The organism is Shouchella sp. JSM 1781072 (assembly GCF_041949915.1).
Lineage (GTDB): Bacteria > Bacillota > Bacilli > Bacillales > Bacillaceae_D > Shouchella.
Map to the genome: position 1 here is coordinate 1,323,376 of NZ_JBHFQE010000001.1, position 57,671 is coordinate 1,381,046.

Genomic DNA, 57,671 nt, shown 5'->3' on the forward strand with positions numbered 1-57,671 from the left:
ATTCGGTAACTCTGATAAATTCACGTCTGTTAATTCGTCCATTTTTTCGGTAACGAGTAACTCCCCACGTAAATTAAGCAACGTTAATTCTGTGGCAAAACTAAGGTCGACACCTATGACAAACCCACCACGTGCATTAATTTCTAAAAGTGTGGCTTTTCTTCCTACTCCTTCGCCGATTGATCCTGTTTCGATAACTACACCATCGTGTAAACTTTCTTCAATTAAAGAAGAAACAGTCGTTGGGCTCAGGCCTGTTTTTTGAACCAAATCCGTTCTAGATATTGGCGCGTAGTGATTAATAAGATTTAATAGCTTGGATTTATTAAACTGCTTTAACAATTTTTGATTGCCTTGTCTTGCTTGCATCTGGAATCCACTCCAATCCCTACCTGCTTAACTGTATTCGAGCGCAAAAGCCTCCATACTCGATTCACCAGTAGAACAGATAAGTAAAACCGTCTGTTCAGCAGGAATCACATCACAATCATATGGATCACGTAGTACGAGCACGATACAGTCTTTATCATTTAACCGACGTACTAACGCTTGTTGCTCTGTGAACAAATGGGCGTTAATGGTACCGATGATCACAACATCTTTATCGTCGACTTGTTGCCTTAATTCCGTTATTTCTTCTTGCGTTGGTTTTAATGATATCGAAAAGGTGTCTACTTGTAAATTGACAAGTTTAGAGGCGAGCGGAACTTCCTTTCCATCTGTCGAATCTGCTGGTGTTAAAGCTTCAAGCTTCGGCAAAATAAGGGCATACGACTTTGTTTGATCGAGAGGAAGCAATTGTTTGGGGTCACGCTCCACATGCAAACATTGCTTTGCGAGCTGTAAAGCATGTTGTGCCCACTGTCTCTCTGGTATAACCGTAGCATTTGACCGATAAAGGGTCACGGCTTTTTTTAATTGAACCAATCGTTCAATTGATTCGTCAATTCGACTTTCTGAAATTCTTCCAGTTTCAACTGCTGCAACAAGCCCATCAAAAACTTCTTGCTGCAGCTCAGGAGAATGGCAGATTAATAGTTGATCAACGCCAGCCTCTACCGCGAGTACACCGATTTCTTTCGCTGGAAAATGGTCTTTAATGGCACGCATCTCCATATCATCAGTGCAAATCACTCCATTGAAGCCTAATTTTCCACGGAGTATCTCGGTCATCCAGTAATGCGACATTGTAGCTGGTAGTCCGTTAGATTGTGCAACTTGGTCGTAAATGACGTGATTCACCATAATTGCATCAACCCCTTCGCGAATCGCACGCTCGAAGGGAGGAATGAGTTTCTCAAAAATTTCGCTTTCACTTAAACTACATGTGACCGAACCTAAATGTGAGTCTGCTTCTGTTTCTCCATGCCCTGGAAAATGTTTTGCTGTTGCCGCAACTCCAGCATCATGCAATCCTTGTATGTACTTGGCCCCATAATCGCTGACTAGCGTAGGATCCTCACCGTAACTTCTAACGCCGATGACCGAATTTTTCCGATTGGTGTTTACGTCTAATATAGGAGCCCAATCGACCGCTACCCCGTATGTTGCCATCATACTACCGAGCAACTTCCCATTGTCATACGCTAATTGTGGATTATGTTTTAAACCGAGCGCTCGGTTTCCTGGAACGGAAGGGAAAAAGCGATCAAGCGTTGATAGTGTCCCCCCCTCTTCATCTAGCGCCATTAGAAAAGGACTTTCGTAACCTTTCTTTTCGTTAAACTCTTGCACATCTTGAAACAATGAAAGGAGCTGTTCTTTGCTTTCAATATTGTAAGGGTAGATGCTCATTCCGCCAAACGGCAACGCAGCAAAGCGCTGATGAAACTGATGATCTACAACATTGCTAGGTGCCCCCATCGAAAAAAGCATGCCTACTTTTTCATGAATCGTTAGCTGTTTTTCTACTCTCATTCCCATCGATTTATCCCTCTTTTCTTTATCACCTTACGATTTAATTGCGCCTGAAACTAGACCAGATATAATTTGTTTCTGGAAGAAAATAAAGATGATAAACACTGGTAACAACGACACAACAGAAGCCGCCATTAAATGACCCCAGTTCGTATTATTTAAAAAGCTAAACTCCGCCAAGCCTAATGGAATCGTCCTCATTTCAGGTGAAGTGGTTAAAATAAGTGGCGATAAAAAATCGTTCCACGAATTTAAAAATGTCATAATGACAAGAACCGCAACGATTGGTCTAGCTAACGGAAAAATTATTTGCCAGACGATACGAAACTCTGATGCTCCATCAACTTTTGCCGCATAAATTAATTCATCTGGTAAGCCCGAAATATATTGCCTCATTAAGAAAATACCAAATGGCGTAACAAGGGTAGGAACAATAAGCGCTTGATACGTATCGATCCAACCAATGTTTTGCATAAGTTGAAACACGGGTATCATAGTTACTTGGAAAGGAATCATGAAACTCGTCAAGACGAGAATAAAGATCATATTTTTTCCTGGGAACGTCATTTTTGCAAAGGTATAACCGACCATCGTACAGAAAAAAACATTTCCTACTACAATCGATGTTGAAACAAATAAACTGTTTCCTAAATACCGTGCGAAATTCCCGTTTGAAAGGACCGTGACGTAATTATCAAATGATGGATTCCTCGGAATAATGTCTGCTAACGTTCGCAGGACGACCCCGTCGGTTTTGATTGAAATACTCACCATATATAAGAATGGTATGAGCATGACACTTAACGGTATGAGTAAAAGAAAGAATAAACCGATTTCTCGAGGCTTATAATCCAACCATTTTCTTTTCGGCTTCTTATTTGGGCCTAACGGCGTCGCGCTATCGTTCATTAAGAGCGGCGCTTTCGGCTGGTGAGATGGTTGATTCATCAGTCTCCAACCCCCTTATTAATGCCCATAACTTTTAACATCAACAGTGAGATACCCATGATAATCACAAACAGGACATATGCCGTTGCAGATGCAGGACCAAACTGAAATTGTTTAAATGCTTCCTCGTATAAATAGAACACGATGGTTGTAGTCGCATTTAACGGTCCCCCGCTTGTTAGCGTGTATACTTCTGGAAAAACTTGAAACGTATTAATTGTGTTAATGACAATGACAACAATGGCAATTTGGCGAATATGTGGCATTGTTACATGCCAAAATTGTTTAAACCGCGACGCGCCATCGACCGTAGCAGCTTCATATAAATCTTTTGGAATTGATTGCAATCCAGCTAGAAAAATCAGCATATAAAACCCACACGACATCCAAACCGACAGACCCATTAATGAAGCAAGAGCCGTTCTCGTATCCATTAGCCAGTTCATAGTCGGCAAATTAAAGAGGTTTAAGATCATATTTAAAAAACCTGACGGCGAATACATAAAATTAAACATCATTGATACGACAATAATGGACGTTACGGTTGGCAAGAAAAACCCGACTCGAAAGAAATTTTTAAACGGGATTCTTTGGTTAACGGCTAACGCTAAAATTAAAGCAATTGATACCGTGAACGGGATTGTACCAACAACATAAATAAATGTGTTGAGTAGCGCCCGTCCAAATACAGGGTCCTGAAACAAACTTGTATAGTTTTCTAATCCAACAAACTCCATTTCTCCACGTAAAATTTGCACATCATGAAAGCTATAAATAAACGATTGAATTAACGGATATACGCTAAATACGGCAAACAATAAAAACCACGGGAGCAAAAAGATATAAGCCATCTTACTTTGCTTCATTGCTGTCCAAGTTGACACCGTCACACCTCCACATTAAAAAGGATATCCCCCGCTTTCACGAGGGATTTTTACTTGTCGAAAACATTTTAAAGCTTGCAGATTTTCGCTTATTTCTATTCTTATTCTTATTAAAGCTCGTTTTCAATTTTTTCGTGAGCATCATTTAAAGACTCTGTTGGATCGACTCCATTTAACAACGTACGTTCGACCGCTTCAACGACATGGCGACTTATGCTTTGCCACTCAGTAATGGCAGGAGACGATTTAGCACTCTCTAGCTGACCAGCAAAAACAGATAACTGCGGATTTTCATCAAAAAATTCGTGCTCTTCTACTCCAGGAACAGCCGCAAACATCGAACCAACACGCTGCATATGGTCGATCGCTTGTTCTTCAGAAGCAACATGCTCCATTAACATAAAGGCTTCCTCTTTATTTTCTGACCCTTCTGGAATAACTAAAATTTCGCCACCTGCAAAACTCGATGCTGTCGCTTGTGCCCCATCTGGAATTGGTGCAACGTCAAAGTTTAAATCTGGCGCATCACGTGGAATAGAGAAGACACCCCATGCTCCTGAGAAGGACATGCCGATATTTCCTGCACGAAATTCACTATCAATGACTTCACTTTGTGATACAAGGGAGTATTCGCTCATTTCCTTGTAAAATTCAAGCGCTTCAATCATTTCTGGTGAGTTAATGGTACTTGCCGAGTTATCTTCATTTAATACGTCCGCTCCGTTACTCCAAGCTGTCGCCATGAAATAATGCCATGTTGCTTCCGGCTCACCTGCATGGATGCCAAAACCAGACGCATCTGTATTTTCTTCAATTTGTTTTGCGTACTCGAGCATCTCTTCCCAATTTTGCGGTGGACTATTTGGATCAAGCCCTGCTTCTTCAAAAATATCTGTATTAATATACATTGCTCTAGAAGACATCAACCATGGCATGCCGTAAACATCGTCTTCATACGTAACCGTATCCCAATTCACATGATTATCATAAATTGGTTGAACTTGTTCAGAAACATTCGCAAGAACGCCCTCTTCGACAAAGTTGGCAAACCAGGTATCCCCTAATTCAATGACATCAGGAACAGAGTTTCCAGCAAAAGCCGTTGTAATTTGTTCAAGTCCATTATCCCAAGTCAACTGGCGTAAATTCACGTTAATATTCGGGTTTTCTTCAATAAAGGAATCAATAACTGGGTTAATAGTATTTTCAGAATTCGGATCATCTTCACCGGTAAAAAACCAAAAATCAAGTGTTACTTCATCATCTCCTCCAGAAGAACTTCCTTCTTCGCTTCCTCCATTACAAGCTGCAAGCATCATGCTTAATCCGCCAAAAATTGCTGCATACTTAAGATATTTTTTCAAAAGTATGACCCCCTTAATTAATTTTTCCAGTGGACGTATTAATTGTATGTAGGAAGACTAGGTCGTTTGTCCAATAGGAAGATGACGTAATTGTAGATGATCTCTTTTTAATTGTCAATAAAATTTTTATTTTCTAATATCAATCGCTTACATAATGTGTTTTTGTTTTAACTTGTTTGGGAATTTGCTATACTAGTGTTAACCGTTAAGCACTATTCCCTATGTTTATCGGTTTACACTTTGATTTCTTAGCGTTTCGCTAGTCTCACTTACTAAGAAGTTTTTATCAATTACATTTAGGTCTCTCTCCCTATTCTTTATAGTGTTCGCACTTTTACAGACAACAAACTTCTTCACCCCCCGCCAGTGGTCCGACAAAAACTTTCTCATTCTAACAAGATAATCCTTTTCAAGTTGTGCAAAATTTATTATAATGATTACATAATAATTATTATCATCTGAGATTCGATTTCAGGTGATCACAATTATTCTATTAATCTTTTAAAAAGGAGAATGATTATGACTGAAAATAACATCATTTCTGAAGCGAATCATTCAGGAGGAAAATGTCCGTTTTTTCACGGGAGTCCGACGAACACAACCGTTTTCGGAACGCCAGAACGTGAATGGTGGCCTAATCAACTAAACTTATCAATTCTTCGTCAACATGACAAAAAATCAAATCCAATGAATGAAGACTTTGATTATACTGAAGCATTCAAGAACTTAGATTATGAAGGATTGAAAAAAGATTTACATGCGCTTATGACAGACAGCCAAGACTGGTGGCCCGCTGACTTCGGTCATTACGGTCCTATGTTTATTCGTATGGCTTGGCATTCTGCTGGTACATATCGTACTGGTGATGGTCGTGGTGGTGGCGCAGCTGGTGCCCAACGTTTTGCCCCATTAAATAGCTGGGCTGACAATGCAAACATTGATAAAGCTCGACGCTTGCTATGGCCAATTAAACAAAAGTACGGAAATAAAATTTCTTGGGCAGATTTATTCTTGCTAACTGGAAACGTCGCTATTGAATCTATGGGCGGGAAAACATTTGGATTCGGTGGTGGTCGTCCGGACGTGTGGCACCCTGAAGAAGATATTTATTGGGGGAACGAAACAGAAATGCTTGGCGATAACCGTTACTCAGGTGACCGTGAGCTCGAAAACCCTCTTGCTGCTGTGCAAATGGGCTTGATTTACGTAAACCCTGAAGGACCTAACGGAAACCCCGACCCTGTTCAAAGTGGCCGCGACATTCGTGAAACATTTGGACGGATGGGAATGAATGATGAAGAAACTGTTGCACTCGTTGCCGGTGGTCACACATTCGGTAAAGCCCATGGCGCTGGCGAAGCTGACAAGCATGTAGGCGCAGAACCTGAAGCAGCTCCGATTGAAGCACAAGGTCTCGGTTGGTTAAGTACGCATGGTAGCGGAAAAGGCCGCGACACCATTACAAGTGGTATTGAAGGTGCTTGGACACAAAATCCTACTCAATGGGATAACGGCTTCTTTGATCTTCTTTTTGGCTATGAATGGGAATTAACAAAAAGTCCTGCCGGTGCTCACCAGTGGACACCAGTGAATGTCGAAGAAAAAGATTTAGCTCCTGACGCAGAGGACAACTCGATTCGCGTAAAAACGATCATGACAACAGCTGACATGGCACTTCGCATGGACCCGGCTTACGAAAAAATTTCGCGACATTTCCATGAAAATCCTGAAGAATTTGCAGATGCTTTTGCACGTGCTTGGTTTAAATTGTTACACCGTGACATGGGTCCACGTGATCGTTATTTAGGACCAGAAGTTCCAAGTGAGGTATTATTATGGCAAGATCCGATTCCAGCAGGGAATTACGATCTTTCTGAACAAGAAATCGCTACATTAAAAGAGGAGATTCTAAATACAAATCTTCATGTATCGGATCTTGTGACAACAGCGTGGGCTTCTGCAAGCACGTTCCGAGGTTCAGATAACCGCGGCGGAGCAAATGGTGCACGTATTCGTCTTGCCCCGCAAAAAGACTGGGCAATTTTTCAAAATGAGTCGATTACAAACACTCTTGCAACTCTTGAGAAATTACATGAAACAACAGAGATTAACGTGAGTCTTGCCGACTTAATCGTTCTTGGCGGAAATGCAGCTATTGAAAAAGCCGCAAACGATGCAGGCTTTGATGTAACGGTTCCATTTACTCCGGGACGTGGCGATGCAACACAAGACCAAACTGATATTGAGAACTTTGACGTTTTAGAACCGTCATCTGATGGATTCCGTAATTTCCAAAAACAAAAATTTACCGTTTCAGAAGAAGAATTGCTTGTTGATAAAGCACACCTTCTTAACTTAACTGCGCCGGAAATGACGGTTCTTGTTGGAGGTATGCGCGTACTAGGCACAAACCACGATGGTAGCAACCACGGTGTCTTCACGAATCAAGTTGGTACATTAACAAACGATTTCTTCACTAACTTGCTTGACATTGGTATTGAGTGGAAAGCTGTTGATGGCGATGTGTATGAAGGCCGTGATCGTAGTACTGGCGAAGTTGTTCGCTCTGCGACGCGTGTTGATTTAGTTTTCGGTTCTAATTCCATCCTTCGAGCGATTTCAGAAGTATACGCTCAAGACGATAATAAAGGAAAATTTGTCAACGACTTTATCTCAGCATGGACGAAAGTCATGAACAACGATCGTTTTGATGTAAAACGAAAAGAACCGGCATTAACAAAATAAATCCATTCTTCAAGGCAGAAACGGAAAGATATGAATACCATAAAAGACGGTTCATCCTATTTAGGGTGAACCGTCTATTTGCTTTTTATCCGTTAGTCACGTTTCACTTCAAATAAAATCCACGGGGATGGAATTTCAAACGTAACATCCTCTGGCTTTAAACTTTTTTGCGTTTCAGACAAATCAATCCAAAGCTTCCCCTCCGGAAACTTCTCATTAAACAACTGAACTTGGTTTCGTACAACTTCCCACAGCCCTTCTTGTGTCCAAAGATCATCCCATGGATATACCATATGTAAATAATTCGTCCCTTTTTGATCGTATTTAAAAATGACGAATCGATCTTCAGTAGGATGTTGAAACAAACACCAATCATTTACATTCGCTTCTAAAAAGAGAGAAAGTGTTGCTGGAAATGAATAGTAGCATTCATATGGAAACACCCGATGCTCGTCTACAAATTCTTTTATAAGTAAATCTTGTTTTGCTTCAATGTCGACGATCTCTTTCCACGTAATGGCTTCATTGAAGCTAGTATCTGGAGCCGTGACTCTTGTTGCATTAAATAATGTTGTTACTTTCTTCATATGTAATCGTGCTAATATTTTTTGAGCAGGAAGGTTGTCGCGCTCCGTATTTGCGCCAATCCATTCAACATTTGAATCATCTTTCGCTCTTTCGATTACGAAAGCTAGTAAACTTGTTGAATAGCCTTTTCCTTGAAATCGACGATCGCTGCGTAAGCGACCTAACATAGCATAGTAATTAGAGAAGACCGTATAACCAGCCATACTAACCAGTTGATCCTCAACAAACAACCCATACAGCACGTGGTTTCCTTTCGTTAAAGATGGAAAGATTCTTTCGATATAGTCATCGTTAATCCCGGTTTCCATTAAGGTAAAAAATACTTGATCTTCTTCAAACAATTGACGAATCATGATGTCACCCCTTCTATCTACAATGAGCATAGCGTATTTTTTTACGTTCGCCAAATCGAATAAATAAAAAAGCGATGACCCTAGTATTTGAAGGTCAATCGCCGTGAATCCTTTTATTACGAGTGTGCTGCTTTCTTCCCAACGCCAATACCTAAATAGCCAAAAAGAATCGTTAAAATTGGTGATAAAAATAAGAAAAATGCATACGGAATGTAGTCAATAACTGCTACACCTAATGTAGAAGCGAAAAAAGCGCCACTTACTCCCCACGGAATTAGAGGATTAACAAGTGTTCCTGCATCTTCAAGTGTTCTGGAGAGATTTTTTTTCTCTATGTTTAGCCTTTCGTAATGCTTCTCAAATGCTTTACCAGGTAATAAAATAGACAGGTATTGTTCGCCTGTTAGTGCGTTAACGCTGATGGAAGATGCAGCAGTGGCGCCAATGACGTTTCCTCTGCTGTTGAGAAATGAGCGAAAAAACGTTAGTAGTCGATCAATTAAACCTACCCGCTGAATCAAACTTCCGAGCAATAATGCAATGATAACGAGTGAAATGGACCACATCATCGACTGTAGGCCACCAGCATTAACGATTGCGTCAATTGATTCATTTCCGGTTTCTGTTGAAAAACCATTTTGAATAACAGTAAACCATTCGCTAATTGTCCAGCTACCTTGAATCAATCCAGCTGTTAGAAGTCCTGTACCGATTCCAATCGCTAGAGCTGGAATTGTAGGAAAACGCATAAAAGCAAGCACTACGACCACAAGTGGTGATAGCAGGGTCAACATGCTAATGGAGAATGACGCATCTAATGTTGCCAGCATTGCCTGAACCCCTTCCGGCTCGCTTGCCGAATATGTCCGGCCAATAAACAAAAATAAAACCGCCGTAATGAGAAAGCTAGGAATAGTCGTCCACATTAAATGCTTAATATGTGTAAACAAATCCACGCCTATCGCACCAGAAGCGAGATTCGTCGTATCGGATAAAGGCGACATTTTATCGCCAAAGCATGCACCGCAAATGATCGCACCAGCAGCCATAGCCGGATTAACCCCTAAAGCTAACCCAATCCCCATCATTGCTACACCGACAGACCCAATGGTTGTAAAAGAGCTTCCTGTAAAACTAGATACGATCACACAGATAAGCAAGGCACTAATCGCAAACCATTCGGGAGAGATAATCGTTAGACCATAAAACAAAATGGTCGGAACTGTTCCACTCATCATCCATACGGCAATAACAATCCCAACTAATGATAGGATTAAAATGGCTTTTGTACCATCCGTAAGACCTTTTACCATTGCTTTTTCGAGTTCCTGCCATTTGATATTTAAAAAGATCCCGATTATACTAACTAACACAATACAAAATAATAACGGAATATGCGGCTCAGCTTGTAAGAGAGTCATGCTAGTAACGATTAGCGCCATCATAACAATAAGTAAAAGCATCGCCGATCCTAACGATATCTTTTTTTCTTCCATCATCGATTCTTCCCTTCTCTTTCCCCCGAATACTTTATCACTTTCACGCTTTTATGCTTTTGTGCAATAAAGTTATTAAGGCTTAATCGTAACGAACCTCTCCTTATTCGTCAATAAAATTTTTTTATTTATCCATTCTTATTTCACACATTTCCGCAAAAGAACGAAAATCCCTTCTATTTACTTCTAATTTCGTCATTTATAAACCGATTAAAAACAAGGTTCTAAGGGTATCACAGTAGATAGCAAACGTCTGGAGGGACAACTATGGCAAAAAAACCTACTATTGCAATTAGTGGTGCGAGTGGCTATATTGGTAAAAACTTAATGAATCAATTGAAAGACAAAGCTCATATTATCGCATTATCACGTTCCATTGAAAACAAAGTAAATTCTGACAACATAACCTGGCGACAAGCCGATTTATTTTCATTAAGTGATTCAGAAAACGCATTAAAGGATGTGGACTATGCCGTGTACCTCGTCCATTCCATGCTGCCATCTGCAAAATTAACACAAGCGAAATTTGAGGATATGGACTTTATTTTAGCTGATAACTTTGCTCAAGCCGCTCAAAAAAATCAAGTGAAACAAATTATCTATTTAAGTGGGATTCTTCCTGAAAATGAAAAAGAATTATCTCGTCACTTAGAAAGCCGCCGAGAAGTTGAAATGGTGCTAAATTCTTATCATGTACCGGTTACAACCGTTCGTGCGGGGCTCATTGTAGGACCAAGTGGATCTTCCTTCCCGATTGTGAAGAAACTCGTAAAACGATTGCCTATGATGATCTTACCAAAATGGACACGACAAAAAACCCACCCGGTTGCTTTACCTGACGTGCTACATGCTCTTGATGGCTCAATCGGAAATAAAGATGTTACTGATAAATCAATTGATGTTGCGGGTCCTGAAGTGATGACCTATCGTGATATTATGCTTGAAACAGCAGATGTTATGGGAAAAAAGCGAAAAATGATTAATGTGCCATTTATGTCTGTAAAACTATCCCGATTATGGGTTTCGGTTACAACAGGAACCCCTAAAGAAATGGTCTATCCATTAATTGAAAGCTTAATTCACCCAATGGTAGCCGAAGCATCACGGATGCACCCTGACCTCAGCTATGGACAAACAACATTCCGCGAAGCCGCTCAAGCAGCTCTTGAAGAAGAAGCAGAGGAAAGCAACGATCAACCGAAATCACGTCCTGCAAAACCGCAAAAAGTTGCCGATGTTCGCTCCATTCAACGTGTGCCGCTACCGAAAGACCAGAGTGCTGATTGGCTCGGTCGCTATTATTTACAATGGTTAGAGAGCATTGGAAAACCGTTTCTACACGCAAAAGAAAATGACCACCAATCGTCAATTTATCTTTTCAATAAAAAGATGCTAGAGTTTTCTTATGCAAAAGAACGCAGTCATGAACAACGTGCGCTTTATTATATTACAGGTGGTGCATTTGCGAAGGTTAATGCGGAACCAGGAAGAGGCCGAATCGAGTTTAGAAAAATTCCTCATAAAGATGAGTGCATCATTGCCATTCATGAGTATCAACCATCTCTGCCTTGGATTCTTTACACATTTACTCAAGCGAACATGCATATTTGGGTTATGTTCTTATTTAAAAAACATTTACAACGAATGATTCGCAAAGATACGCTCCCTTCATTAAAGTTTGAGCAATTTTATTTAAATGAATAAAAAACGTTGGTATACTTAATGTAAATGAGTTTCGGAGGTGTCGTTATGCCAACAGAACAAGAAATGAAAGAAACGAAAGAACGAGTAATGGGAGAACTTGAAAACGTAATGGACCCAGAACTAGGAATTGACATCGTGAATTTAGGTCTGATTTATGACATTCATCTAGATGATAACTTAAATGCAGAAGTTGAAATGACATTAACAGCTATGGGATGTCCGCTCGCAGGAACCATCGTTTCCGACGTTAAAAACTCTCTAACGGATCTTCAAGAGTTAGGAGAAATTGGCGAAGTAGATGTTAATATTGTCTGGAGCCCAGCGTGGTCAAAAGATAAAATGTCTCGTTATGCCAAAATCGCACTCGGTGTAACCGATTAATCCATCCCCTTTCAATATTTGATTGAGCAAGGGATATAGCGCATCAGCCGGTTTTGCACACAGATCTTCGCTATTTGTTGCAGAAATTACCGTCTGAGGCGCTTTTTTTGTTGTTATCTATCTTTTATCAAGAGAACCTTTGTACATGAAATAGGAAATTGGCTCATGATTCCATTTTCCTGCAAGAATTTCTTGTAAATCATGCATAAGCTTTTTATAAGAGACAGACTCCCCCTTCCGTTTCGTGTACGGCTCTGAAATAAAAAAGGGTTGTGTGAAATAAGCTTCAAGCCTTTCTCCAACTTGAAAATAAAATGTCTCCTCTTCAGGAAGTTTATCATAACCTTTTTGACTGTAGAGTGTACGTAGTTCTTGATAACGCCTTAAATATCTTTTCATATCTTTTTGAAAGCGCAGAGTATTAGATGCCTCAAATCCATCATCCGAGTAAGAAGATAATGGATCGAGTGCAGGATATTTCTTTTGTGCAACTAGCTTGCTATCAAACCCCCATAACGTGTCTAATGGTCCAAAAGGCAACTCTTCATCAACTGCTTCCCCTTTTAAATCAACTAAAAGAATGGTTATACTTTTTAATTTATCGAGATCTTGTTGTTGAAGATAGCGAAGATCTCCTTGAATTACGTGAGCGCGGTCCATCACAATTAGTACATCTTCATTGTTTAATTGCTCCTTTATCAGCAGTATCGCGTTTTCTTTCGATGACGCTATGAACTCCGATTCCTTTTTCACTTCTGCAACACCGGGAATTATTTGATTCGGGTGTATCAACATTGTTTTGAACCCTTTACGTTTTAAGCGATAAAAAAGTTCGGCTATTAAGACTAGCTGACCCATATCTTTACGAGCTACAAGTCCAGTTACACTTCCTTTTCTTAGTGGCGCTAAGCAATCAATTACTTTTATACCTGTTTCAATTACACTTAGTTTATTGTTATAGATAATCAGCTCGTCAATTGAACACCCCGCCAACATTGATAGTCGTACGAGTGTTTGAACTTCAGCTTTCGCAAGAGGAATTTTTCCTGTACAAAGATTTGATACTGTTGCTGATCTTATACCAATCTGCTTTGCGGCAACCGTTAAATTTGGTACTTTTTCTCTTAACAACGAAACATTCAAACGTATATTCATCATTGTTCATCAACCCCTTACTAATTGGTCTTTCTTTAAAGAAGCATGAACCCCTTTTGTTCCATTTACAACTTGCGTTAAACTTAGGTCCACCGCTAGTGAAGCCCATAATGTTGCTTCTACTTTTGTAAATGAAAAGATTTTTTGCATCCAATTGATCATGTCCTCAAGCGCAAGCCACATGGCCTCTTCAACATTTTCATGGAATGCGAGGGTAATATAATGGTCTTGTGTGATCGCTCTAGGTCTTTCTATAGACATGTCTTTTAAAAGATGAAACTCTAAATGGACTTTTTCCATCGGACATTCTAATGCCGGGCCACTAATTTCACCATTTCCTTGAGCGGCGTGGCCATCACCGACAGAAAAAAGGCCTCCCGCTACTTCTACTGGCAAATATAATGTACTTCCTTTTTGCAAGTCTTTACAATCAATATTGCCACCAGTATTTCTAGGCGGGAACGTACTATGAAATCCTTTGTCTTTAGGAGCTAAACCCATAATACCCATAAACGGTTTCATCAGAATACTATAGTCGAAGTTCTTGAACTGACTCGTCGCTCTCATTGTTTTATGATTTAAAGAGTAATCATACAAAACCTCTTGTTCGTCTTCAATGTTTAACCGCTTGTTCCAATCGCTCTTGAACCCTCCTGCAGATGCCCATCCCCAACTACCAGGCACTATATCTAAAATATTAACAGCGATTACATCACCAGGCATCGCTCCTTTAATCTCTACTGGACCAGTAAGCGCATGACCGAAAAAAGGAGCTTGATTCTCAGGAATAATATCTGTCCAACGTTGCCTGCGTTCCCCAATTGCTGTCCTAGACTCTTTCCCCCAACCTGAATCTAATGTTTTAAAAATAACCTGCTCACCTGAATGAATTGAAAGAACTGGCTTTAAATCCCGATTAAACGCGTTATGTAAAGATAAACGACTCGGAGCCAAATGATGGCTATTCATATTAAAACCTCCTTTTATTACTTTATAGCGTAATTAAATTTACTTTAAAAGTCAATAATTTTCAGAAAAATAAAAAAGACCGAGTTTTTCACTCGGCCTTAACGGTCATTAATTTCTCTAATTGTCCGCCTAAAAATGTGGCAATTTCTAACATCCCAAATTGATTGGCTTCGGCTTCTGCTTCTGAATTGTAGTTCGTGTTTGTATTTATATCATACGTATATAGGACGCCGTTCTTATCTTTAATACACTCAATTCCGGCAATGCCAATTCCATTGTTTTGAAGGACTCGCTGATAGCGTTCAATTACTGGCTCAGAAAATGTAGGATCAATCATAAATTTTGATGTAGGCTCTTCTCCTACTGGACAATATAGGTTTTCAATCGAGCAAGCATCTGCTGGACAAAGTTCAAATCCATCCGAAGTATTGACGCGAACCGCATAAATAAATCGACCACCAACAAATTCACAGCGCGTAATAAACGGCTCTTCTGATTCAATATATTGTTGTAGCAATGTGATGCCATCTACAGGTTCTTCAAAAGCATCGCTATCTAAGTATGCACGTAACGCCTCTCGAGATTGAAACAACTGAACGCCTAGTCCTTTCCCAGCGCGGTTGTGCTTCGTAATAAACGCTTCACCTTCGAATGCTTCACTCGCTTGATAAAGCTGCTCCTTCCCCACAGCGGCAATGGTTTTTGGGGTTTTCACACCTTCTTTTTCTAGTTCAGCGTATTGAACAACTTTACTTAGTTCCAATCGTAATGCTCGGGAATCGTTGATGACGGTGCGTCCATATCGTTCAAGCCATGCAAGCACGGCACTCGTTAATTCTGGTGCAAATCGATGACCACGAGTATGAGAAGATGCGCTCATACGATTGTAAAAAATACCCTCTGGCGGCGGTTCATTTAAATGGATGGCACCAGTCGATAAGTTCCAGTTTTCATAAGGCAATTGCAGTTGAGTCAAGCGTTCGAACAGTGGCGCACTCCATTCTTCATTTTCATGGATGACATAAATTTTCATAGATGGTTGTCCCCTTGCTATTAAGGTTGTTATTGTATACATTTATGATAGCAATTTCTCAAAAGAGTAACAATAAGAAGGTGTTGTAATTCAATGGATAAACAAGAAATTCGAGAACTTACGTGGGCGACAATGACAGAAGAAAAGGTGGCTCGTTTCCCGTTTCCGATAAAAGGGCGCATACCAAACTTTAAAGGTGCCGAGGCGGCTGCGGCGATTGTAAGAAAAACCGATCTTTATCAACAAGCCAAAATAATAAAAGTGAACCCAGATTCTCCTCAGTTACCACTGCGAGCAGCAATTCTAGCAGATGGGAAAACACTATTTGTGCCAACTCCTCGATTAAAAGATGGCTTTATCCAAGTTAAACCAGAGTCGGTTCCCTCAAATGAGTACCGGAAAGCAGCCAGTTTAACCCACATAAAATCGTATGGGAAAATTATTTCTTTAAAAGACCTTCCGCAAATCGATTTAATGGTTATGGGTTCTGTAACCGTAGATCGAGATGGACGCCGCTTAGGCAAAGGTGCCGGTTATGCCGATCGTGAGTACGCCATTTTGAAAGAGCTTGGTCAAAAAGATATTCCTGTTCTTACTACGATACATTCCTGCCAACTTTGCGAAGAGGAGCTACCCATGAACCCTTATGACGTCACAATGGACTATATTGCCACTGAAAAAGAACTGATTCAAACGAACAGTACTCATTTAAAACCGAGCGGCATATTCTGGGATCAAGTCTCTCCTGAGGAGCTAGAAGACATGCCGATTTTACAAGAATTAAAAACGCTAACCTCTAGTCGGCGCTAACGCTGGCTAGTTAAGTCTTCATACCATTTTTCTAATACATGATTATTAGATGCATTGAGGTAAATATCTTGATCGTCAACCTCAATATATAGATAGTCTGATTTATCACCTTTTGTAAACAATAGAACAGTCTCATTATCACTAGTCTGTCTGTGATATCCTTTTGAAACGGTCGGTGTTCCAATTCCGTTTATCCGTACCATGGAAGGCCGTTCCTTGATTATTTGTACATCTACAACTTCCTCTATTGGCCATTCTGATCCGTAGGCACCAGTAATTTCAAAGGTATCTTCGTTAACGTGAAAGTCGTGAGGATACATGCCCCTTACTGTAAAACTGACAAAAATAACCATTAAAACGAATCCAATTCCTCCATTTAAAAAGTAGGAGCGGTTTCTTTTTTCTTTGACTTCGTAACGCGAGAGGTAAGTCGTTCCTCCAAATAAAACCATTATAAACACAAGCCATTGAAGGGTCATTGCATATTGAATCGCTAGTAAAACAGGGATGAGAAAAACGAGAAGTACACTTCCTAGTCCAACCATTAATTTTGCATGTTTTTGTGGCCATCCATTTTCAAGAAGCTGTTTTTGTTCATTTTGTTTTCGCATGCCGAAATTTGAAACAAAATCATAATAATCGTACTTTAACATCAATAGACTTGAAACAATCATACATACACTCATCAAACCAATGATAACTCCATAAACAATAAGCATCTTTACCTCTCCCATCCCCCTAATCTACGTAGATCGAAGCAGAGCGTTTCAAAAAAAGCTGATCGACGGTGTCGACCAGCTAATCAAGCTTATTCAGTAAACGCAACATTATGATACACTTGCTGCACATCTTCTAAATCATCAAGCGCATCAATGAGTTTCTCAAGTTGCGTTTCACTTTCTTCATCTAATTGAACTTCTGTTTGCGGCAACATCGACGTCTCGACTAAATTAAACGATTGAATCCCTGCTTGCTTTAACGCTTCTTGAACAGATTGAAGTTGATCCGGCTCGGCGTAGATTATGACCAATTCATCTTCTTCAAGGATATCTCTCGCGTCAAGATCGGCTTCCATTAACAATTCCAACGTCTCATCCGCAGATTTTCCTTCAAATGCAATCACAGCTGTATGTTCAAACATATAGGATACGGAACCACTGACACCCATATTCCCACCATTTTTCCCAAAAGCCGCTCGTACATCGGATGCCGTTCGATTTACGTTATTCGTTAATGCGTCAACAATAAGCATTGAACCATTCGGCCCAAAACCTTCATAGCGCAAGTGATCGTAGTTTTCGTCCGCCCCACCTTTTGCTTTTTCTAACGCTCTTTCAATAATTGCTTTTGGCACATTGTATGTTTTCGCTCGTTCAAGGACGACTTTTAATGCTTGGTTCGCTTCAGGATCTGGTTCTCCTTGCTTTGCAACTACATAAATTTCGCGCCCAAACTTTGCATAGATTTTACTCGTATTCGCATCTTTTGACGCTTTTTTTTCTTTAATATTGTTCCATTTACGCCCCATAACCCGTCACTCTCTTTCTGCTTAGTTTTCACTATATATTATAACGTAAAAAAGAAAAGCTGCGTAGATTGCTTTCTTAATCTCTCTTAAACATCTATAATGTAGCTTGAAACAATTTACGTACGATCGGAGGCTCATTGCGATGAACGAACAGAATGATCCAACCAACCATATTATTAAAAGCTATCAACAAGACGAACAAATGATGATTCTTGTCTTCTCCCAGTGGTGTATGAACAACGACTTAGACCCTGTTCAATTATATCAAGAGGCGTATCCCCAACAAGGAAACAATAGTGAGTTAGCTCAAGCACTAGCCTTAACAGTACCGAAAGCGGATTCCAGTCCCATTGCCACGGAAACGGTCATTAACCTGCTTAGTTTATTTGGGAACGAAGATTTGGCTTTTATTGTCCAGCAGCACAGACCTTCAGGAAGCTAACACTTGCTTCCTGTTGTTAATTCCATCCCTACCGGACAATGATCACTTCCATAGATGTGAGCGTAAATGCTCGCGTCTTTTAGCCTTGATTCAAGATTTTGATCCACTAGAAAATAGTCGATCCGCCAGCCGATATTCCGTTCACGAACCTTCGCCATATACGACCACCATGTAAAAGACTCATCGTCAGTTGGATAGAAGTAACGAAATGAATCAATAAAACCAGATGTCATAAGACGCTCGAACTTGCCACGCTCTTGATCCGTAAAACCAGCATTTCCAATATTAGCGCGGTCGTTTTTAACATCAATTCCTTCTCGAGCGACGTTTAAATCTCCACATAAGATAACTGGTTTTGATTCTTGTAACGATTGAATGTACGTGCGTACTTCCTGTTCCCACTCCATTCGGTATCCAAGTCGACTTAAATCCCGCTTTGCATTCGGTGTATACATCGTCATTAAATAAAATTGCTCGTATTCAAGGGTGATGACCCGGCCTTCCAAATCTGGAAAGTCCTCGCCTAAACCATAATGGACGTGAAGCGGGGAATGTTTTGTAAAAATAGCTGTCCCAGAATACCCTTTTCTTTCTGCATAATTCCAATATTGCTCATAGCCAGGTAAATCTAGTACCAACTGTCCTTCCTGCATTTTGATCTCTTGTAGACAAAAGAAATCGGCGTCTACTTCTTGAAAAAAATCTAAAAATCCCTTTTTCACACAAGCACGTATGCCATTCACATTCCACGATATAAACTTCATCTCTACTACTCTCCCATTCTATGTAAAAAAAGACTGCTTATAAGCAGTCGATTAAGTCGATAACGCAATTTCCAAGTCTTCTGCTAAATCTTCTACATCTTCCAAGCCAATAGACAAACGTATAAGCGAATCTTTAATTCCAAGTGCTTCACGTCTTTCTTTAGGTATCGAAGCATGGGTCATTTTTGCCGGAATCGAAATTAAACTCTCTACTGCACCTAAACTTTCTGCGAGCGTAAAGTAATGGGTGCGCTCTACTGTCTGTAGCGCGAGTTCATCACTGATCGTCGTAAAAGATACGATACCGCCAAACCCTCTTGATTGAAGCGCGTGTGTCGCATGACCCGGGTGGTGAAGTAAACCAGGATAATACACATCCTTCACATTCGGGTGACTTTGCAGAAATTTCACGAGCTGTCTCGTGTTTGTTTCGATTTCTTCCATTCGTACTGCCAGTGTTTTAATTCCTCTCATTAATAAATAGGAATCATGCGGACCTAAAATGGCTCCTGTTGCGTTTTGGATATACGCTAGTTGAGCAGCCAATTGATCATCTTTTACAATGACCGCTCCTGCTATAACATCACTATGACCACCTAAATATTTCGTTGCACTATGAATCACAACATCTGCACCGTACCGCAACGGATTTTGAAAGTATGGTGTGGCAAATGTATTATCAATGATAAACAGTAGCTGATGTTCATTTGCTACTTGACCTATTCTACTAAGGTCTGTCACTTTAAGCAAAGGATTTGTTGGCGTTTCAACGAAAAGAGCCTTCGTTTTTGGTAAGATCGCTTCTTCTACTGCTAAAATATCACTTGTATCCACAAACGAAATGGATATTTTCTCTTTTTCTAAAAATCTAGTAAAAAAACGATACGTTCCTCCATACACATCATCCGTAATAATAATGTGATCTCCAGGAGAAAGTAGCTTCATAACAGCAGTGATCGCGGCCATACCTGACGCAAACGCAAAACCGTATTCGCCTTCCTCGATATCAGCAAGTAGTTTTTCTACAGCCTCTCGGGTAGGGTTTCCTGTACGACCATATTCATATTTAAATAACCCGATCTGGTCTTGCTTAAATGTGCTTGAGAGTTGAATGGGTTGATTTACCGCGCCTGTTGCATGATCAATTCCTTTTCCACCATGAATCAGCTTCGTTTTTTGTCTCAATTCTCATCCTCCTCATAAATCCCCTTACTTAAGTAGCGATCAGATCCGTCTGCAAAAATCATCACAATATTTGTTGGTCGATTTGACCGATGTGCTTCATTTAATCCAGCTTTAAACACTGCACCAGATGAGCTTCCTACTAAGATGCCTTCTTGCTTCGCTAACGCACGTACGTAAGAAAAGGCTTCTAAATCTGTTATCGTATGAATGCGATCAAACAAAGAAGGAATAACGTATGATGGAATAAACTCCATTCCAATTCCTTCTGTTCGATGTGGACCTATCGTTCCACCATCAAGAATTGACCCTTCAGGTTGAACAACAACCGTTTGAATCGCTTGATTTTGTTCTTTTAAAAAAGCTGCTGTGCCTTGAAACGTTCCACAAGACCCTGTTCCTGCTATGAAAACATCAATTTGACCATCCATTTGTTTATAAATCTCTGGTCCAAGGGTTTTATAATAAGTTAAAGGGTTTTCTGGGTTTTGAAATTGCAACGGACAATAAGCATCTTCCAATGAAGCAGCTAATTCCTTTGCTTTTTCAATCGCACCTTTCATGCCTTTTTCAGTTGCAGTATTTACTACTGTTGCGCCTAAACCGCGAATGAGCTGTTGTTTCTCAATACTAAAGCTTTCTGGTACAACAGCAATGACTTTAATGTTCGTGCCGATTGCGGCAAGCGCGAGGGCGATTCCTGTATTCCCTGCTGTAGGCTCGATTATGGTTCCTGAAGAAGTGATGCGCTTGTTTTTTAACGCTTCTTTTAGCAATTGTTGACCTAAACGATCTTTGATACTGCCACCTGGGTTATAGCTTTCAAGTTTTGCAAATAACCGTACACCTTCAGGAACTGGAAAGGAACGAATTTCAACGATTGGTGTCTTGCCAATGAGTTCGTGAACATGAACATGGACATCCATCTTCTCACCTCATTCATTCTTAATACAGTATCGTATGTATTTTCTTAGGGGATGTGCCTAGTTTTCACAACAAATATGGTGAATGAAATTATAAAAGAACACAAAAAAACATTTGCCGACTAGACAAATGTTTACAACGAAACGAGTTGAGGATAAATTTCTGACAGCAAACGATAGGAATGGAGACGGTCGCGTAATTCTGGCGCATGTGTTAATACCATGAATTCATCTACTTCTAACGTCTTAGCGAGATGATCAAGCCGCTTCTTCACGTATTGTTTATCGCCAACAATCGTGCTTGTGTCACCTTCTTCAATTTTTCGACGGGTGTCTGCATCCATTTGATTTAATACATACTCTGCTTCGCTCTTAGTTGGAATCCAACCCATTGGTTGATTCATGGACTGAAGAACTTGCCACACTCGAACAGAACGATGGAGACGTTCCGCTTCTTCTTGTGTATCTGCACATAGTACAGAGACACAAGCAAAGGCTTGTCCATTATTAGACTGGCTTCGATAAGCATGTAACACGGTCTCACTATCTTCTTCTTTCATAAAGTGACCGTAGACATAGTGAAGCCGATGCTTGCTAGCGAGAGCAGCACTTTTTTCTGATGTTCCTAGCATAAAGACTTGAGGTTTTTCAAATGGAATTGGCGCTGCATTAAGAGAAGAAAAACGATGTGATTCCGGAAAATCACGACGAATAAAATGCATTAATTCTTCAACTTTTGCATCCATTTGATTAATTTGCTCAATAAAGTTCGTTGACAATGCTTCTGAAGCTTCTGCTGAACCACCTGGGGATCGACCTAATCCTAAGTCCATTCTTCCTGGGAATAAATTTGCCAGCATATTAAATGTTTCAGCCACTTTATACGGTTTATAATGAGGAAGCAAAATCGCCCCTGCCCCCAAACGAATTGAATGGGTTTTGGCTCCTATATAAGCAAGCAAAATTTCTGGCGAAGGCGATAAAAGCGCATCTAAATCATGATGTTCCGCAACCCAATAGCGGTGATAGCCCAGATTTTCAGCAGCCACTGCTAAGTCAGCCGTTTCTTTTAACGCAATCTCATTTGTTGACTCAGACGATCGCGGTACTTGATCGAGGATACTAAGTTTCATCCAACTGGACCTTCTTTCTAACAGATCTTAGTATATACCCTATCGAAATTAGTCGAATTTAGCAACTAATATCCCCTTACAATCACCGAATCATACAGAACGCCGATCTTCTTTTCCTTCTTTTTTCCACTTATTGAATAATTGAATCGCTTCTTTGTTCTTTTTTTGCAAATTCATTGTGAAAGGAGACGAGAAAAACGCTGGTAAAATGCTCTCTGTTGACTTTTTTGCTGTTTTTTTCACGGTATCACCCACTTAAACAAGTTTGTATAGTCTAGAATATTCTTCTTTACATGAGTTGGTGAGCCTTGTTCTCATCCTCTTCATTAAAAGAAAGCAAATCATAAATCGCCACTAGAGAAGCAAATAACAGCGCATCATACTCGATAATTCGTTCTTCTGATGAAAGCTTTATAACATGATGCTCGCCTTGTAAAATAACTGGAATAAAAATTAAGCGATCCTTCTCACCATAATAAACGTCCTGTCTTTCAAGCGTTGCATTTACGACTGTCTTGTTTGAAAAATGAAAAAGAAGATGGTCTTTTTCCGCCTTCGTCATGAAGGGGAACAAGTTCGCTTCAATATCGGTTTTCTCTGCAAATTTCAAAAGAATTTCTCGCACACCTGTAATATATGCATCATGCCCACCATAATAGACGTTAATTGTGTCACTTTTTAAAAGTCGGAAAAAAGCTTTAAGACGTTTTTCCTGGAGCTGCAATACTTCCTGATTGGTTTCAATAAGCTGTCCAGTATCAATTGTAAAAAGGTTTGAGCCAAATCGTTGTACGTAAGCACTTAAAAATACAAATGCGTCAATAATAACAAATAAACACGCAACGATTAGATAGTAGTGCCAGTTTTCAAAGAGGCTTGTTGGATAAAGTGTCCATGAAAGTGCAGCCCCTGCTGTAAATAAGGCATACCAAATTTTTCTGATAAAAGGAAGTTTTCTCTTTGTCGCATCTTCCCATTTCCAAGAAGCAAATACATAAAATGCTAGTCCACTTACGCTCAGCCACACAAGAATTTGGTAAAGTAACAGCATGCGAACAGCCCCCTTTTCCTTTTCCTGTATGAATATGTCGCATAAGCGAAAAAAAGAGATGGTTTTTATTGGGAAATAAAAAAACACTAGCGTAAAAGGCTAGTGTTTAAAAGGGTGTACGCTTTATTGCCATGCGTCCATGATCTGTTTGTAAGAATCAATTTGCTTGTCTTCATCGTAAACTGTCGTTTGTATCATCACTTCATTGACACGCAATGTAGAAGCAAATTCTTTTAACTGTTGCGCAACGGTTTTTCCATCGCCAATAAAAGAACCACTTAATTGTTCCATCACTAGTTGCTCCTCATGAGGGGACCAGATTGTATCCATATTCTCCACAGCTGGCTGGAGTTTTCCAGGTCGATTTCGAATCATGGAAAGAAATTGTTGGTAGAGTGATGTGGCGAGCCGATGGGCTTCCCCTTCACTTTCAGCAGCAATTCCATTTACCGCAATCATACTGTACGGTTCGCTTAAAACCGAGGACGGTTTAAAGGTGTCATAATAAAGATTTAACGCTGGGACAATTTGTTTTGGTGAGAAATGACCAGCAAAAGCAAACGGTAAACCTAATTCCCCTGCCATTTGCGCGCTATAGCCACTCGAGCCTAACAACCAGACTGGTACATCTTCTCCTTCACCAGGAATCGCTCGTACGTGTGGATTTGCCGATAAAGGGGTAAAGTAATGACGCAACTCTTCCACTAAACTCGGAAAATCATGAGCAGATTGTCCATTTCGTCTTAACGCTTGTGCAGTTAATTGATCAGTTCCAGGCGCTCTTCCTAATCCTAAATCAATTCGATTTGGGTGCAAGGCAGCCAGTGTACCAAACTGTTCGGCTATAATTAACGGAGCGTGATTAGGAAGCATAATTCCTCCTGAACCTACTCGGATGGTCTTTGTTGCTTGTGCGATTTGTCCAATAAGAACCGCTGTCGCTGAGCTCGCAACACCATGCATATTGTGATGCTCCGCTACCCAGAAGCGATGATAGCCATAGGATTCAGCAGCTTGTGCACTTCGAATTGTATGCTGTAACGCTTCTCTTACGCTTTTCCCTTCTCGTACAGGTGCTAAATTCAATGCTGATACGTTTACTTGTTGTGTCATGTAGATTCCACCTTTCGTGCTACATATAGTTTATCCACTAAAAAGGATCGTTTCAAATTAAACGATTTGACTGTTACTAAATGATTTACTAAAATGAATGATAATCAGTCATTTATAATGAAAGAGGTTGAAAACAAATGAGTCAGAAGCGAAAAGATGACTTAGAACTACGATTTGTTACAAAGGAGCACTCGCAAGATTCTTTGGATTTACTTAATTATGTTTTCCAAGTAACAAACCAAGATGTTTCTCAAATCGGCGAATCGCAAATGGCACGATGGAAAAAACCAATTTTTGAACAAAGTTCCATCCTTGGATGGTTTTCTAAAAACAAATTAATTTCGCAAATGGTCGTGTACCCCTTTTCCGTTAATATACATGGGCGTGCCTACAAAATGGGTGGCGTTACAGGAGTGGGAACCTATCCAGAATACGCCGGTCTTGGCCTTATGAATGATCTAATGAAACAAAGTTTAACGATGATGAAAGAAAGAGGTCAGACGATTTCTTACCTTTTCCCTTACTCTATTCCCTACTATCGAAAAAAAGGCTGGGAAATTATTTCAGATGTCATCACCTATACCGTTCGTGATACTCAAATCCCGAAACCTTATGACGTACCTGGCAGAATTGAACGGGTCGCGTTTGATGATAAAGACATTCGCAGTGCATACGACTGTTTTTCAAAAAAAGAAAACGGCGCTATGATTCGAAATGAACTTGCCTGGGATGAGCATTTTAAATGGGAACGGGACGATCTTATCGCCTGCGTTTATTACGACGAACAAGAAAAGCCAACTGGCTATATGTATTATAAAGTGGAGAATGAGACGTTTTATGTAAAAGAAATGATTTTCAATAACGAGGAAGCGCGTCGAGGATTATGGAACTTCATTGGCGCACACTTTTCAATGGTTTATTATGTAAAAGGAAAGATTTTCGAAAACGAACCACTCTCTTTCTTTCTCGAAGATGGTGAAATTGAAGAAAAGATCTCACCTTACTATATGGCACGAATTGTCGACGTAGAAGAATTTCTCCGTGCATTTCCTTTTAATCCTCAAACAACTCATCCGCTTACGCTGCATATTTACGACCCGATGCTAGAGTGGAATCAAGATATTTTTACGATTACGTTTGAAAATGGTCAAAAAGTGGAACGCAATAAGAACAACACTCATGTTGACGCAACGATGGATATTCAAACGCTTGTTACGCTTTTATTAAACTACAAGCGTGCAAAAGATTTAAAAGAAATTGGGCGGATTGACGCAAACGAAGACACCATTCGTTATTTAGAGCAGTTAATTCCAGATAATCAGCCTTGGTTCTCTGACTATTTCTGATCAATTGTTGACAATCACTTTGTCGAATGGTACAGTATAGTTACTGATCAACTTTGACCTTAAAAGTCACGATTTGTTGAAAAAGCAAACTTGATCAGCTATACTGTAATGAAATACAACAGCTATACAAATGATGTTTAGCTGTTTCCTAATTCTTTATTGGTCAAATATAGTCAAAGTCAAAATTAAAATAAATTTATTGGGGGTACTTACGATGAAATGTCAACACTGTCAAACAAATGATGCAGCAGTATCGTTAAACGTTGTTGTCAATCAGCATAAAAAACACGTGATGTTATGTGAATCTTGTTTTCAAGAGCTCAGACAAACAAACGGTAAAGCTGCCCCATCACAATCATTATTCGGATCCTTTATGGGTGGCCAGCAAGATGATCAGCCACACTATACACAAACAAAAGAACAGGATCATGATGAAGATCGCTTTTTAAATCAATTTGGTCATAACCTATCTCACGATGCGCAGAACGGCGATATTGACCCTGTTATCGGAAGAGACCAAGAAGTAGAACGAGTCATTCAGGTGCTTAGTCGTCGTACCAAAAACAACCCTGTTCTTATTGGTGAAGCTGGTGTCGGGAAAACAGCGATCGCGGAAGGCTTAGCTTTACGCATTGCACAAGGAAACGCACCATCAAAACTGTTAGGAAAACAGATCTACTCTCTTGATTTCGCTTCACTCGTAGCAGGTACTAGCTACCGAGGACAGTTTGAAGAGCGGATGCAGCAACTAATTGATGAAGTGTCGCAACGTGAAGACGTTCTTCTCTTTATTGATGAACTGCATATGCTTGTTGGCGCAGGTGCATCTGGTGAAGGCAACATGGATGCAAGCAATATCCTTAAGCCTGCTTTAGCTCGAGGCAACATGCAGTTAATCGGTGCAACCACACTAAGTGAATACCGTAAAATTGAAAAAGATGCAGCGCTCGAACGTCGTTTCCAACCGGTCACAGTAAAAGAACCGACAGAAGAACAAGCGTATGAAATCTTAAAAGGCTTAAAAGCCGTATACGAAGGGTACCATGGTGTGCACTATACAGACGATGTGTTACGTGCAACGGTTACTCTTTCGAACCGCTATATCCAAGATCGATTTCTTCCTGATAAAGCGATTGACCTTCTTGATGAAGTTGGTTCACGCTTATCGTTAACCATTGAACATGAAGATAAAACATCAATTGAAAAACGATTACAAGATATTCAGTCTCGTAAACATTCAGCTACTAAAAACGAACAATATGAAGAAGCAGCGAAATTGCGAGATGAAGAAAACACATTACGTGAAAAATTAAAAGAAACGGAATCAAGCTTCTCACCTATTCGGGTCACAATTGAAGACATTCAGGCACTCATTGAAAAACAAACCGGCATTCCCGTCCAAAAGCTGCAAAAAGACGAACAGCAAAAAATGCGTGATTTAAATAGTCGTCTCGCAAGCAAAGTAATTGGACAAGAAGATGCGGTTTCCAAAACAGCCAAAGCGGTTAAACGTAGTCGAGCTGGGTTGAAGCAAGGTAATCGCCCAATTAGTTTCCTCTTTGTTGGTCCTACTGGCGTTGGGAAAACGGAATTAACGAAGCAGCTTGCTGAAGAAGTGTATGGCAATAAAGAAAACATGATTCGTCTAGATATGAGTGAATTTATGGAGAAACACGCTGTTTCGAAATTAATTGGTTCACCACCAGGATATGTTGGACATGAGGAAGGCGGTCAATTAACTGAGCAAGTGCGTCGCAATCCTTACAGCATCATTCTAATGGACGAAATTGAAAAAGCTCATCCAGACGTGCAGCATATGTTCCTTCAAATTATGGAGGATGGTCGCTTAACCGATAGTCAAGGTCGCGTCGTTTCCTTCAAAGATACGATGGTTATTATGACTTCAAACGCTGGTGTTGGCACAACCTCTCGTTCTCTTGGATTTAGCGCAGAACAAAGCAAGACGATTGGCATACTTGAAAGCTTAAATGACTATTTTAAGCCTGAGTTTTTAAACCGATTCGATGCGTTAATTGAATTTAATCAGCTGACAGAAGACAACTTAATTGAGATTGTTGATGTGATGCTTGATGATCTACGCGGACGTCTGACTGACTTAAATATGACCATTCAAGTCAGTGAAGAAGCGAAACGTGAATTAGCGAAAAAAGGCTATCACCCTACCTTTGGCGCTCGTCCACTTCGCCGTGTGATTCAAGACACGATTGAAGATGATATTACAGAACTTCTAATCGACCATGACGCGATTGCTCATATTGATGTGACAATGGAAGATGGTCAGCTTCACGTACAACCTGTACTCGCTTAAACACTCACGCTATTCACAACGAAAAACGCGTCATACGGATCTCTTCCGTTGGCGCGTTTTTATTTGCTATAATGCGACCTAATTACTAATCTTTTCTTCACTAACCCCTGTTCAATTCAAAAGGATTTTGATACTTTTAAGAAGAATGACAAATTTGAAGTTAGGAAGTGATTTGTTGGACACATCTGTAAGCTATGCGTCTCAACTAGACGAGAATGATCCGATAGCATCCCTCCGTTCCGCTTTTTATTTACATAAAGATGTTATCTATTTAGACGGGAATTCACTTGGCTTGTTAAGTAAACCAGCTGAACAAGCCGTTTTGCAAATGGTAGAAGATTGGAAGATACATGGCATTGACGGCTGGACAGACGGCACGTATCCATGGTTTACATTGTCAGAGACATTAAGCGAGAAGATGGCGCCATTAGTTGGTGCGTCAGCTGATGAAGTCATTGTTACAGGTTCAACAACGACAAATTTGCACCAATTGCTTGCTACTTTCTATCAACCTTCATCAAAACGTTTTGCGATACTTAGTGAAGAATTAAGCTTCCCAACGGACCTATATGCTATTCAGTCTCACTTGGACCTTCACGCTATTTCTCATGAAAATGGCTTGCGCCTTATTGAAAGTAAAAATGGCCATCGCTTAGATGAAGAGGATATTTTAGCTGCGTTAACAGATGACGTTGCTGTCGTCATTTTATCGAGTGTTCTTTACCGAAGTGGCCAGTTACTAAATATCGAAAAACTAACAAAAGCTGCTCATGAAAAAGGCATTCTCGTTGGCTTTGACCTATGTCACTCGATCGGGTCTGTCCCGCATCAACTTCACGATTGGAATGTGGATTTTGCTTTCTGGTGCACTTACAAACATTTAAATGGCGGCCCTGGAAGTGTCGGCGGGTTATTTGTTCATAGTAAGCATCACGAGCGATTACCTGGTTTAAGAGGTTGGTTTGGCTCAGATAAACAAAAGCAATTCGACATGAGTTCCACATTTTCAAAAAGTTCACATGCTGGTGCGTATCAATTAGGGACGCCTCACTTGTTGTCAATGGCTCCGTTAATTGGATCATTAGACTTATTCGCAGATGTCGGAATGGATGCTGTACGAAAAAAATCATTACAGCTAACAACTTATTTGCGTGACCTTATTGAACATTTACCAGAGACTCAAGCATTTAAGGTTTGTACACCTTACGAAGATGAACAGCGCGGCGGCCACCTTTTATTAGAACATCCGGAAGCAGCACGTATTTGCAAAGCGCTTAAGGATCATGGCGTGATTCCCGATTTTCGAAGTCCAAACGGCATTCGCATTGCACCTGTTGCCTTATACAATTCATTTACTGACGTGCACCAATGCGTACAAGTTTTGGCAGATTGTATGAAAAATAAAACCTATCTTCAATATGAAAACAAACGAGGAGTGATTGCGTAATGAGCTGGATTGACATCACTATGCCGTTGCATAACAGCATTGCCCATTGGCCTGGAGATACCCCCTTCTCCTATAAGTTATCAGCTCCGATGTCTGAGACAGGCTCCGTTAATATCGGTGAACTAACAACAAGTACTCACACAGGCACACACGCTGATGCTCCGTTTCATTATCGAGAAGACGGCGCAAAAATTGATGAGTTGCCCTTGGATCGATTTATTGGACAAGCAACCGTGATTTCAGCAATCGGTACTGAAACGATTAATCGATCCTTACTCGAAAACTATCAACTAACTGGGGTTGAACGTTTGTTAATTAAAACAAAAAACAAGACAAATCATTCAACATTTCCGGACGTTTACCCCTATGTAACAGAAGATGGTGCGCGCTACTTACATGAGGTCGGTGTTAAGTTGTTAGCCGTGGACGTGCCAAGCGTCGATCCAATGACGAGCAAAGAATTAAATGGTCACCATAGCCTTGATCGAGCCGGTATTTTCATCATTGAAAACGTTTTGCTTGATCATGTTCAACCTGGTTTATATGAATTTATTGCCTTACCCCTTCGAGTTAAGGGTGGAGACGGCAGTCCCGTTCGCGCAGTCATCAAACCATTGGAGGTTTACTCATAATGTCAAAACAAGATGAATCGGTTTATACAAATTTTAAAGATAAAATGACGTATAGCGACTACTTACAACTGGAACCTCTTTTAACTAGTCAAAAGCGATTATCTGACCACCACGATGAAATGTTATTTATTATTATTCACCAAGTCAGTGAGCTTTGGATGAAATTAATGCTTCACGAGATTCGTGGTGCGATTGTTTCTTTGCAACATGATCAGTTTCAACCTGCTTTTAAGCAGCTCGCTCGCGTATCGAAAACCCAAGCTCAGATTATACAAGCTTGGGATGTGCTAGCGACGTTAACACCTAGTGAATATGTAGAATTCCGTGATTCATTAGGTCAAGCGTCTGGTTTTCAATCATACCAGCATCGGCAACTAGAATTTCTTTTAGGAAAAAAATCAGCACATATTTTAAAAATTTATGAGAAAGACCCTTCACTATTAGCTGAAATCGAAGCCGACTATCATAAACCGACCTTATATGATGAGGCCATTCACGCGCTTGCACGTGCTGGATTGTTTACAGATGAAAGCGTTTTACAACGAGATGTAACAAAAAGCCATCGCTCGACTACAACTGTAAGAGAAGCGTGGCAGACGGTTTATCAAGATTCCAACCGTTATTGGAACCTTTACCAACTAGCAGAAAAACTTGTTGATTTAGAAGACTGGCACCAGCAATGGCGGTTTCGTCACCTTAAAACCGTTGAACGAATTATTGGAATGAAATCCGGAACTGGTGGCTCAGCTGGGGTTCACTACTTAAAATCTGTATTAGATGATTATTTTTTCCCAGAGCTGTGGGAGCTTCGGACAACCATTTAACAAAAAGCGATTTTCATCCTCAAACGTTAACAGGCACAGGTGTCGCTCTAGCTCACCTGTGCCTACTTATTATGTTGCTTGAATAAATCGAAATGGAAAGTGCTTTGCTTGACCTGTATTGTCAATGCCAACTCGCTTCGTTGCGATCACTGTCGAAGTCGATTGTCCATCATCTGCAATATAAAGAGGACCAGTCAGCAAACTTTGACCATATGCGGCCATCGGGATTCCCATCGCTTTTGTCAATTTACCTGGTCCATTCGAAAACTGTTTATCTCCTGCAAATTTCCCGCGCAATTCTTCCATCGCCTCAACCCCATATATCGGTTCAACACCGCGGATTAAAACCGCTTCTGGTTGATCAATACCTTCCGAAACAATATTAAGCAAGCAATGGGTATGCATCGTATACGTGTACACGTGACCCGCCTCACCATATAAGATTTCAGTCCGTTTCGTCCGCTTTCTCCCGTAGCTATGACAAGCCCGATCCAACACGCCTAAATATGCCTCGGTTTCCGTAATACGGGCAACCAGTTTATTCCCGTTCAACGTATGAACTAACAACTTACCAACAAGTGCTTTTGCTAGTGCCAACGTCGGTTGTTCATAAAACGATTGGTCCATTCTTTTACTTTCCATGGTTCACCTCTTTCCTTCTAACTCAAGCGAATATCCGATGTTGGAAAGACCGGAAACAAATGTCCTAATGAATAAGCGATCACTATTAATCCTACTAATAGAAACACAAATTGTCCATCAAGTCGTCGACAACGCATTGTATAAAAATACGTTCTTTTCTGTCCATGCTCTTGAAACTGTTTCACCTCCATTGCAATCGCTAAACGTTGTGCGCGCCGAATCGCTTGTGTTAAAAGAGGAATGACATAAAATGAAAACGCCCGATAAAGTCGGTTTCCTTTTTGATTTCTACCCTGCCCTCGAATACGATATGCATAACGTAACGTTTGATAGTCTTCTACCATAATTGGCAGCATTCGTACAGCTGCTAAAAAAGCATACGCATAAGCTGGAGGCATATGTAACTGTTGCATTAATGAATAAAATAAATGAACAGGCTTTGTCGTTAAAAGAAACAATAAGCCAAGAGTCGCAAATAATGTTGCCCGTAAGCCAAGATGGATACCTGTATAAAAACTTTCTTCTGTAATATGAACAAGTCCCCATTGGAACCACGTTGTCTCCCCTTGACCGAAAAAAATCATTGTCGTGGACGCTGAGACAAATAAGAATAAAAATGAGGCGATGTACAGACTAACATATCCTTTAGGGTGGCCCGAACAGAACACCGTCAGAATAAGAAAACTTGCAAGCATGAACAAAAGAACATTTGGATTATGAATAAATACAATGAGCCCAAAGATGGCGAGTAAGCATAAAAGTTTGACAGTAGGATTCATTTTCATTAGAAATGTTCCATTAACCGAGTAAGCCACGTTCTTGCCTCCTCTCCCTGCAAACGAGCTGACCTTTTTCAATGACCCACTGTTGCGTAGCAAAATGCTCGACTAACGTTTCATCATGGGTAACCATAAGAATGGTTCCTCCCGCTTGGCGAAAGCGTTCCATTTCATTAAGGACAGCAAAGGTTTGGCTAGCATCTTGTCCAAATGTCGGTTCATCTAACAAAAGAAACGCTTTTTGATTTACAAAAGCTGTCGCTACACTTAGCCGTCTTTTTTGCCCAACCGACAATCGATAAGGATGCATTTGACGGTGTTCTGCGAGACCGAATTGGTAAAGTATGGATGCCACTGCCTCTTCTTGCGCATCGGTTGTTGCCGAATAAACAAGCTCTTGCTCAACCGAAGTTGTGACAAATTGATATTCAGGGTTTTGAAAGACAAAATTCATTCGATCCGTCACGTCTTCTTTGTTTGCAACAGCGTGACCGTTTATGTCATATTGCCCAATATGTGTCAGTAAATTCATTAAACCGTAGAGAAATGATGACTTCCCTGCACCATTCACACCTGTTATACAAATCCAATCTTTTTGATAAACCTTCGCTTGTTTAATGGCAACCAAGCTTTTCTTTTTCCGAAGTAGCGTCCAGTTTGTCAGGGTCAGCATCGTTTTTTCTTTGTTCGGTAAGGACGTCAATAAGGGATTCTGTTGAGTATACTCACGCCAAGCACTCGGATACCAAATTCCTGTTGCCTTAATTTCGTTTCGATAGTGCTGAAAAAAAGATGATGGCTTCGTATCTGCTATAAGTTGTCCATTTTGATTTAGTAATAAGATTCTATCCATGTGAGGCAAGGCTTCCGTCAGTCGATGTTCAACAGCGATGACCGTTTTACCTTTTGTTTGCTTAGCAATTTCTTCCCAAAGCTTCTCTGCTCCATGTGGATCTAATAAAGCAGAAGGTTCGTCTAAAATCATGCATTCTTCATTTTGAATCATAGCAGATGCAAGGGCTAACCGCTGCTTCATCCCCATTGAGAGCGTTTGAATAGCTGTATGTGGTTGTTGATCTGGTAAACCAACTTTGCGCAATATGCGTTTGATAATAGGACGCATCTCTGATGTTGGCACAGACTGATTTTCCAGCATAAATCCAAGCTCCTCATCCATATAAGGCATACAAAACTGCGAATCAGGATCTTGAAAGACGTAACTACATGATGGAAGTTTTAGATTGTCCACCTCAATATTTAATCCGTTTAAAGAATCACTCAAACCTGCAATTACTTGCATTAGCGTGGATTTCCCTGCTCCGCTTGGACCTAGAATTAACACGTTCTCCCCCGGTTTTACTGCCAACGATACACGCTCTAAAATTGTACGACTTGTACTGCTGCTTTGAACTGTTAAGTTACGAAACTGAATGCTGTATGATTGACTCATGAATATGGTTTTCCGTTATGTTCGTTTGGTTGAATGTCACTCAGCACACCTGTTTTTTGCAAAGCTTGCACAAGTTTCGCTGCCAATACGCCTGTAATTAAGATCGCTCCCACTGTCCGAAAAACAATTCGTAGCGTTAAGACCCACGCAGAAAGCTGGCCGATATTTGCATATAGAAAATCTAAACCGAGAGAAGCAAAGCTTGCAAAAACTCCACCTAACATCGCGGTCCAAATTGTAAATACTTTATATCTAAATAAAGCGAACGCGCACTCCATTCCAATCCCTTGAGCAATCCCGTAAATAAGTAAAATACCTCCGTAGGGAGATCCTGCAATGAATTCTCCTGATGCCGCTGCCGTTTCCGCAATAAGTGCAATGAACGGTTTTCGAATAATCAATGCGGCAAGCGTTCCTGCAATAAACCACATTCCATAAATAAGTTGTTCAAGCTGTAATCCAAAGACGCCAACTAAATCACTAATAGGACTCCATAAGCGATACACTACAGCAAATACGGTTGCAATCATGACCGTAACTAAAATATCCACCAACGTTAATTTTTTTCTTTTCACCATTTTCTCTCCATCCCACCACCAAGAAAACCAAAAAAACGCTCCATCTAAACGATGGAACGACGTATGTAAATAAACCGGTTGTGTATTACACATCCCTACAACTTACATATCGCACTTCCCTTCGCTAGCATTATCTAGATCAGGTAAAGGGTTAAGGACAAGTCCTCTCTCAGCTTTTTGCACCCCTAGTGGCTATTAAATTTTATCGTACAAATTAATTAGATCATACTCTCTATTGATTCGCAAGTGATTGTTTTAAATTTTCTAATTCTAATAAATCATGCAGTGAATGGATCTCAAAAGTCGGCTTACTGTCGGTATTGTTCAGCAATTGGTCTCGGTTTAACCAAACAGATGGTATGTTGCTTGCGTTCGCACCCAATATATCCGTATGTAGATTATCTCCGACCATTAACGTTTCATTAGGAGCAATCTCCAAACGAGCAAGGGCTTCTTCAAACATACGTACCTTTGGTTTCCCTTGCCCAAAAGCACCAGAAATTAAAATGTGATCAAAGTAAGGAACAAGCTCTGGCGTCAGTTCTAATTTTGTGTTTTGTAAATCTGGTGAGCCATTCGTGATTAAAACAAGCTGTACGTTATCTTTTAATGCATTTAAAGTTGAAAAAGTGTCCTCATAAACAACTGGGTGTTTTCGTCTTTCAATCGGAAAAAGATGTGCAAGTTCCAACGCAAAAGCCTCATCCTGAACACCAAGCTTTTGTAATCCCCCGTACCACGCTTCTCTTTGGTAGTGTGGAGCAACTTCTCGTAATGCGGCGAAGTCTTCTCCATCGTCACGAAATTCTCCCCATAACCCTTCAAAAGGATTAATGCCAATATTCACTGTAAACGGGTAAGTGTCGTAACCTTGATATAACGTTCTTGCTTCATGGCGTACAAACGATTCTAACTGATTTGGGTCAACGTTTTTTTCAATAGATGCATGAAGACACGTCTGCCGAAATGCAAGCGCGATGCTTTTTTTATCCCAAAGTAACGTATCATCTAAATCAAAGAAAACTGCTTTTATCATTCATTCCTCCGTTAATAACGATTAATCTTGCTCAATCTTAACAATCCAGCCAAGACGATCTTCTTCTTCTCCCACATAAAGCTTCGTTAAATAATCGTAAAGTCGTTGTGCTAATGGGCCTGTCTTATTTTCATTTATAACAATGGTTTCTTCATTCCATTCCAATTGTCCAACTGGTGAAATGACCGCAGCGGTCCCTGTTCCAAACGCCTCTTCCAAGATGCCGTCTCGCGATGCTTGATAAATCTCTTCAATCGACAGCTGTTTTTCTTGAACCGGAATTTCCCATTCTTTGAGTACTTGAATCACGCTATCCCGTGTAACCCCTGGTAAAATACTGTCATTTAATTTCGGCGTAACAACTTCACCGTTCACTTTAAAGAATACATTCATACTTCCTACTTCTTCAATATACTTCTTTTCACTTGCATCAAGCCATAGAACTTGTGCCTTTTCTTTCGCTGTCGCTCGAGCTTGTGCTTTGTAAGCCGAACAATAGTTACCAGCCGTTTTCGCCGTACCAGTTCCGCCTGGCGCTGCACGTGTATAACGTTCTTCAACTAGTATACTAACAGGTGCCATACCTTCTTTGTAATAGGCACCAACTGGCGATAAAATAATCATTAATTTGTATGACTGTGACGGCGCAACACTTAAATTAGTTTCTGTTGAAATAATAAAAGGGCGAATATAGAGAGAAGTGCCGTCTTTTTTTGGAATCCATTTTTTATCAATCGTTAACAGTTCTTTTAAGTACGTTAACACTTGATCCTCATCAATCGCCGGGATGTTTAATCGCTCGCTCGAACGATTTAATCGCTTAATGTTCATATCTGGTCGAAACAAATGAATCGCATCATCTTTTTTTGAGCGATACGCTTTTAACCCTTCAAATACCGTTTGACCATAATGAAAAACCATTGCAGCAGGATCTAATGTTAAAGGTTGATAAGGAATAATTCGTGGACTGTACCAGCCTTTATCTTCGGAGTAATCCATGATAAACATGTGATCGGTGAAGACCGTTCCAAATACAAGTGAATCGTCATTAGGTTTCTGCTTTTCGTGTGTACATTTCATAATTTCTAGCGTATGTTCTGTCATAAAAAGCTTCCTTTCTAACTCCTAATAAAATGTGTACGTTTTGTCCATACTAAAAAATATACTCTTTATCATTTACGAAAAATAGCGATCAATTGACTTATAACCGAACGAAAAATGAATTCTTCCGGCTTATAATTGTTCGCCATCCATGAATCTCTTGAAATGATAAAATTTATTCTTATTACTATAACATGAATTTATATTTTCAAACAGTTTAAAAATTAGGTATATGAATGAACTTGATCGATGAGAGAAAGGAAAAGAGATGAGACGATACGAAGAACTAAGAAAAGGTGAAACTGGCGCTTGGTTAAGCATCGGCACGTATCTTTTTTTAGCTAGTTTAAAATTAGTCATCGGCTATATTTTTCTATCACAAGCGTTAATTGCAGACGGCTACAACAACGCAGCAGACATTATCGTTTCTGTAGCGGTGCTCGTAGGGTTACGAATTTCTCAAAAACCACCTGATGATGATCACCCTTACGGTCACTTTAGAGCGGAGCATATCGCAGCGTTATTAGCGTCGTTCATTATGGCGGTAATTGGGATACAAGTTTTAATTAATGCAGGCACCAGCTTATTTAATCGTGAAACTGTTGAAGCTCCTAGTTTAATTACTGCATGGGTTGCTGGCTTTAGCGCAGTTGTGATGTTGCTCGTCTATCGTTACAACCGCAAACTAGCTAAAAAAATTAATAGCCAAGCTTTAATGGCCGCTTCACAAGATAATAAAAATGATGCCCTTGTGAGTGTCGGTGTAGTCATAGGGATCATCGGCTCTCATTTTCACTTAGGATGGATTGATTCCCTAACCGCTTTTATTATCGGTCTAATCATTTGTTATACAGCGTGGTCTATTTTCAAAGATGCGAGTCATTCGTTAACCGATGGGTTTAATGATGAGGCATTAAGTCCGTTCAAATCCACGGTTTTAGCAATCGAGGGCATTGAAGATGTTCTTGCATTAAAAGCAAGGCAAGTCGGTTCTACCGTTTACGCGGATGTGACCATTGCCGTGCAACCTTCGATGACAGTCAAACAAAGCCACGACATTGCCGACTTCATTGAACAAGCACTCTATGATGAACATGATATTCCGCATACAACCGTTCACATCGAACCAGCTAAACAAGACGCAAAAAAAAGCTGAGACAATCGGACTACCGATTGTTCCAGCTTTTTCGTTTTAATCTAATACGGTAACTTGAACTTGTTGACGTCCAAACGAATACGCTTCATCCTTTGTTTGCACAAATAAATCGATTTTATGCCCTTTAATTGCGCCACCTGTATCGCCTGCAATTGCTTCTCCATAGCCTTCAACATACACTCGACTACCTAACGGAATGACATTTGGATCTACTGCCACTACTTTTTGATTGGGGTTTGCTCGTAAATCAATCCCGGTTCTAGTGACACCTGAACAACCGTTACAATACGCTGTATACGCCGTTGCTTCCATTGTCATCGTTTGACCAGAAGGTTCAGTTGTTGTTGAAGCTACTTCTTCCTCTGTTGTTGCTTCTTCTGTAACACTTTCTTCAGTCGTTTGTTGCTGTTCCTGTTGCTGCTCCTCTGCATCATTCGTAGCTTCTTCCGCCTTTTCCGTAGCCTTTGGTTCTTCTACTTTTGGTGCGGCATGAGCAACAACCTCTTCTTCTGTACTCGGTTCACTTTTTGGCTGTTGTTCCTGTGGTTTCACATCTGTCACAACGTGTGCCACTTTATTATGATTGTAGTATAGATGTGCGTGGGTTTCTGGGCCAGCTATCCCATCGACGAGAAGTTGATTGGCTTGTTGGAAAGCCGTTACTGCTTGCTTCGTCGTTTGACCATAGTGCCCGTCAACAGAATCTTGATAATATTTTAGTTCATACAATCGTTCTTGTAGCGCTTTTACAAGAGGACCTTCAGTACCTTCTTTTAACACTTCTAACGCACCTAATGTTTGCTTACCCGGAATACCATCAACACTTAAGCCGTGATCTTTTTGATAAGCAGCCACCGCATCAACGGTATCTTCATCAAAAACTGACGTTCGCTTCTCTTCTTCTAAAAAGCCTTGGTCCACTAATTGTTCTTGGAGCCACTCTACTCTTTCACTCTCTTCATTCACTTCAATACTAGTAGCTGCTTGCGCATATGTATGAGTTGGTAAGAAAAATAAGACTCCTAAAAGCAACGTTGCAACAAAACCAATCATATATTTCATATTTACCCTCTCCTTAATAACGTTATTTGCGTCAGTCCCACAAAATCTTTTATTTTGGTGGCAACCATTCTTTACGAACATCATATAAACAAAAGCGCCTCCTTCTCGTAATCTGTTTCATACCTACTCGTTGTTGTCCTAGGATAATACTAATTACAATCTATTTAATCTTTTTGTAATCAAACCGTAACATTCAGACAGGAATAATAGGCACATAACCTCAACACATTCATACGATGGAGAAAATGGGAAGGTGGTTTATATGGAAAAATATACGGATATGCTCGCCACATTTGGAATTGGAAGTGCACACCCAGGAGGATTCAAAAAGTCTACAGAGATCATTATGGATATGGAACTTGATGAACATTCCATTGTTTTAGATTGTGGCTGCGGTACTGGACAAACCGCCGCTTATATTAAACAATTATATGATTGTCAGGTGACGGCGTTAGAACCACATCCCCTTATGTATAAAAAAGCCCAACAGCGTTTTGAGTCGCAATTTCTTTCTGTTGATCTGCGAAAAGCTTTCATTGAAGCTATTCCTTTAGACGATTCAACCACGGATTATGCATTATCTGAATCGGTTTTAAGCTTTGCTTCCATTCAAGAAGGCTTAAGCGAACTTCATCGGGTTTTAAAACAGAGCGGCAGCATTTATTTGAACGAATTTGTCTGTTTTTCACCCTTATCGATGAATGAACAAGAGACCCTTAAAGCCGAATATGGATTTTCACAGCTTCTTCATGCGAAGGAATGGCAACAAGAACTGGCGAATGCAGGATTTCGTCAAATTGTTGTCATGGAGACGTTTACAGCGGCAACATTACAACAAGACGAAACCGATAAAGGAAATGACATGCAGCCTTCTTCTACTATCGCCCCCTCCTACTACGAAAAGATGCATCAACACCAAACATTGATGGCACACTACAAAGATAAAATTGGGCATATTCTCATCAAAGCTATAAAATAGGCAACTTACAATTCTCAGCTTGCTCGAAATCGCTTTCATATGGTATGTTCATAGCGAATGTTCGAGTATTCTTTTTTATAAAGAAAAAGATGCTTGATGCTTGTAAGCAATAGAGAAAGGACGTACGCAATGACGAAGCAGAATATCGGAATTATTGGTGTTGGGGTTATGGGGAGAAGTTTAGCCCTTAACTTTGAAAGTAAAGGATATAGCGTGTCTTTATATGATGTCTCTGAAGAGCGAGTGAAACAAATTATTGCTCTTGAAGAAAATAAAAACTTAGTGGGTACGTACTCTTTACAGGAACTCATCGATTCACTAGAGACACCAAGAAAAATTATGTTAATGGTTCAAGCTGGAGAAGTAACCGATTCTGTAATCGATTCACTACTTCCTCTTCTTGACGAGAAAGATATACTAATTGACGGTGGCAATACGTACTATACCGATACGATCCGTCGTTCCGCTCACGTAGAGGCGCATGGTGTTCACTTTATCGGTGCAGGTGTATCTGGCGGCGAAGAAGGCGCTCTCAAAGGCCCATCGATTATGCCTGGTGGGCAAAAAGAAGCGTACGAGCTTGTTCGCCCTTTATTTGAAGATATATCAGCAAAAGTAAATGGTGAACCTTGTACCACTTATATTGGACCTGATGGTGCTGGTCACTATGTGAAAATGGTGCATAACGGGATTGAATATGGCGACATGCAGCTTATTTCTGAATCCTATGCATTGTTAAAAGAAATCGTCGGCCTTAACAACGAAGAGCTTCATCATACGTTCAAAGAGTGGAATGATGGAGAACTTGATAGTTATTTAATCGAGATTACCGCAGATATTTTCACGAAACAAGATGAAGAAACTGGACAAGCATTAGTAGACGTCATTCTTGATTCTGCTGGACAAAAAGGAACCGGGAAATGGACAAGCAAAAGTTCGCTTGACTTAGGTGTCCCTCTTTCCATTATTACAGAGTCTGTATTTGCGCGCTTTTTATCGGCGATAAAAGACGAAAGAATCGAAGCAAGTAAAGTGTTAACTGGACCGAAACCAGCTTCTTTGTCTGAAAATAAAGAAGCGCTTATTGAAGAAATTCGCAAAGCCCTCTTTTTCAGCAAAGTATTATCTTATGCACAAGGATTCGCTCAATTAAAAGCGATGTCGGACGAACAAAATTGGTCGATACAATACGGAGAAGTCGCGCGTATTTTCCGTGGTGGCTGTATTATTCGTGCCGCGTTCCTTCATAAAATAACCGATGCTTTTGCACAAAATCCAGACTTAAAAAACTTACTGCTTGATCCTTATTTCGAAAACATCGCTTCATCTTATCAACAATCATTGCGAAAGATTGTGTCACTAGCAGTTGAACACGGCGTGCCTGTTCCTAGTTTCTCAAGTGCCATCTCGTATTACGATAGCTATCGTAGCGAACGGTTACCTGCAAACCTCTTGCAAGCACAGCGTGATTATTTTGGCGCTCATACGTACAAACGTCTAGATAAAGAAGGCATTTTTCATACCAACTGGGTATGATACAAAAAAAGAGTCGTCCTAAAAGGATGACTCTTTTTTCTGTTTGCATCGGGATGCAAAGTTGTTTTTTACATATGTTCAACAGGCCACCAAGAGTGACCATCTATCGCGAGCAGTTTGTCCGCTTCTTTTGGTCCCATTGTTCCCGCTTTGTACGTTAACGGTTTTTGGTCTGTTTCTTTCCATGCGTTTGAAATCGCATCAACCAATGACCAAGATAGACTAACTTCGTCCCAATGCGCGAAATTAGTCGCATCCCCTATAATGCAATCGTATAATAAGCGTTCATATGCTTCAGGCGTATTAATTCGGTCTTCACTGTCATGACGATATTCCAAATGTACAGGTGTAGTGTCCGCAGATCCAATCTTTTTCCCGTTTAACACGATCGTAATGCCCTCGTCCGGTTGAATGTGGATAATAAGAAGGTTAGGACCGGTCGCCTTATGCTCTTTCGCATAAAGGTTTAACGGCATCTCTTTAAACTCTACCACGACTTTCGTTGATTTCACCGCCATACGCTTTCCTGTACGAATATAAAATGGAACACCTGCCCAAACATGATTATCAATCATTAGTTTTGCTGCAACATAGGTTTCTGTATTCGAATTTGAATCTACATTTTCTTCTTGTATATAGCCAGGAACCTCTGTGCGATTAATCGTGCCTTCATCATATTGAGCACGAACAACAGTATCGTTGACGTTTTGTTGATTGATTAAGCGGAGCGCGCGTAAAACTTTAATTTTTTCACTACGAATTTCATCAGTTGTTAGCTGCAACGGGACGTCCATTGCAAGTAAAGAAACCATTTGTAAAATATGATTTTGTACCATATCCCGTAAAGCGCCTGACTTTTCATAGTAGCCACCTCTCCCTTCAACACCTAGTTTCTCGCTAGAAGTTACTTGGATGTTGGAGATATGACGATTATTCCATAAAGGGGCAAACATCGCATTTGCAAAGCGAATGACTTGAATATTTTGGACCATTTCTTTTCCTAAATAATGATCAATTCGATAAATCTCATCTTCTGCAAAAGCTTCACGAATTTCATTATTTAACACTTTTGCTGTTTGAAGATCTGTACCGAATGGTTTTTCAATAACTAGTCTCGTCCAACCCTTTGTTTCTTTTAAACCATGGCTATGTATAGACTGCGCGATTTGTCCGAAAAATTCCGGTGCCATGGCCATGTAAAACACACGGTTTCCAGATAAATGAAACCGCTTTTCCTTGCTTTCCATTTCTTCTTTTAACTCTTCGTAAGAATGCTTATTTGTAACATCAAATGACAAATAAGAAAAATGAGCAAGAAATGAATCGATCTGTTCTTCACCGTCCATTTGTTGGCCTGCTTCTGTTATCGCTTCACGAACGACGGCTTTTAACTTCTCATCGTCCCAAGTCCTTCTTCCCAATCCAATGACCGCGAAGTTTTCCGTCAAAGAACCTTTTAAATATAAATTGTAAAGTGAAGGAAACAATTTTCGTTTTGCAAGATCTCCAGTTGACCCAAATATTACAAAAACAGCCTCGGACTGCTTTCTATCATTCATGAGTATACCCTCTTTCTCGTTCACAACTCTTCTCAATTTCTAGCCTTATACGAAGGTTAGTCGTCTTTCATAATACCAGTTTATCTTTTAATAATCTACATTTAAAGCCTGTAATTCATAGGGTTTCGCTTGTTTTTCATTGTAACCGCTTTTTGTAATCGTTATCCTATTTTGCTTTATTTTCACTTAATTAAAATACGGTAAATGAAATTAATTTCCGAAAAAAGGCGTTTTTACGCATTCATTCATCCAACCTGATTATCTGGACAATGAATACGTTAAAGTATCCTACAATAAAGGTGGTGGATTAGTTGACTTGTTATCAACAAGACCATAAGAAGAAAGATGAAAAAAGAGATCATTGTTGCTGCCAGTGTACACGTCGCTGTTCATTCTTCCCTTTCCCAACTCCTAGAGACGCGAGCTGTCAATCCCTTGTATCGATCGCAAACACTGTTTTAGGATTACCAGGTGACGCAGCGCTTACCTTCACAACGACGACGACAACAACAACAGTGAGCGGCACGTACCTTGGCTTTAACACAGCAACAGGTTCAATCATTGTGGCAAACGATGCTGGAATCCGTTCGTTTAGACTTTCAGAAATTTGTACAATTGGCGCAGGTGGGCTTTAAATCGTATCAGCCGAGTAGAAAAACCGCTCGGCTTTTTTCTTTTCGCATACATATTCGCTTCACCAGCTGAATACGATGGTTTAAAGGAGTTGATCGAATGTTCGGAAATGGAGAATGGGTGATTTATAAAGCTGGTCGAACAAGTATATTAGGATGGATTAGTGAAGCCAAAGTCATTGCGTCTAACTCTTCAAATGAGCCGATTAAAACCATGTATCAATTCTATACGAAACAACGTGTATTAAATGGAAAACAACCTTTATTAGCTAACGAAAATGACTTGCAAACGAGCAAAGCCAGATTAAAAGAAGCGGACATTCGCGCACTTCAAGAACTAGCGCTGCTCACTAAGGACAAGCAGTGGTTTATGGAGTTGAGTCGACTAGCAGACCACGCTGGTTTTAAGAAAAATGTTTCAAACCCATAACCGAGATTAAACGTTTTTCCCCTTTTATGTAACATGGTTAGCGCTTGTGTAATCACATGCAATCTGTACTGACACTTCTGTCCGTGATGAAAGCATTTGTCGTTCTAAATAAATGAATCGCTGCTTTCGTACCGTTTTACTTATAGCCTTCATTTACGGTTTTTTAACAAACTTTATGACGCTTGTCGATTCTATCCATTGGGTAGTCGGCAAGTTTTTTATTTTTGTGTTTAGAATGTTTATGAAATGGGTATTGAGATTAGAATACATTCTTTTATCTTTAGGAGGCTTACCTTTGTCAAACATTGGACTTTATACGTTTCTAAAATCAAAAACAATGGACCTTACGGAAGAATGGTACAAGTCCTTAGACAAGTCCCAAGAAGGGGTCTATAGTAGTACAAACCCTGACCAAATTGAAAAATTAAAACAACAAAATCATTCATTCCACGTTCTATTTTGCGAATTATTTAATCCTGAAAAAAATGGCCTACAAGACGAAGTTTTTGCTGAATGGATTGAATCAATTGCAAATGATCGTGCTCATATAAGCACACCTTTTAGCAACATCATAAATGAATTTTTTCGAACTCAACAACAATATTTAGATAAAATCTCGACTTATGTTGAGTCCGTTGACGATGATTCAATAACGATTACTGATTTAACAAAATGGAACAAAATGATTGTACAAGGTGTAAATGAAGTCATTTTAGCTTATTCAAAACAGAATAAAAAACAAGCTGACTACACATTGAATGCTCAAAAGCAAATGATTAATGAACTTAGCTCGCCAATTATTCAATTAGCTCCTCACACAGCCTTGTTACCAGTCGTTGGAGAAATTGATACACACCGTGCAAAAATGATGTTTGATCACACGCTTCAACATTGTTCCGAGCAATTTATCGACACATTGTTTATTGATTTATCAGGTGTTCCAATCATTGACACGATGGTTGCCCAACAAATCTTTCAACTAATAAAAGGCCTACGTCTTATTGGTGTTCAAACTTCTTTATCAGGTTTACGCCCAGAAATTGCCCAAACAGCTGTACAGCTAGGTATTTCTTTTTCTGATATCCCCATTCACGCAACCCTTGCACGGGCACTCGAACAAAAACAATTAACGTATTAATCCAAATAAAAAAAGCGGTCTAGATAGAACCGCTTTTTTTATGGGCGAAATGGGATCCGTTCGCTTTTGGAATATTCTTCTGTTTGTTTGAGTGCATCAATCGCCGCATCAACATATTGATTAAAGCTTGCTTCTTTGTCTTTTTCTAATTGTCCATAAATAACTGGTGGAATCCGTTCAAAGTTATCAATTAATAAGTACGTCGTCATCCCGTGTTTCGTCAAGATCCCATTAAGCCAAATGGCATAATCGATAAAAACTTGTTGATCTTTAATCGCATATGCAGCTTCAAGATGACGAAAGTGATGTTCGTTATCTTCTAATGTGTGCTTCCAACCTTTTTCCCCATATCGTTCGTTTAAATTCGGAAAGTCTTCGTAGATCGACTGCGCGATCGCTTTTACAATCGGTGCGTAATAATCTGGTAATGGTTCATTCACTAATAATCACCTCGAATTGTCGAACAGTCGGTACAATTCCAGCCAATTCTTGATCTGGGTATTTTTTCTCCAAATCATGAATCTCTTTAAACTCTTGGCTTCTTACCCAGTTCAGATAGGTTTCTTTTGTTTCAAATTGAAGCTCAACCGTTAATTCACCTGCTCGTTTATGGTGTTGTAAGAGCCGGAATGAGACAAAACCTTCTGCTTGGTCTACCTTTTTTGATCGGTTTTGATAGATTTGAATGACTTCATCTGCTTTTTCATCTGGCGCTTTAAACGTAGAATGGACTACATACATAGCGGACACTCCTTTACTTATTTACTCATTTAATAGCGATGCAGCAGCCACCTCAACAGTTTGATCATCCATCGGTGGATTATGCAAACCGGCACGAACATTGCGATAATACCTTGATAAAGGAGATTGATGAGATAAACTGTGCGCTCCAACGACTTTCATTGCTAAATCAACCATTTTCATAGCCTTCTGAACGACTGCATGTTTTGCCATCATTAGTGGCAACCGCATTGAAGCGCGCTCTTCGTTTGACCCTTCATCCCATTGCTTGGCAATGCCATATAATAATGTATGACTTTGTTGATAAAGCAAGTATGCTTCACCAAGCTTTTGCCGAACAGCTGGAATCGTAGCAATTGGTTTTCCTAAACTATTTGGAGCGTATTCTTTTGCATAACGTGAAGCTTCTTGAATCGCAGCATAGCCAATTCCAAGATAACATGCCGGGATATGTAAAAGCCAAGCTTGAGGGCTTCCTTTTTTTTCTTGAATTTTAAGCAATGCTTGCTCCGATACCGTTACGTTTTTTAAGATTAGATCGTGACTGCCTGTCGAACCCATTGAAACCATGTCCCATGTTCGATCAATCTCAATTCCAGCAGCACCCTTTTCAATGAGAAACATACCAGTCGAAGCATCTTCTTCAATTGTTGCGAGAATTAAATAGTAATCTAGCTCTTCTACTAAGGTATAAAATGTTTTTTCTCCATTTAGTATCCATTGATGATTCTTTTTTTGCGCAGTTGTTTGAAACTGCCCACCTCTTGTTGGACTTCCTGTAGCTTTCTCCGTTGCCGCTGTATTCAGAAGAAAACCTTTCTTTACAACGTCATGAAGTATAGTTTCACGACTATATTCTGACCAATTATTTTCAGTACGCTCTTGATACATCGTTCCCATATGCCAACCGATACTTAAAGCCGTTGGACCATCTTCTCTTGCGATTAGCTCTTGTAAGGAAAGGAGCTCTTGTAAAGAAATCCCCGCTCCGCCATAGGTCTCTCCAACTGCTAATCCAGCATACCCACTTTTTCTTAATACCTCAATATTTTCTACTGGAACCGTTTGTGCACGGTCGTGACGCCGACCAATTTCAGCAAAATTTGTCATTAAACGTTTTAAGATCTGTTCTCTTTCTAAAGGGGTTTCTGTCTGCAATAACTCCACGTTGGTTCACTCCTCTATCGTTCACTTATCCAATATAAGAAGGCGCAAGCATAACCAAATCATGCTCACGCCTCATCCATTCAGTGTTTATTTATCTTCTTTCTTGTCCTTTTTTTCCGCTTTCTTTTCTTTATCTTCTTCAGCAGTCCCTTGTTCAAGAGACTTGTCAAATAAATCTTTTACTTCCTCTTCACCTGTACTTTTGTTTTCTTTCTCACTCATCTTTATGCACCTCTTCTACTTTCGACTTAATTCTACTATTCCCGTTCCTTCCCTCTCTTAATCATGTTTAATTTAAGAAGCAATCGGCTATGTACGTGAAAAAGGAGTGTAGACAAATGAGTTGGAATATGAGCGATTACCCAGCAACTTTTAAAAATTTCGAACCTGCCTTGCGAAAAAAAGCAATCGAAATCGCAAACGCCATGATCGACGATGGCTATAAAGAATCGGATGCGATTCCAATTGCCACTTCACAAGCAAAAGAATGGTTTAATCAAGCATCAAAAGCAGAGATTGAGAAATTTTATCAAGATGGGCACATGAAACCGAGTAAAAACCGCGAAAAACAATCTTCTCCGCGCTTAAATGACGCAACGCAACTCGTAGTCAAACGAGACGATGGTTGGGCTGTAAAAGCTGAAGGGGCTCAACAAGCAAGCAATGTCTATAAAACGAAAAAAGAAGCTGAAAAACGAGCCCAAGAAATTGCGGACAATAAAGGCTCTGGTGTCGTAACGAAACCTTAATTGTCAAGAAAATGTTGGACTTGCTCGATTGGTACTGCAAGTCCTTCTCTTTGCTCGTTTAAAGACCGTGCATAAATCACACCAATGACTTCTCCTGAGCGAGAAAGAACGGGGGAACCACTATGACCAGGATAAACGTCGTTGGTAATGGTTAAGACTTGATAAGGGTTACGTTCGTCGGACACCTCTCCCTCATTTGCTATAAATGAATGCGTATGAGGATGTCCAATGACGATGACTGCTTCATGTAACGTTGCTGATGATTCTGATAAGGGTAATGGAGAAAAGGTTTCAGCATGATCACTAACTATTAATAATGCCAGATCATTTTCAACATCATGTTTTTCCACATCAGCCATAAATACGTCTCCATCAGATGTAATAATTCTAACATTTGTTTGTCCATTGACCACGTGTTCATTTGTAAGAATCGACCCATCTTCATCTACAAAAAACCCTGTTCCATGCCCTGAAATCGTTTGTACGGCGACAACACTTTCTCGCCAAGCCTCTACTTCCTCGTCTTCAAATAATTCTTCACTCTCCCGCATAAATTGCAGTGCGTTTAAGTTAAAATGTTCAAATAAAAACGAGCTTGTTTGAAACACAAGTGCACATGCAATGATGATTGAAACTATACGAACGATTCTTTTACGCCATTTCTTCTCTTTTTTAGGTTCCTCTTCTTCAAAATCACTTAATGACGGTTCTTCATCATAGTCATAAAAATCCTTACTCACGTTTTTCAAACGTTTCTTTTAAAATTTGCTTAACCGAACTGGCTGTTTGAATTGAATCCATTCCATTTCCTCCTGCTAATACAGATTGAATGGCTAAATCAGGTGCCATTCCACATACCACAAGCTCTGTACCGATAAGCTTTAGGACATCACGTAATTGAAAAATCCCTGAAACGACAAAGGCGTCGTAATCCGTTAAGCCTGACAAATCAATCACAAGTTTTTCAATGCCTAATTGCACCGTTTCATGCGTCACTGTTTCAAACATTTTATCAAAACGTTCCTTATTCATCTCGCCAATTAATGGGAGCACGGCTAACCCATCCATTAAAGGAACGAGCGGAGTCGAAATGGATTGAATCCGTTGTACCGAACGCTCATATTCTTTTTTTGCTTCAACTTGTTCGGTGATATCTTTTTGAACACCTACAAAATAAAGCTTTTTTTGGTCTTCTAAATAAACTGGGTCAATTGTTAGTTCATTCCAGAAAAGCATCCCATCTTTTGTATAGTTTGCGACTTCAATCGATACAGGCTCTACTTTTTTAATCGCCTCTCTCAACAAGTCGATTTTTTCTCGTTCTGTCTCTTCCCCTTGTAAAAAACGGCAATTTGTACCAAGCACTTCTTTTTTTGTGTAGCCGGTCATTTTTGTAAAGCCTTCGCTAACATAAACAATCGGATTATCTTCTCTATCAGGATCTGTAATTAACACACCCACACGTGTATAATCAAGGACTTTCATAAGTAGTTCTGCTTGTTTAGCAACTTCTTTAAACATATTACTCCTTGCCTCCTACAAAACATCCATTTGCTCATTCTATCATTTTACTTAGATTAATTCTCTGTTTACGTATTCGACTTCTACCCTCAAGTCACCTTCATTGATACTAGGGGTGTTTTCCCATTATAATAGAGGTTAGCAAAACGCTGTAACTATAATTTGGAGGCAACGTATGGAACCAATTACGAAAGACATTGTTCAACAGCATATCGATGAATTTGCGAATACAGAAGTCTATCTACACTTAGAGACGACAAACGGAGCTTACGCTTCTCATTTTGATGAATCTTTTTTTTCAGCTAGTGCTTATATAAGAAACGCAAACATCACGTATGAAAATGGAAAAATCGCTGGCGATGGGCCCTTTCGAGTCGGCTTAAAGCTTGAGATTGGCTGGGTCTACGGAGAAGGTTTGACACATTTTGAATTAGATGAAGACGGTCGACTCTTATTAGCTGGTCATGGGCAGGATGGAAAACTTGCCATTGCAATGGAAATTTCCAAAACCCCATTTCGGTAAAATTAGTAAGGAGTGAACACAATGAAAAAACAAAAACATGTGTTAGTAATCTTTCCACATCCAGATGATGAAGCATTTGGCGTTTCTGGCACAATCGCCCATTACGTTCAGAATGATGTTCCAGTAACGTATGCTTGTCTTACTCTTGGAGAAATGGGTCGTAATCTTGGAAACCCGCCTTTTACCACAAGGGAATCCCTTCCTGATATTCGGAAACAAGAGTTACAACAAGCAGCAATTGAAATGGGGATAAGCGATCTACGAATGCTTGGCTATCGCGATAAAACAATTGAATTTGAAGCGCCTGGAAAACTTAAAAACGAGATTGTTGCGCTCATTGAGGAACTCCAACCTTCTCTCGTAATTTCATTTTATCCTGGCTATGCTGTTCACCCAGACCATGATGCAACAGGCGAAGCAGTCGTGGCAGCATTAGAATCGTTATCAGTTGAAAAACAACCTGTCCTTCACGCGATTGCTTTTTCAAACGGACATGAAGCAGAAATTGGTGCTGCTGATGTCGTTAATGACGTCACACCTTATGCTCAAATTAAGCTTGATACATTACGGGCGCACGCGTCTCAACTTGCGTGGACACTGCCAAGTTTAGAGAAAGCTTATCATGAAGGAAACGAAGAAGCTGTTACTCGTTTAACGAATGAACATTTTTGGACGTATCCATTAAAAGCGAGCACTACAAACTAATGCAAAAATCTCTTTTGATTATTGATGGGTTTAATTTATTGAGCCGTTCATATTTTGCAACGAGTTACAATCGTCCAATTGAATCCCTTGAAAAAAATGAAGATGGTGTAGCTGTAAACGGAATGAATGGCTTTCTAAGAAAACTTGAACAACTAAAACGACAATACAACGTGACTCATTGTGTGGTTACGTGGGATATTCCTCGAGAAGACACGTTTAGACGACATCTCTATGAGCCGTACAAGCAGACAAGAAATGAGTTACCTGAACCTTTAATTGAGCAGTATGAATTGCTTAAACAACATTTATCTCATGCTAACGTTGCTCAAATTGCGCATCCCCCTTATGAGGCTGATGATCTAATGGGTGCGATTAGCCAGAATTGGGAAACGGTATACCCAAAGTCACCTGCGTATATTTATTCTAATGACAAAGACTTATTTCAATTATTAAGTGCGCAAACGTCGCAAATTCTTTCTGTTAAGAAAAAAGAAATCATCATGGGCGCTACACAATTTATGGAAGCTTATCAAATTAGACCCGATCAATGGGTTGATGTAAAAGCACTACTTGGGGACCCAAGCGATAATATTCCTGGATGTCCAGGTGTTGGTGAGAAAACCGCTTTACCTTTAATTCAGATGTATACTTCCATTGATTCTTTGTACGATCAACTCGATCGGCTAGATCCTCGCTTTAATCGCGTGAAAAAGAAATTAGTAGCAGGAAAAGAATTAACGTACCTCTCTAAAACCCTTTCGGAGATTGAGTGCACAATTGATGGTTTACCCGATGTGTCAACCTTTGAACGTTCTTCAACCCATACAGCGTAACCTTGTTCAGACAAGTAGGTTTTTTCGACCTGCTTGTCTTTTTTGTTTCATACAACAGTCAATAAGGCTCCCTCCCTCCATTCATTACCATTGCAAATTGAGTACACTTCTTCTATAATAAATGGCGGATTTCCTAAGGATGAGAAGGAGTGACAATATGATAACCTCAACTCTACCAAAGGCAGATAGACGTGATATACAGATGCTTCGTATGCAACAGCAGGTTCGAGAGATTGCAAAAGAAGAAAAAAAAGAAGTGATTGGCATTGAACAAATCGATGATGAAGAATGGGTTATTGTATCAAAAGCGCGAACAAATGATACCTTTCAAGTGATGATTAATCAGTGCAGCCACCCCTATCAAGGAACGTGGGACTTCGTACTAGAAGCAGAATATCAAGAGAATCACACTCTTTTTATTAACGATATAAAAGGAGAACCTTGTAGAGGGTTTGGTACTATCTGCATGAACTACTTAAAAGAGATTGCCTGGAAAGAGAATTGTGGCATTGAAGGAAACATTGCCAAACGAGACTGGGGACACGTTGAACGTCTCGCTCACTTTTATAAAAAGCATTCCTTTGAGATTAGTCTTGATGTTGAACAGCAAAACGGAAGAATTCAATGGTTCGGTCATTAAAACCTAGCATAATGCTGCTAGGTTTTTGTCGGATTTTTTTTGTTTATAAGTAATTTCATCTGGGTACGAAACAGTTATAGACAATCGATTATTGAGTGAATTGGAAAAAGGAGCGTAAAGAATGATTGAACAACTTTCGGATTCTATATTAATTGAAGCGTACGAAAAAGCAAAAGAAAATCGTCTTGAAAAAGATTTTTTAGCAATTTTGAAAGAGGAATTAGTTAGACGTAACATACATACAAATGAATCCCGTATATGACCAAACGTAATGAAGCCACTAAGGTCGAACTGATTCAGTTAATGAATCAATCGACGTATTTTTATATTTACAGCGTCAATGTGATGAACTCCTACGAGAGCTTGTACCATCTATAACCAAAAAGCGATTGACAGGAATCACTACTTCAATCGCTTTATCTCATTTACAACTCTTCTTCCTCTTCATATAGCTTCGTTTCGATTTCCCCAATTCGAGCACTTAAATCCATGACGTAGATAACGAGAATTGAAAAAGCTGCAACCCCTAACCACGATAAGAAATAAATCGTCTCAAGTCCAGAAAGTAATGAAAAAACGGCTCCAAATACGCTTGTTAAACCGACTAAGATACATACAAACAAGCCTAATGCATAGATTACTGGATTCAAACTATATCACCTCCATGCTTTTACGTTATGCATCAGCATGAACTTCTTCTTGTTTATACGCCTGAGCGTCTTAAAAATAGAGCGGTATCCCGTGTATAGTTGCTATTATTTTGTAAATAGTAACAAACGAGGTGATGTCTAGTGACATGGTTTGAAATTGTTCAACGAAGCGCATCCATTTTCGTTATTGTTTTTTTATTAATCACCTATCGATTGATCTTTAAACAAGATCAGCAAGCAAAACGAAAAAACGAACGATAGTCATGATCGACAATCGTTCGTTTCTCCATTTATACCTGTTCAGCTATTGCTGACTTTTTAATATTCCAATGCGACTCTGTCCACTGCACTTTATTGTTTTTAAGCACAAATAGTTGTGGCGATTTATGAACAGTACGTAAATCTTCTGCAATTTGATTTGACAAAGAACGGGATTCAATTACCTTGACAACTGCCGCTAAAACGTTAGGATGCTCACTTGTGAACGCTTGAAACTCTTCAAAGGCTTCAGCGCTGATTGGACATTGCGTACTATGCTTAAAGACAAGCGCCGTTTGTTCTTCTGCATTTGTTTGAAATTGGTTCCAATCTTCTTGTGTTTCGATTTCAATCATTATGTTCGCCACCTCATTTATTATTTTGTTTATAGTGTATCATAAAGAGTGAAAAAGCCATAAATGAAGTTCATTTAAATCAACTTTCATCAATTGATCATCTTCTGCTTCCGGGTTGCCTCCACCATCTGTGTTGTTGGTGATGAAGTAAAGCTGGTACCCTTCTACAAGCACGTCACGAACTCTTCCATAGTCCTTAGTATATTCGTCATCTACCCGTGTTACACGCTACTAGGAAAAAGCTACCTCCATCTGTTGTACCCGTTGTATAAACGTTTTTGAGCTTGTTAAAACCTCTTGCTTTTTCAATCCTCTTTTTTGTCGTATAATTAAGACGAATCGTAAAGGAGTGATAACAGATGAAAATGGTCACGTTAAACAACAAAATAAACATGCCTCAGCTAGGTTTTGGTGTTTGGAAAGTTAAAAAGGAAGAAGCTCAGCCAGCAGTCGCTAAAGCACTTCAAACAGGCTATACCTCCATCGACACCGCCATGATTTATCAAAATGAAGAAGGTGTTGGACAAGCGATTCAAGAGTCCAATGTGGATCGCAAAGACCTCTTTATCACCACGAAAGTATGGAACGCTGATCAAGGCTACGAGCAGACGTTAGCTGCTTTTGAAACTAGCTTAGAAAAACTTGGTCTTGACTATGTTGATTTATATTTAATCCATTGGCCTACTCCAGATTTTGATCAGTACATTGAAACGTATCAAGCGCTAGAAAAACTTTATAAGGATGGGCGCGTTCGTGCAATCGGCGTATGTAATTTCCACATTGAACATTTAGAACGGTTATTAAATGAGTGTGAGATTCCTCCAGTTCTTAATCAAGTTGAGTGTCACCCGTATCTTGCGCAAAATGAATTAAGAGCCTTTTGTGAAAAACACAATATTTATTTAGAAGCTTGGAGCCCTCTTGATCAAGGCCAAGAACTTTTGCAAGATGAAGTTATTGTAAAGGTTGCAGAAGAACAGCAAAAAACCCCTGCTCAAGTCGTATTGAGATGGCACTTACAGCGAGGAACCATTGTCATTCCTAAGTCAGTAACGCCAAGTCGAATTGAAGAAAACTTTGATGTCTTCAATTTTGAACTAACAGACGAGCAAATGAACGCGATTAATCAATTAGATCGAAATCAGCGTCGCGGCGCAGACCCAAGTGATATGCACACACGTTAGATTAGAAAACGCTCGTATTCGCGCCATGCGGACGAGCGTTTTTTCTTTAAATAAATGCAGATTACAGAAAAGAATTTACGGTTTTGCCGTTTACACCTATACCGTTTGGAGGTAAACTAGAGGGTGGAGCGAAAAACGAACATTTGTTACTACGCTTAGGAGGTTACGCGATGATTACTGTTTCTAACGTTGGTTTACAGTTTGGCGGACGTAAACTATTTGAAGACGTGAATATACAATTCAACCCTGGAAATTGTTATGGATTAATTGGCGCAAATGGTGCCGGAAAATCAACTTTCTTGAAAATTTTATCTGGTGAAATTGACTCCCAGCAAGGGCATGTCGCAATGAAGCCAGGCTCTCGTATGGCTGTATTAAAACAGAACCATTTTGAGTATGAGAACGAGCAAGTGCTTCAAACCGTTATTATGGGGCACTCCCGTCTTTATAAAGTTATGCAGGAAAAAGACGCCATTTATATGAAAGAAGATTTTTCTGATGAAGATGGTATGAAAGCAGCGGAGCTTGAAGGAGAGTTTGCTGAGTTAAATGGTTGGGAAGCTGAATCAGATGCAGCCGTTCTATTAAAAGGATTGGGTATTAGTGAAGACGCTCACGACAAAACCCTCTCTGAACTATCAGAATCAGAAAAAGTAAAAGTATTGCTTGCTCAAGCTTTATTCGGTCAACCTGACGTTCTTCTATTAGATGAGCCGACGAATGGTCTTGACTTAAAAGCGATTCAATGGCTGGAAGACTTTTTAATTAACTTTGAAAATACGGTTATCGTTGTCTCCCATGACCGTCACTTCTTGAACAACGTTTGTACGCACATTGCTGATCTTGATTTTGGTAAAATTCAGCTGTATGTCGGCAACTACGACTTCTGGTATGAGTCTAGCCAATTAGCATTAAAAATGGCACAAGACCAAAACAAGAAGAAAGAAGAAAAAATTAAAGAGCTTGAAAATTTCGTTGCTCGCTTTAGTGCCAACGCTTCGAAATCTAAGCAAGCGACATCCCGTAAGAAGCAACTAGAGAAAATTACTCTTGACGATATTAAGCCTTCATCACGTAAGTATCCGTACATCCATTTTACTCCAGAACGTGAAATCGGAAATGACTTATTGCTAGTAGAAGGTTTAACGAAAACCATTGATGGTGAAAAAGTATTGAACAACGTATCTTTCCGCATGAGTAAAGATGACAAAATTGCGTTAGTTGGGTCGAACGATTTAGCTAAGACGACTTTGTTTAAAATCTTAACAGGCGAAATGGAAGCAGACAGTGGCTCATTTAAGTGGGGAATCACAACGAGTCAATCATACTTCCCTAAAGATAACGCTGAGTTTTTTGAAGGCTGTGATTTAAACTTAGTTGACTGGCTACGACAATTTTCTCCAGAAGACGATAGTGAATCATTCCTACGTGGTTTCTTGGGACGGATGTTATTCTCAGGTGAAGAGGTATTGAAAAATGCCAGCGTTCTGTCTGGTGGCGAAAAAGTTCGTTGCATGCTATCAAAAATGATGCTTAGTGGAGCGAATGTATTGCTTTTAGATGAACCAACAAATCACTTAGACCTTGAGTCTATTACAGCACTTAATAACGGCTTAATTAACTTTAAAGGTTCAATGATTTTCAGTTCTCATGACCAGCAGTTCATCCGCACCATTGCAACTCGCATTATCGAATTAACAGACGACGGCATTATTGATAAAGATTCTTATGAAGATTATTTAAAAGTTGCTGTTAAATAATATACAGAGTGGTCGCTATGCGATCACTCTGTATTTGTCTTAATTAAACCAACGTTCCGTTACAACTTTTTTTCGAGTGTAAAACTGAATGCCGTCTTTTCCGTTGGTTCCTAAATCCCCGAAGAAAGAAGCTTTATTTCCTGCAAAAGAGAAAAATGCCATCGGTGCTGGTACGTTTACATTGATTCCTACCATGCCTGCATCAATGGAATTTCTAAAATACTGAGCTGCTCGACCACTAGATGTGTAAAGAACGGCCCCATTCGCAAAACGAGATTGATTTGTTAAAGCAATGCCTTCATCTAAATCTTTCACGCGTACTACACTAAGAACGGGTGCAAATAACTCTTCTTGCCAAATTTTCATATCTGGCGTTACGTGATCAAATAACGTCGCTCCTAGAAAATAACCATTGTCTTCTACTTCCGGTTCACGACCGTCGACAATCAGATTGGCTCCTTCTTCTACTCCAGAATCAATAAAGCCAACGACGCGATCTTTATGACTTTGTCGAATAAGTGGTCCAACAAAATGCTCGTCATGAATACCGTTACCAGCTGTTAATTTCTTTGTTTCCCGCGTTAACACTTCCATAAATTCATCTGCACACGATTCTTCAACTGCAACAACAGAACACGCCATGCATCGTTCACCACTTGAAGCAAAAGCCGCTCCAATAACGCCTTGAACCGTTTTTTCCATTTCACAATCCGCCAAAACAACAGCATGGTTTTTAGCACCTGCTAAAGCCTGCACGCGCTTCCCATTCGCTGTACCTGTTTGATACACATGACGGGCAACAGGTTCTGAACCAACAAAAGAGATCGCTTGGACGTTTGGATGTTCAAGTAAACCATTTACGACATCTTTTCCACCATGTACAAGATTTAATACTCCTTTTGGCAAGCCTGTTTCATGCATCAACTCCACCAGTCTCTCCGCTAATAACGGCGTACGTTCTGAAGTTTTTAACACAAACGAATTTCCTGCGGCTATAGCTAATGGGAACATCCAGAGCGGAACCATCATTGGAAAATTAAATGGTGTGATCCCTGCTACGACACCTAACGGATAGCGCCAAATTGAACCATCAATTCCTCCCGCAATATTAGGAAGCGCGTCACCCATCATCATCGTCGGCGCAGAAGTCGCTAACTCGACACATTCAATTCCGCGTTGGACTTCCCCACGTGCATCTTTAATCGTTTTGCCGTTCTCTTTTGTAATTAATTGCGCTAACTCTTCCCGGTGTTCTTTTAATTTTTCGAGATAAACAAACATATAGCGAGCTCGTTCTGGAACAGGTACCACTTTCCACTCTTCATATGCGTGCTTTGCAGCAACTACTGCATCATGAACATCTGCATCGGTTGACAATGGAACCATCGCAATGGTTTCGCCAGTTGCTGGATTTGGTACTGTTTCTTGTTCCGTTGTCTTGGATT

The 57,671-nt window shown here is 39.9% G+C and carries 61 protein-coding genes and 1 riboswitch (2 of these 62 only partly in view); of the genes, 24 read left to right on the forward strand and 37 right to left on the reverse strand.

Annotated features, from left to right (window positions below):
- The 5 genes from ACE1TH_RS06975 to ACE1TH_RS06995 form a co-directional block, all read right to left on the reverse strand.
- On the reverse strand, positions 1-369 hold the 5' end (the start) of the coding sequence (locus ACE1TH_RS06975) for an ROK family protein (RefSeq protein WP_099300599.1). Its footprint begins 789 nt before the window's first position; only the first 369 of its 1,158 coding nucleotides appear in the window; it begins with the start codon at positions 367-369; its stop codon lies off the left edge, out of view.
- Between the two features lie 27 nt (positions 370-396).
- Entirely contained in the window at positions 397-1,923 is a 1,527-nt protein-coding gene (gene nagZ, locus ACE1TH_RS06980) for a beta-N-acetylhexosaminidase (RefSeq protein WP_255225168.1), read from the reverse strand.
- Positions 1,924-1,950: 27 nt separating this feature from the next.
- Positions 1,951-2,865, reverse strand: coding sequence for a carbohydrate ABC transporter permease (locus ACE1TH_RS06985; RefSeq protein ID WP_255225167.1), 915 nt, complete (start codon positions 2,863-2,865; stop codon positions 1,951-1,953).
- A complete protein-coding gene (locus ACE1TH_RS06990; RefSeq protein WP_099300597.1) occupies positions 2,865-3,749 on the reverse strand; it encodes a carbohydrate ABC transporter permease in 885 nt (294 codons plus the stop codon). Before ACE1TH_RS06990 ends, ACE1TH_RS06985 begins: the two co-directional genes overlap by 1 nt.
- A 110-nt stretch (positions 3,750-3,859) precedes the next feature.
- Positions 3,860-5,113 (reverse strand): extracellular solute-binding protein, encoded by a 1,254-nt coding sequence (locus tag ACE1TH_RS06995; protein WP_099300596.1) that lies wholly within the window; start codon positions 5,111-5,113, stop codon positions 3,860-3,862.
- A 519-nt stretch (positions 5,114-5,632) separates the two neighbouring features.
- Between ACE1TH_RS06995 and katG the strand changes: the two genes are divergently transcribed.
- Positions 5,633-7,858: a catalase/peroxidase HPI gene (katG, locus tag ACE1TH_RS07000; protein ID WP_375078642.1), complete on the forward strand. Its 2,226-nt coding sequence runs from the start codon at positions 5,633-5,635 to the stop codon at positions 7,856-7,858.
- A gap of 92 nt (positions 7,859-7,950) precedes the next feature.
- Here katG and ACE1TH_RS07005 read toward each other — a convergent pair whose 3' ends face one another.
- Both ACE1TH_RS07005 and nhaC read right to left on the reverse strand, forming a co-directional pair.
- Positions 7,951-8,799, reverse strand: coding sequence for a GNAT family N-acetyltransferase (locus ACE1TH_RS07005; protein ID WP_375078643.1), 849 nt, complete (start codon positions 8,797-8,799; stop codon positions 7,951-7,953).
- 116 nt (positions 8,800-8,915) lie between these two features.
- Entirely contained in the window at positions 8,916-10,298 is a 1,383-nt protein-coding gene (gene nhaC, locus ACE1TH_RS07010; RefSeq protein ID WP_255301112.1) for a Na+/H+ antiporter NhaC, read from the reverse strand.
- 264 nt (positions 10,299-10,562) lie between these two features.
- Here nhaC and ACE1TH_RS07015 point away from each other — a divergent pair, with 264 nt between their 5' ends.
- Entirely contained in the window at positions 10,563-11,999 is a 1,437-nt protein-coding gene (locus ACE1TH_RS07015) for an NAD(P)H-binding protein (protein WP_255225162.1), read from the forward strand.
- Between the two features lie 45 nt (positions 12,000-12,044).
- The gene (locus ACE1TH_RS07020; protein ID WP_099300592.1) at positions 12,045-12,380 is read left to right on the forward strand and encodes a metal-sulfur cluster assembly factor; all 336 of its coding nucleotides are present in this window, start codon (positions 12,045-12,047) and stop codon (positions 12,378-12,380) included.
- Between the two features lie 117 nt (positions 12,381-12,497).
- On the opposite strand, the gene ACE1TH_RS07025 is transcribed toward ACE1TH_RS07020, so the two are convergent.
- The 3 genes from ACE1TH_RS07025 to ACE1TH_RS07035 form a co-directional block, all read right to left on the reverse strand.
- Positions 12,498-13,538 carry a F0F1 ATP synthase subunit beta gene (locus ACE1TH_RS07025; RefSeq protein WP_099300591.1) on the reverse strand — a complete coding sequence of 347 codons (1,041 nt, stop codon included), beginning with the start codon at positions 13,536-13,538 and terminating at the stop codon, positions 12,498-12,500.
- Between the two features lie 6 nt (positions 13,539-13,544).
- Entirely contained in the window at positions 13,545-14,504 is a 960-nt protein-coding gene (locus ACE1TH_RS07030; protein WP_099300590.1) for an acetamidase/formamidase family protein, read from the reverse strand.
- An 88-nt stretch (positions 14,505-14,592) separates the two neighbouring features.
- Positions 14,593-15,537 carry an ATP-grasp domain-containing protein gene (locus tag ACE1TH_RS07035; protein ID WP_375078644.1) on the reverse strand — a complete coding sequence of 315 codons (945 nt, stop codon included), beginning with the start codon at positions 15,535-15,537 and terminating at the stop codon, positions 14,593-14,595.
- Between the two features lie 93 nt (positions 15,538-15,630).
- Between ACE1TH_RS07035 and ACE1TH_RS07040 the strand changes: the two genes are divergently transcribed.
- Positions 15,631-16,347, forward strand: coding sequence for a 5-formyltetrahydrofolate cyclo-ligase (locus ACE1TH_RS07040; RefSeq protein ID WP_099300588.1), 717 nt, complete (start codon positions 15,631-15,633; stop codon positions 16,345-16,347).
- On the opposite strand, the gene ACE1TH_RS07045 is transcribed toward ACE1TH_RS07040, so the two are convergent.
- Both ACE1TH_RS07045 and ACE1TH_RS07050 read right to left on the reverse strand, forming a co-directional pair.
- Positions 16,344-17,066 carry a YwiC-like family protein gene (locus ACE1TH_RS07045; RefSeq protein ID WP_099300587.1) on the reverse strand — a complete coding sequence of 241 codons (723 nt, stop codon included), beginning with the start codon at positions 17,064-17,066 and terminating at the stop codon, positions 16,344-16,346. The genes ACE1TH_RS07040 and ACE1TH_RS07045 overlap by 4 nt on opposite strands.
- An 89-nt stretch (positions 17,067-17,155) precedes the next feature.
- Positions 17,156-17,875, reverse strand: a complete 720-nt coding sequence (locus ACE1TH_RS07050; RefSeq protein WP_099300586.1) for a YebC/PmpR family DNA-binding transcriptional regulator — start codon at positions 17,873-17,875, stop codon at positions 17,156-17,158.
- A gap of 142 nt (positions 17,876-18,017) precedes the next feature.
- Here ACE1TH_RS07050 and ACE1TH_RS07055 point away from each other — a divergent pair, with 142 nt between their 5' ends.
- On the forward strand, positions 18,018-18,317 hold the full coding sequence (locus ACE1TH_RS07055) for a hypothetical protein (RefSeq protein WP_176554210.1): 300 nt from the start codon (positions 18,018-18,020) through the stop codon (positions 18,315-18,317).
- Here ACE1TH_RS07055 and ACE1TH_RS07060 read toward each other — a convergent pair.
- The 7 genes from ACE1TH_RS07060 to ACE1TH_RS07090 form a co-directional block, all read right to left on the reverse strand.
- Positions 18,314-19,081: an exodeoxyribonuclease III gene (locus tag ACE1TH_RS07060; RefSeq protein WP_375078645.1), complete on the reverse strand. Its 768-nt coding sequence runs from the start codon at positions 19,079-19,081 to the stop codon at positions 18,314-18,316. The genes ACE1TH_RS07055 and ACE1TH_RS07060 overlap by 4 nt on opposite strands.
- A gap of 51 nt (positions 19,082-19,132) precedes the next feature.
- Entirely contained in the window at positions 19,133-20,266 is a 1,134-nt protein-coding gene (locus ACE1TH_RS07065; RefSeq protein ID WP_375078646.1) for a bifunctional cystathionine gamma-lyase/homocysteine desulfhydrase, read from the reverse strand.
- A complete protein-coding gene (locus ACE1TH_RS07070; protein WP_375078647.1) occupies positions 20,263-21,189 on the reverse strand; it encodes a PLP-dependent cysteine synthase family protein in 927 nt (308 codons plus the stop codon). The genes ACE1TH_RS07065 and ACE1TH_RS07070 overlap by 4 nt, the downstream gene beginning before the upstream one ends.
- Before the next feature lie 131 nt (positions 21,190-21,320).
- Complete coding sequence (locus ACE1TH_RS07075; RefSeq protein WP_375078648.1) at positions 21,321-22,319, reverse strand: LLM class flavin-dependent oxidoreductase; 999 nt, start codon at positions 22,317-22,319, stop codon at positions 21,321-21,323.
- Positions 22,320-22,409: 90 nt separating this feature from the next.
- Positions 22,410-22,562: a hypothetical protein gene (locus ACE1TH_RS07080; RefSeq protein ID WP_176554209.1), complete on the reverse strand. Its 153-nt coding sequence runs from the start codon at positions 22,560-22,562 to the stop codon at positions 22,410-22,412.
- 46 nt (positions 22,563-22,608) lie between these two features.
- Positions 22,609-23,370, reverse strand: coding sequence for a type II toxin-antitoxin system SpoIISA family toxin (locus tag ACE1TH_RS07085; protein ID WP_375078649.1), 762 nt, complete (start codon positions 23,368-23,370; stop codon positions 22,609-22,611).
- Between the two features lie 123 nt (positions 23,371-23,493).
- Positions 23,494-24,483, reverse strand: a complete 990-nt coding sequence (locus ACE1TH_RS07090) for an LLM class flavin-dependent oxidoreductase (protein WP_375078650.1) — start codon at positions 24,481-24,483, stop codon at positions 23,494-23,496.
- Positions 24,484-24,620: 137 nt separating this feature from the next.
- Between ACE1TH_RS07090 and ACE1TH_RS07095 the strand changes: the two genes are divergently transcribed.
- The 5 genes from ACE1TH_RS07095 (at position 24,621) to kynA (ending at position 31,061) form a co-directional block, all read left to right on the forward strand.
- The gene (locus tag ACE1TH_RS07095) at positions 24,621-25,829 is read left to right on the forward strand and encodes a GNAT family N-acetyltransferase (RefSeq protein ID WP_099300579.1); all 1,209 of its coding nucleotides are present in this window, start codon (positions 24,621-24,623) and stop codon (positions 25,827-25,829) included.
- A 214-nt stretch (positions 25,830-26,043) separates the two neighbouring features.
- Positions 26,044-28,158, forward strand: coding sequence for an ATP-dependent Clp protease ATP-binding subunit (locus tag ACE1TH_RS07100; RefSeq protein WP_099300578.1), 2,115 nt, complete (start codon positions 26,044-26,046; stop codon positions 28,156-28,158).
- Positions 28,159-28,303: 145 nt separating this feature from the next.
- Positions 28,304-29,605: a kynureninase gene (gene kynU / locus ACE1TH_RS07105; RefSeq protein WP_099300577.1), complete on the forward strand. Its 1,302-nt coding sequence runs from the start codon at positions 28,304-28,306 to the stop codon at positions 29,603-29,605.
- The gene (gene kynB, locus ACE1TH_RS07110) at positions 29,605-30,237 is read left to right on the forward strand and encodes an arylformamidase (protein WP_099300576.1); all 633 of its coding nucleotides are present in this window, start codon (positions 29,605-29,607) and stop codon (positions 30,235-30,237) included. The genes kynU and kynB overlap by 1 nt, the downstream gene beginning before the upstream one ends.
- On the forward strand, positions 30,237-31,061 hold the full coding sequence (gene kynA / locus ACE1TH_RS07115; RefSeq protein ID WP_255225151.1) for a tryptophan 2,3-dioxygenase: 825 nt from the start codon (positions 30,237-30,239) through the stop codon (positions 31,059-31,061). The genes kynB and kynA overlap by 1 nt, the downstream gene beginning before the upstream one ends.
- 69 nt (positions 31,062-31,130) lie before the next feature.
- Here kynA and ACE1TH_RS07120 read toward each other — a convergent pair whose 3' ends face one another.
- The 6 genes from ACE1TH_RS07120 to ACE1TH_RS07145 form a co-directional block, all read right to left on the reverse strand.
- Positions 31,131-31,703, reverse strand: coding sequence for a DNA-3-methyladenine glycosylase (locus tag ACE1TH_RS07120; RefSeq protein ID WP_255225150.1), 573 nt, complete (start codon positions 31,701-31,703; stop codon positions 31,131-31,133).
- 17 nt (positions 31,704-31,720) lie between these two features.
- On the reverse strand, positions 31,721-32,518 hold the full coding sequence (locus ACE1TH_RS07125) for an energy-coupling factor transporter transmembrane component T family protein (protein ID WP_255225149.1): 798 nt from the start codon (positions 32,516-32,518) through the stop codon (positions 31,721-31,723).
- The gene (locus tag ACE1TH_RS07130; protein ID WP_375078651.1) at positions 32,502-33,932 is read right to left on the reverse strand and encodes an ABC transporter ATP-binding protein; all 1,431 of its coding nucleotides are present in this window, start codon (positions 33,930-33,932) and stop codon (positions 32,502-32,504) included. The genes ACE1TH_RS07125 and ACE1TH_RS07130 overlap by 17 nt, the downstream gene beginning before the upstream one ends.
- Positions 33,929-34,510 carry an ECF transporter S component gene (locus tag ACE1TH_RS07135; RefSeq protein ID WP_099302085.1) on the reverse strand — a complete coding sequence of 194 codons (582 nt, stop codon included), beginning with the start codon at positions 34,508-34,510 and terminating at the stop codon, positions 33,929-33,931. The genes ACE1TH_RS07130 and ACE1TH_RS07135 overlap by 4 nt, the downstream gene beginning before the upstream one ends.
- A 99-nt stretch (positions 34,511-34,609) precedes the next feature.
- Positions 34,610-34,707: riboswitch (TPP riboswitch) on the reverse strand.
- 35 nt (positions 34,708-34,742) lie between these two features.
- Positions 34,743-35,546: an HAD family hydrolase gene (locus ACE1TH_RS07140; RefSeq protein ID WP_255225147.1), complete on the reverse strand. Its 804-nt coding sequence runs from the start codon at positions 35,544-35,546 to the stop codon at positions 34,743-34,745.
- Between the two features lie 21 nt (positions 35,547-35,567).
- Positions 35,568-36,650 (reverse strand): branched-chain amino acid aminotransferase, encoded by a 1,083-nt coding sequence (locus ACE1TH_RS07145; RefSeq protein ID WP_255225146.1) that lies wholly within the window; start codon positions 36,648-36,650, stop codon positions 35,568-35,570.
- A 265-nt stretch (positions 36,651-36,915) separates the two neighbouring features.
- Here ACE1TH_RS07145 and ACE1TH_RS07150 point away from each other — a divergent pair, with 265 nt between their 5' ends.
- Positions 36,916-37,803, forward strand: a complete 888-nt coding sequence (locus ACE1TH_RS07150; RefSeq protein ID WP_099300569.1) for a cation diffusion facilitator family transporter — start codon at positions 36,916-36,918, stop codon at positions 37,801-37,803.
- Between the two features lie 36 nt (positions 37,804-37,839).
- On the opposite strand, the gene ACE1TH_RS07155 is transcribed toward ACE1TH_RS07150, so the two are convergent.
- Entirely contained in the window at positions 37,840-38,865 is a 1,026-nt protein-coding gene (locus ACE1TH_RS07155; protein WP_255225145.1) for a peptidoglycan-binding domain-containing protein, read from the reverse strand.
- A 262-nt stretch (positions 38,866-39,127) separates the two neighbouring features.
- On the opposite strand from ACE1TH_RS07155, the gene ACE1TH_RS07160 reads away from it, so the two are divergent.
- The gene (locus ACE1TH_RS07160) at positions 39,128-39,844 is read left to right on the forward strand and encodes a class I SAM-dependent methyltransferase (RefSeq protein ID WP_255225144.1); all 717 of its coding nucleotides are present in this window, start codon (positions 39,128-39,130) and stop codon (positions 39,842-39,844) included.
- Positions 39,845-39,973: 129 nt separating this feature from the next.
- Positions 39,974-41,380 (forward strand): NADP-dependent phosphogluconate dehydrogenase, encoded by a 1,407-nt coding sequence (gndA, locus tag ACE1TH_RS07165; RefSeq protein ID WP_099300567.1) that lies wholly within the window; start codon positions 39,974-39,976, stop codon positions 41,378-41,380.
- 68 nt (positions 41,381-41,448) lie between these two features.
- On the opposite strand, the gene zwf is transcribed toward gndA, so the two are convergent.
- Complete coding sequence (gene zwf / locus ACE1TH_RS07170; protein WP_099300566.1) at positions 41,449-42,939, reverse strand: glucose-6-phosphate dehydrogenase; 1,491 nt, start codon at positions 42,937-42,939, stop codon at positions 41,449-41,451.
- 311 nt (positions 42,940-43,250) lie between these two features.
- Here zwf and ACE1TH_RS07175 point away from each other — a divergent pair, with 311 nt between their 5' ends.
- The 3 genes from ACE1TH_RS07175 to ACE1TH_RS07185 all read left to right on the forward strand — a co-directional run bounded on the left by ACE1TH_RS07175 (position 43,251) and on the right by ACE1TH_RS07185 (position 45,139).
- The gene (locus ACE1TH_RS07175; RefSeq protein ID WP_255225142.1) at positions 43,251-43,574 is read left to right on the forward strand and encodes a hypothetical protein; all 324 of its coding nucleotides are present in this window, start codon (positions 43,251-43,253) and stop codon (positions 43,572-43,574) included.
- 97 nt (positions 43,575-43,671) lie between these two features.
- The gene (locus ACE1TH_RS07180; RefSeq protein ID WP_255225141.1) at positions 43,672-44,001 is read left to right on the forward strand and encodes a hypothetical protein; all 330 of its coding nucleotides are present in this window, start codon (positions 43,672-43,674) and stop codon (positions 43,999-44,001) included.
- A gap of 295 nt (positions 44,002-44,296) precedes the next feature.
- On the forward strand, positions 44,297-45,139 hold the full coding sequence (locus ACE1TH_RS07185; RefSeq protein WP_255301111.1) for an STAS domain-containing protein: 843 nt from the start codon (positions 44,297-44,299) through the stop codon (positions 45,137-45,139).
- A 38-nt stretch (positions 45,140-45,177) separates the two neighbouring features.
- Here ACE1TH_RS07185 and ACE1TH_RS07190 read toward each other — a convergent pair whose 3' ends face one another.
- The 4 genes from ACE1TH_RS07190 to ACE1TH_RS07205 form a co-directional block, all read right to left on the reverse strand.
- On the reverse strand, positions 45,178-45,579 hold the full coding sequence (locus ACE1TH_RS07190) for a hypothetical protein (RefSeq protein ID WP_099300563.1): 402 nt from the start codon (positions 45,577-45,579) through the stop codon (positions 45,178-45,180).
- A complete protein-coding gene (locus ACE1TH_RS07195) occupies positions 45,572-45,880 on the reverse strand; it encodes an antibiotic biosynthesis monooxygenase family protein (protein WP_099300562.1) in 309 nt (102 codons plus the stop codon). The genes ACE1TH_RS07190 and ACE1TH_RS07195 overlap by 8 nt, the downstream gene beginning before the upstream one ends.
- 21 nt (positions 45,881-45,901) lie before the next feature.
- Positions 45,902-47,047 carry an acyl-CoA dehydrogenase family protein gene (locus tag ACE1TH_RS07200; protein WP_375078652.1) on the reverse strand — a complete coding sequence of 382 codons (1,146 nt, stop codon included), beginning with the start codon at positions 47,045-47,047 and terminating at the stop codon, positions 45,902-45,904.
- Positions 47,048-47,134: 87 nt separating this feature from the next.
- Positions 47,135-47,269 carry a hypothetical protein gene (locus ACE1TH_RS07205; RefSeq protein ID WP_255225138.1) on the reverse strand — a complete coding sequence of 45 codons (135 nt, stop codon included), beginning with the start codon at positions 47,267-47,269 and terminating at the stop codon, positions 47,135-47,137.
- A 116-nt stretch (positions 47,270-47,385) separates the two neighbouring features.
- On the opposite strand from ACE1TH_RS07205, the gene ACE1TH_RS07210 reads away from it, so the two are divergent.
- A complete protein-coding gene (locus ACE1TH_RS07210; protein ID WP_099300560.1) occupies positions 47,386-47,796 on the forward strand; it encodes a DUF2188 domain-containing protein in 411 nt (136 codons plus the stop codon).
- On the opposite strand, the gene ACE1TH_RS07215 is transcribed toward ACE1TH_RS07210, so the two are convergent.
- The gene (locus ACE1TH_RS07215; RefSeq protein ID WP_141556741.1) at positions 47,793-48,536 is read right to left on the reverse strand and encodes a S1C family serine protease; all 744 of its coding nucleotides are present in this window, start codon (positions 48,534-48,536) and stop codon (positions 47,793-47,795) included. The genes ACE1TH_RS07210 and ACE1TH_RS07215 overlap by 4 nt on opposite strands.
- Positions 48,529-49,317, reverse strand: coding sequence for a YtvA family blue-light photoreceptor (gene ytvA / locus ACE1TH_RS07220; RefSeq protein WP_099300558.1), 789 nt, complete (start codon positions 49,315-49,317; stop codon positions 48,529-48,531). The genes ACE1TH_RS07215 and ytvA overlap by 8 nt, the downstream gene beginning before the upstream one ends.
- 175 nt (positions 49,318-49,492) lie before the next feature.
- Here ytvA and ACE1TH_RS07225 point away from each other — a divergent pair, with 175 nt between their 5' ends.
- The 5 genes from ACE1TH_RS07225 to sda all read left to right on the forward strand — a co-directional run bounded on the left by ACE1TH_RS07225 (position 49,493) and on the right by sda (position 52,280).
- Positions 49,493-49,840, forward strand: a complete 348-nt coding sequence (locus ACE1TH_RS07225; RefSeq protein ID WP_099300557.1) for a YojF family protein — start codon at positions 49,493-49,495, stop codon at positions 49,838-49,840.
- 21 nt (positions 49,841-49,861) lie between these two features.
- On the forward strand, positions 49,862-50,545 hold the full coding sequence (gene bshB2, locus ACE1TH_RS07230) for a bacillithiol biosynthesis deacetylase BshB2 (RefSeq protein WP_099300556.1): 684 nt from the start codon (positions 49,862-49,864) through the stop codon (positions 50,543-50,545).
- Entirely contained in the window at positions 50,509-51,378 is an 870-nt protein-coding gene (locus ACE1TH_RS07235) for a 5'-3' exonuclease (protein ID WP_375078653.1), read from the forward strand. Before bshB2 ends, ACE1TH_RS07235 begins: the two co-directional genes overlap by 37 nt.
- A 157-nt stretch (positions 51,379-51,535) precedes the next feature.
- On the forward strand, positions 51,536-52,018 hold the full coding sequence (locus tag ACE1TH_RS07240) for a hypothetical protein (protein WP_375078654.1): 483 nt from the start codon (positions 51,536-51,538) through the stop codon (positions 52,016-52,018).
- Positions 52,019-52,139: 121 nt separating this feature from the next.
- Positions 52,140-52,280: a sporulation histidine kinase inhibitor Sda gene (sda, locus tag ACE1TH_RS07245; protein WP_255225134.1), complete on the forward strand. Its 141-nt coding sequence runs from the start codon at positions 52,140-52,142 to the stop codon at positions 52,278-52,280.
- 163 nt (positions 52,281-52,443) lie between these two features.
- Here sda and ACE1TH_RS07250 read toward each other — a convergent pair whose 3' ends face one another.
- The 3 genes from ACE1TH_RS07250 to ACE1TH_RS07260 form a co-directional block, all read right to left on the reverse strand.
- Positions 52,444-52,668, reverse strand: a complete 225-nt coding sequence (locus ACE1TH_RS07250) for a hypothetical protein (RefSeq protein WP_375078655.1) — start codon at positions 52,666-52,668, stop codon at positions 52,444-52,446.
- A gap of 290 nt (positions 52,669-52,958) precedes the next feature.
- Complete coding sequence (gene ytxJ / locus ACE1TH_RS07255) at positions 52,959-53,282, reverse strand: bacillithiol system redox-active protein YtxJ (protein ID WP_176554208.1); 324 nt, start codon at positions 53,280-53,282, stop codon at positions 52,959-52,961.
- 39 nt (positions 53,283-53,321) lie between these two features.
- Entirely contained in the window at positions 53,322-53,456 is a 135-nt protein-coding gene (locus tag ACE1TH_RS07260; RefSeq protein ID WP_375078656.1) for a hypothetical protein, read from the reverse strand.
- 185 nt (positions 53,457-53,641) lie between these two features.
- Between ACE1TH_RS07260 and ACE1TH_RS07265 the strand changes: the two genes are divergently transcribed.
- Positions 53,642-54,466 carry an aldo/keto reductase gene (locus tag ACE1TH_RS07265; RefSeq protein ID WP_099300552.1) on the forward strand — a complete coding sequence of 275 codons (825 nt, stop codon included), beginning with the start codon at positions 53,642-53,644 and terminating at the stop codon, positions 54,464-54,466.
- Positions 54,467-54,636: 170 nt separating this feature from the next.
- A complete protein-coding gene (locus tag ACE1TH_RS07270; RefSeq protein WP_099300551.1) occupies positions 54,637-56,226 on the forward strand; it encodes an ABC-F family ATP-binding cassette domain-containing protein in 1,590 nt (529 codons plus the stop codon).
- A 39-nt stretch (positions 56,227-56,265) separates the two neighbouring features.
- Here the strand turns inward: ACE1TH_RS07270 and ACE1TH_RS07275 are convergent, their stop codons facing one another.
- On the reverse strand, positions 56,266-57,671 hold the 3' portion of the coding sequence (locus tag ACE1TH_RS07275) for a CoA-acylating methylmalonate-semialdehyde dehydrogenase (protein WP_375078657.1). It continues 52 nt past the right edge of the window; the window shows 1,406 of its 1,458 coding nt (coding positions 53-1,458); its start codon lies off the right edge, out of view — the gene reads right to left on this strand; it ends in the stop codon at positions 56,266-56,268.

Excerpts from the sequence above, each read along its gene's own strand:
- nagZ (WP_255225168.1), bottom strand. The coding sequence starts at position 1,923 with ATGGGAATGAGAGTAGAAAAACAGCTAACGATTCATGAAAAAGTAGGC.
- ACE1TH_RS06985 (WP_255225167.1), bottom strand. The coding sequence starts at position 2,865 with ATGAATCAACCATCTCACCAGCCGAAAGCGCCGCTCTTAATGAACGAT.
- katG (WP_375078642.1), top strand. The coding sequence starts at position 5,633 with ATGACTGAAAATAACATCATTTCTGAAGCGAATCATTCAGGAGGAAAA.
- ACE1TH_RS07005 (WP_375078643.1), bottom strand. The coding sequence starts at position 8,799 with ATGATTCGTCAATTGTTTGAAGAAGATCAAGTATTTTTTACCTTAATG.
- nhaC (WP_255301112.1), bottom strand. The coding sequence starts at position 10,298 with ATGATGGAAGAAAAAAAGATATCGTTAGGATCGGCGATGCTTTTACTT.
- ACE1TH_RS07015 (WP_255225162.1), top strand. The coding sequence starts at position 10,563 with ATGGCAAAAAAACCTACTATTGCAATTAGTGGTGCGAGTGGCTATATT.
- ACE1TH_RS07020 (WP_099300592.1), top strand. The coding sequence starts at position 12,045 with ATGCCAACAGAACAAGAAATGAAAGAAACGAAAGAACGAGTAATGGGA.
- ACE1TH_RS07025 (WP_099300591.1), bottom strand. The coding sequence starts at position 13,538 with ATGATGAATATACGTTTGAATGTTTCGTTGTTAAGAGAAAAAGTACCA.
- ACE1TH_RS07030 (WP_099300590.1), bottom strand. The coding sequence starts at position 14,504 with ATGAATAGCCATCATTTGGCTCCGAGTCGTTTATCTTTACATAACGCG.
- ACE1TH_RS07035 (WP_375078644.1), bottom strand. The coding sequence starts at position 15,537 with ATGAAAATTTATGTCATCCATGAAAATGAAGAATGGAGTGCGCCACTG.
- ACE1TH_RS07040 (WP_099300588.1), top strand. The coding sequence starts at position 15,631 with ATGGATAAACAAGAAATTCGAGAACTTACGTGGGCGACAATGACAGAA.
- ACE1TH_RS07045 (WP_099300587.1), bottom strand. The coding sequence starts at position 17,066 with ATGCTTATTGTTTATGGAGTTATCATTGGTTTGATGAGTGTATGTATG.
- ACE1TH_RS07050 (WP_099300586.1), bottom strand. The coding sequence starts at position 17,875 with ATGGGGCGTAAATGGAACAATATTAAAGAAAAAAAAGCGTCAAAAGAT.
- ACE1TH_RS07055 (WP_176554210.1), top strand. The coding sequence starts at position 18,018 with ATGAACGAACAGAATGATCCAACCAACCATATTATTAAAAGCTATCAA.
- ACE1TH_RS07060 (WP_375078645.1), bottom strand. The coding sequence starts at position 19,081 with ATGAAGTTTATATCGTGGAATGTGAATGGCATACGTGCTTGTGTGAAA.
- ACE1TH_RS07070 (WP_375078647.1), bottom strand. The coding sequence starts at position 21,189 with ATGGATGTCCATGTTCATGTTCACGAACTCATTGGCAAGACACCAATC.
- ACE1TH_RS07075 (WP_375078648.1), bottom strand. The coding sequence starts at position 22,319 with ATGAAACTTAGTATCCTCGATCAAGTACCGCGATCGTCTGAGTCAACA.
- ACE1TH_RS07085 (WP_375078649.1), bottom strand. The coding sequence starts at position 23,370 with ATGCTGTTACTTTACCAAATTCTTGTGTGGCTGAGCGTAAGTGGACTA.
- ACE1TH_RS07090 (WP_375078650.1), bottom strand. The coding sequence starts at position 24,483 with ATGACACAACAAGTAAACGTATCAGCATTGAATTTAGCACCTGTACGA.
- ACE1TH_RS07095 (WP_099300579.1), top strand. The coding sequence starts at position 24,621 with ATGAGTCAGAAGCGAAAAGATGACTTAGAACTACGATTTGTTACAAAG.
- ACE1TH_RS07100 (WP_099300578.1), top strand. The coding sequence starts at position 26,044 with ATGAAATGTCAACACTGTCAAACAAATGATGCAGCAGTATCGTTAAAC.
- kynU (WP_099300577.1), top strand. The coding sequence starts at position 28,304 with ATGACAAATTTGAAGTTAGGAAGTGATTTGTTGGACACATCTGTAAGC.
- kynB (WP_099300576.1), top strand. The coding sequence starts at position 29,605 with ATGAGCTGGATTGACATCACTATGCCGTTGCATAACAGCATTGCCCAT.
- kynA (WP_255225151.1), top strand. The coding sequence starts at position 30,237 with ATGTCAAAACAAGATGAATCGGTTTATACAAATTTTAAAGATAAAATG.
- ACE1TH_RS07120 (WP_255225150.1), bottom strand. The coding sequence starts at position 31,703 with ATGGAAAGTAAAAGAATGGACCAATCGTTTTATGAACAACCGACGTTG.
- ACE1TH_RS07130 (WP_375078651.1), bottom strand. The coding sequence starts at position 33,932 with ATGAGTCAATCATACAGCATTCAGTTTCGTAACTTAACAGTTCAAAGC.
- ACE1TH_RS07135 (WP_099302085.1), bottom strand. The coding sequence starts at position 34,510 with ATGGTGAAAAGAAAAAAATTAACGTTGGTGGATATTTTAGTTACGGTC.
- ACE1TH_RS07140 (WP_255225147.1), bottom strand. The coding sequence starts at position 35,546 with ATGATAAAAGCAGTTTTCTTTGATTTAGATGATACGTTACTTTGGGAT.
- ACE1TH_RS07145 (WP_255225146.1), bottom strand. The coding sequence starts at position 36,650 with ATGACAGAACATACGCTAGAAATTATGAAATGTACACACGAAAAGCAG.
- ACE1TH_RS07150 (WP_099300569.1), top strand. The coding sequence starts at position 36,916 with ATGAGACGATACGAAGAACTAAGAAAAGGTGAAACTGGCGCTTGGTTA.
- ACE1TH_RS07155 (WP_255225145.1), bottom strand. The coding sequence starts at position 38,865 with ATGAAATATATGATTGGTTTTGTTGCAACGTTGCTTTTAGGAGTCTTA.
- ACE1TH_RS07160 (WP_255225144.1), top strand. The coding sequence starts at position 39,128 with ATGGAAAAATATACGGATATGCTCGCCACATTTGGAATTGGAAGTGCA.
- gndA (WP_099300567.1), top strand. The coding sequence starts at position 39,974 with ATGACGAAGCAGAATATCGGAATTATTGGTGTTGGGGTTATGGGGAGA.
- zwf (WP_099300566.1), bottom strand. The coding sequence starts at position 42,939 with ATGAATGATAGAAAGCAGTCCGAGGCTGTTTTTGTAATATTTGGGTCA.
- ACE1TH_RS07180 (WP_255225141.1), top strand. The coding sequence starts at position 43,672 with ATGTTCGGAAATGGAGAATGGGTGATTTATAAAGCTGGTCGAACAAGT.
- ACE1TH_RS07195 (WP_099300562.1), bottom strand. The coding sequence starts at position 45,880 with ATGTATGTAGTCCATTCTACGTTTAAAGCGCCAGATGAAAAAGCAGAT.
- ACE1TH_RS07205 (WP_255225138.1), bottom strand. The coding sequence starts at position 47,269 with ATGAGTGAGAAAGAAAACAAAAGTACAGGTGAAGAGGAAGTAAAAGAT.
- ACE1TH_RS07210 (WP_099300560.1), top strand. The coding sequence starts at position 47,386 with ATGAGTTGGAATATGAGCGATTACCCAGCAACTTTTAAAAATTTCGAA.
- ytvA (WP_099300558.1), bottom strand. The coding sequence starts at position 49,317 with ATGTTTAAAGAAGTTGCTAAACAAGCAGAACTACTTATGAAAGTCCTT.
- ACE1TH_RS07225 (WP_099300557.1), top strand. The coding sequence starts at position 49,493 with ATGGAACCAATTACGAAAGACATTGTTCAACAGCATATCGATGAATTT.
- bshB2 (WP_099300556.1), top strand. The coding sequence starts at position 49,862 with ATGAAAAAACAAAAACATGTGTTAGTAATCTTTCCACATCCAGATGAT.
- ACE1TH_RS07240 (WP_375078654.1), top strand. The coding sequence starts at position 51,536 with ATGATAACCTCAACTCTACCAAAGGCAGATAGACGTGATATACAGATG.
- sda (WP_255225134.1), top strand. The coding sequence starts at position 52,140 with ATGATTGAACAACTTTCGGATTCTATATTAATTGAAGCGTACGAAAAA.
- ytxJ (WP_176554208.1), bottom strand. The coding sequence starts at position 53,282 with ATGATTGAAATCGAAACACAAGAAGATTGGAACCAATTTCAAACAAAT.
- ACE1TH_RS07265 (WP_099300552.1), top strand. The coding sequence starts at position 53,642 with ATGAAAATGGTCACGTTAAACAACAAAATAAACATGCCTCAGCTAGGT.
- ACE1TH_RS07270 (WP_099300551.1), top strand. The coding sequence starts at position 54,637 with ATGATTACTGTTTCTAACGTTGGTTTACAGTTTGGCGGACGTAAACTA.